The sequence below is a fragment of the Desulfobulbus sp. genome, from assembly GCF_031547805.1.
GTDB lineage: Bacteria > Desulfobacterota > Desulfobulbia > Desulfobulbales > Desulfobulbaceae > Desulfobulbus.
This window is the reverse complement of sequence record NZ_JAVBRQ010000029.1, coordinates 1-56,924: the sequence shown is the minus strand read 5'-3', so window position 1 is coordinate 56,924 and position 56,924 is coordinate 1. Positions and strand designations below refer to the sequence as shown.

General features: G+C 60.7%; 53 protein-coding genes, 1 pseudogene and 1 riboswitch (1 of these 55 running past the window's edge). Of the genes and pseudogenes, 33 read left to right on the top strand and 21 right to left on the bottom strand.

Annotation, left to right across the window (positions count from 1 at the left end):
• The 5 genes from RMR13_RS10350 to RMR13_RS10330 form a co-directional block, all read left to right on the top strand.
• Positions 1–31, top strand: the 3' end of a protein-coding gene (locus tag RMR13_RS10350; RefSeq protein WP_310600558.1) for a lactate/malate family dehydrogenase. The gene continues 1,058 nt to the left of window position 1, outside the view; only the last 31 of its 1,089 coding nucleotides appear in the window; the start codon falls outside the window, past its left edge; the stop codon is at positions 29–31.
• Positions 21–347 carry a hypothetical protein gene (locus tag RMR13_RS10345; protein ID WP_310600557.1) on the top strand — a complete coding sequence of 109 codons (327 nt, stop codon included), beginning with the start codon at positions 21–23 and terminating at the stop codon, positions 345–347. Before RMR13_RS10350 ends, RMR13_RS10345 begins: the two co-directional genes overlap by 11 nt.
• Positions 348–517: 170 nt before the next feature.
• Positions 518–1,606 (top strand): TOBE domain-containing protein, encoded by a 1,089-nt coding sequence (locus RMR13_RS10340; RefSeq protein ID WP_310600556.1) that lies wholly within the window; start codon positions 518–520, stop codon positions 1,604–1,606.
• Positions 1,607–1,683: 77 nt separating this feature from the next.
• Positions 1,684–2,076: a cytochrome c3 family protein gene (locus RMR13_RS10335; protein ID WP_310600555.1), complete on the top strand. Its 393-nt coding sequence runs from the start codon at positions 1,684–1,686 to the stop codon at positions 2,074–2,076.
• A gap of 293 nt (positions 2,077–2,369) precedes the next feature.
• A complete protein-coding gene (locus RMR13_RS10330) occupies positions 2,370–5,216 on the top strand; it encodes a PAS domain S-box protein (RefSeq protein WP_310600554.1) in 2,847 nt (948 codons plus the stop codon).
• Positions 5,217–5,251: 35 nt separating this feature from the next.
• Here the strand turns inward: RMR13_RS10330 and RMR13_RS10325 are convergent, their stop codons facing one another.
• Both RMR13_RS10325 and RMR13_RS10320 read right to left on the bottom strand, forming a co-directional pair.
• Entirely contained in the window at positions 5,252–6,784 is a 1,533-nt protein-coding gene (locus tag RMR13_RS10325; RefSeq protein ID WP_310600553.1) for a YifB family Mg chelatase-like AAA ATPase, read from the bottom strand.
• On the bottom strand, positions 6,769–7,533 hold the full coding sequence (locus RMR13_RS10320; protein ID WP_310600552.1) for a methyltransferase: 765 nt from the start codon (positions 7,531–7,533) through the stop codon (positions 6,769–6,771). Before RMR13_RS10320 ends, RMR13_RS10325 begins: the two co-directional genes overlap by 16 nt.
• A gap of 195 nt (positions 7,534–7,728) precedes the next feature.
• Between RMR13_RS10320 and queD the strand changes: the two genes are divergently transcribed.
• The 3 genes from queD (at position 7,729) to ribB (ending at position 10,065) form a co-directional block, all read left to right on the top strand.
• Positions 7,729–8,097, top strand: a complete 369-nt coding sequence (queD, locus tag RMR13_RS10315; RefSeq protein WP_310600551.1) for a 6-carboxytetrahydropterin synthase QueD — start codon at positions 7,729–7,731, stop codon at positions 8,095–8,097.
• The gene (locus tag RMR13_RS10310; protein WP_310600550.1) at positions 8,090–8,758 is read left to right on the top strand and encodes a radical SAM protein; all 669 of its coding nucleotides are present in this window, start codon (positions 8,090–8,092) and stop codon (positions 8,756–8,758) included. Before queD ends, RMR13_RS10310 begins: the two co-directional genes overlap by 8 nt.
• Positions 8,759–9,122: 364 nt before the next feature.
• A riboswitch (FMN riboswitch) is annotated at positions 9,123–9,265 on the top strand.
• 161 nt (positions 9,266–9,426) lie between these two features.
• Positions 9,427–10,065, top strand: a complete 639-nt coding sequence (ribB, locus tag RMR13_RS10305; RefSeq protein WP_310600549.1) for a 3,4-dihydroxy-2-butanone-4-phosphate synthase — start codon at positions 9,427–9,429, stop codon at positions 10,063–10,065.
• Positions 10,066–10,184: 119 nt separating this feature from the next.
• Here the strand turns inward: ribB and RMR13_RS10300 are convergent, their stop codons facing one another.
• Genes RMR13_RS10300 through RMR13_RS10290 form a run of 3 tightly spaced genes read right to left on the bottom strand, consistent with a single transcriptional unit; the run spans position 10,185 to position 12,582 of the window.
• Positions 10,185–10,838 carry a hypothetical protein gene (locus RMR13_RS10300; RefSeq protein WP_310600548.1) on the bottom strand — a complete coding sequence of 218 codons (654 nt, stop codon included), beginning with the start codon at positions 10,836–10,838 and terminating at the stop codon, positions 10,185–10,187.
• Positions 10,839–10,853: 15 nt separating this feature from the next.
• A complete protein-coding gene (locus RMR13_RS10295; protein WP_310600547.1) occupies positions 10,854–11,789 on the bottom strand; it encodes an LD-carboxypeptidase in 936 nt (311 codons plus the stop codon).
• Positions 11,782–12,582 (bottom strand): type III pantothenate kinase, encoded by an 801-nt coding sequence (locus RMR13_RS10290; protein WP_310600546.1) that lies wholly within the window; start codon positions 12,580–12,582, stop codon positions 11,782–11,784. The genes RMR13_RS10295 and RMR13_RS10290 overlap by 8 nt, the downstream gene beginning before the upstream one ends.
• Before the next feature lie 140 nt (positions 12,583–12,722).
• On the opposite strand from RMR13_RS10290, the gene cutA reads away from it, so the two are divergent.
• From cutA to RMR13_RS10270, 4 genes are all read left to right on the top strand, one after another.
• Entirely contained in the window at positions 12,723–13,049 is a 327-nt protein-coding gene (gene cutA, locus RMR13_RS10285; RefSeq protein WP_310600545.1) for a divalent-cation tolerance protein CutA, read from the top strand.
• A 6-nt stretch (positions 13,050–13,055) separates the two neighbouring features.
• Positions 13,056–13,265, top strand: a complete 210-nt coding sequence (locus tag RMR13_RS10280; protein ID WP_310600544.1) for a hypothetical protein — start codon at positions 13,056–13,058, stop codon at positions 13,263–13,265.
• Between the two features lie 111 nt (positions 13,266–13,376).
• Positions 13,377–15,209: a DNA topoisomerase IV subunit B gene (locus RMR13_RS10275; protein WP_310600543.1), complete on the top strand. Its 1,833-nt coding sequence runs from the start codon at positions 13,377–13,379 to the stop codon at positions 15,207–15,209.
• The gene (locus RMR13_RS10270; protein WP_310600542.1) at positions 15,206–17,233 is read left to right on the top strand and encodes a DNA topoisomerase IV subunit A; all 2,028 of its coding nucleotides are present in this window, start codon (positions 15,206–15,208) and stop codon (positions 17,231–17,233) included. The genes RMR13_RS10275 and RMR13_RS10270 overlap by 4 nt, the downstream gene beginning before the upstream one ends.
• 114 nt (positions 17,234–17,347) lie before the next feature.
• Here the strand turns inward: RMR13_RS10270 and RMR13_RS10265 are convergent, their stop codons facing one another.
• Positions 17,348–17,662 (bottom strand): BON domain-containing protein, encoded by a 315-nt coding sequence (locus RMR13_RS10265; RefSeq protein WP_310600541.1) that lies wholly within the window; start codon positions 17,660–17,662, stop codon positions 17,348–17,350.
• A 533-nt stretch (positions 17,663–18,195) separates the two neighbouring features.
• Here RMR13_RS10265 and coaD point away from each other — a divergent pair.
• The 3 genes from coaD to RMR13_RS10250 all read left to right on the top strand — a co-directional run bounded on the left by coaD (position 18,196) and on the right by RMR13_RS10250 (position 20,945).
• A complete protein-coding gene (coaD, locus tag RMR13_RS10260) occupies positions 18,196–18,726 on the top strand; it encodes a pantetheine-phosphate adenylyltransferase (RefSeq protein ID WP_310600540.1) in 531 nt (176 codons plus the stop codon).
• Between the two features lie 93 nt (positions 18,727–18,819).
• Entirely contained in the window at positions 18,820–20,049 is a 1,230-nt protein-coding gene (locus tag RMR13_RS10255) for an AI-2E family transporter (protein WP_310600539.1), read from the top strand.
• An 89-nt stretch (positions 20,050–20,138) separates the two neighbouring features.
• The gene (locus tag RMR13_RS10250; protein ID WP_310600538.1) at positions 20,139–20,945 is read left to right on the top strand and encodes a TerC family protein; all 807 of its coding nucleotides are present in this window, start codon (positions 20,139–20,141) and stop codon (positions 20,943–20,945) included.
• A gap of 258 nt (positions 20,946–21,203) precedes the next feature.
• Here the strand turns inward: RMR13_RS10250 and RMR13_RS10245 are convergent, their stop codons facing one another.
• On the bottom strand, positions 21,204–22,529 hold the full coding sequence (locus RMR13_RS10245) for a condensation domain-containing protein (protein ID WP_310600537.1): 1,326 nt from the start codon (positions 22,527–22,529) through the stop codon (positions 21,204–21,206).
• 18 nt (positions 22,530–22,547) lie between these two features.
• Positions 22,548–24,251, bottom strand: a complete 1,704-nt coding sequence (locus RMR13_RS10240) for an MATE family efflux transporter (RefSeq protein WP_310600536.1) — start codon at positions 24,249–24,251, stop codon at positions 22,548–22,550.
• Positions 24,252–24,365: 114 nt separating this feature from the next.
• Here RMR13_RS10240 and RMR13_RS10235 point away from each other — a divergent pair, with 114 nt between their 5' ends.
• The 5 genes from RMR13_RS10235 to RMR13_RS10215 all read left to right on the top strand — a co-directional run bounded on the left by RMR13_RS10235 (position 24,366) and on the right by RMR13_RS10215 (position 28,915).
• Entirely contained in the window at positions 24,366–25,451 is a 1,086-nt protein-coding gene (locus RMR13_RS10235) for a radical SAM protein (RefSeq protein ID WP_310600535.1), read from the top strand.
• Between the two features lie 99 nt (positions 25,452–25,550).
• Positions 25,551–26,123: a hypothetical protein gene (locus RMR13_RS10230; protein WP_310600534.1), complete on the top strand. Its 573-nt coding sequence runs from the start codon at positions 25,551–25,553 to the stop codon at positions 26,121–26,123.
• 70 nt (positions 26,124–26,193) lie between these two features.
• Complete coding sequence (locus RMR13_RS10225; protein WP_310600533.1) at positions 26,194–28,044, top strand: SpoIIE family protein phosphatase; 1,851 nt, start codon at positions 26,194–26,196, stop codon at positions 28,042–28,044.
• Positions 28,041–28,451, top strand: coding sequence for an ATP-binding protein (locus tag RMR13_RS10220; RefSeq protein WP_310600532.1), 411 nt, complete (start codon positions 28,041–28,043; stop codon positions 28,449–28,451). The genes RMR13_RS10225 and RMR13_RS10220 overlap by 4 nt, the downstream gene beginning before the upstream one ends.
• A gap of 167 nt (positions 28,452–28,618) precedes the next feature.
• Positions 28,619–28,915: an STAS domain-containing protein gene (locus RMR13_RS10215; RefSeq protein ID WP_310600531.1), complete on the top strand. Its 297-nt coding sequence runs from the start codon at positions 28,619–28,621 to the stop codon at positions 28,913–28,915.
• 96 nt (positions 28,916–29,011) lie between these two features.
• Here RMR13_RS10215 and RMR13_RS10210 read toward each other — a convergent pair whose 3' ends face one another.
• Entirely contained in the window at positions 29,012–30,085 is a 1,074-nt protein-coding gene (locus RMR13_RS10210) for an acyltransferase (protein WP_310600530.1), read from the bottom strand.
• Between the two features lie 344 nt (positions 30,086–30,429).
• Between RMR13_RS10210 and RMR13_RS10205 the strand changes: the two genes are divergently transcribed.
• The 9 genes from RMR13_RS10205 (at position 30,430) to RMR13_RS10165 (ending at position 41,360) form a co-directional block, all read left to right on the top strand.
• On the top strand, positions 30,430–31,254 hold the full coding sequence (locus RMR13_RS10205) for a Sir2 family NAD-dependent protein deacetylase (RefSeq protein WP_310600529.1): 825 nt from the start codon (positions 30,430–30,432) through the stop codon (positions 31,252–31,254).
• Between the two features lie 327 nt (positions 31,255–31,581).
• Entirely contained in the window at positions 31,582–32,217 is a 636-nt protein-coding gene (gene pdxH / locus RMR13_RS10200) for a pyridoxamine 5'-phosphate oxidase (RefSeq protein WP_310600528.1), read from the top strand.
• 62 nt (positions 32,218–32,279) lie between these two features.
• A complete protein-coding gene (locus RMR13_RS10195) occupies positions 32,280–34,445 on the top strand; it encodes a hypothetical protein (protein ID WP_310600527.1) in 2,166 nt (721 codons plus the stop codon).
• 24 nt (positions 34,446–34,469) lie between these two features.
• Complete coding sequence (locus RMR13_RS10190; RefSeq protein WP_310600526.1) at positions 34,470–35,903, top strand: FAD-linked oxidase C-terminal domain-containing protein; 1,434 nt, start codon at positions 34,470–34,472, stop codon at positions 35,901–35,903.
• On the top strand, positions 35,896–37,152 hold the full coding sequence (locus RMR13_RS10185; protein ID WP_310600525.1) for a (Fe-S)-binding protein: 1,257 nt from the start codon (positions 35,896–35,898) through the stop codon (positions 37,150–37,152). The genes RMR13_RS10190 and RMR13_RS10185 overlap by 8 nt, the downstream gene beginning before the upstream one ends.
• The gene (locus tag RMR13_RS10180; protein WP_310600524.1) at positions 37,149–38,411 is read left to right on the top strand and encodes a lactate racemase domain-containing protein; all 1,263 of its coding nucleotides are present in this window, start codon (positions 37,149–37,151) and stop codon (positions 38,409–38,411) included. The genes RMR13_RS10185 and RMR13_RS10180 overlap by 4 nt, the downstream gene beginning before the upstream one ends.
• 133 nt (positions 38,412–38,544) lie before the next feature.
• Complete coding sequence (locus RMR13_RS10175; protein WP_310600523.1) at positions 38,545–39,906, top strand: cytochrome c biogenesis protein ResB; 1,362 nt, start codon at positions 38,545–38,547, stop codon at positions 39,904–39,906.
• Between the two features lie 44 nt (positions 39,907–39,950).
• Positions 39,951–40,805, top strand: coding sequence for a c-type cytochrome biogenesis protein CcsB (gene ccsB, locus RMR13_RS10170; RefSeq protein WP_310600522.1), 855 nt, complete (start codon positions 39,951–39,953; stop codon positions 40,803–40,805).
• 156 nt (positions 40,806–40,961) lie between these two features.
• Complete coding sequence (locus RMR13_RS10165; protein WP_310600521.1) at positions 40,962–41,360, top strand: cytochrome c3 family protein; 399 nt, start codon at positions 40,962–40,964, stop codon at positions 41,358–41,360.
• Positions 41,361–41,467: 107 nt separating this feature from the next.
• Here the strand turns inward: RMR13_RS10165 and glyS are convergent, their stop codons facing one another.
• From glyS to nrfH, 11 genes are all read right to left on the bottom strand, one after another.
• Positions 41,468–43,549 (bottom strand): glycine--tRNA ligase subunit beta, encoded by a 2,082-nt coding sequence (gene glyS / locus RMR13_RS10160; protein ID WP_310600520.1) that lies wholly within the window; start codon positions 43,547–43,549, stop codon positions 41,468–41,470.
• Positions 43,546–44,352 carry a GTP cyclohydrolase, FolE2/MptA family gene (locus RMR13_RS10155; protein WP_310600519.1) on the bottom strand — a complete coding sequence of 269 codons (807 nt, stop codon included), beginning with the start codon at positions 44,350–44,352 and terminating at the stop codon, positions 43,546–43,548. The genes glyS and RMR13_RS10155 overlap by 4 nt, the downstream gene beginning before the upstream one ends.
• 75 nt (positions 44,353–44,427) lie before the next feature.
• Positions 44,428–44,784: a response regulator gene (locus RMR13_RS10150; RefSeq protein WP_310600518.1), complete on the bottom strand. Its 357-nt coding sequence runs from the start codon at positions 44,782–44,784 to the stop codon at positions 44,428–44,430.
• 9 nt (positions 44,785–44,793) lie between these two features.
• Positions 44,794–45,792, bottom strand: a complete 999-nt coding sequence (gene galT, locus RMR13_RS10145; RefSeq protein WP_310600517.1) for a galactose-1-phosphate uridylyltransferase — start codon at positions 45,790–45,792, stop codon at positions 44,794–44,796.
• 8 nt (positions 45,793–45,800) lie between these two features.
• Positions 45,801–46,163, bottom strand: coding sequence for an RNA polymerase-binding protein DksA (gene dksA, locus RMR13_RS10140; RefSeq protein WP_310600516.1), 363 nt, complete (start codon positions 46,161–46,163; stop codon positions 45,801–45,803).
• 2 nt (positions 46,164–46,165) lie between these two features.
• Positions 46,166–46,699: a cyclic pyranopterin monophosphate synthase MoaC gene (moaC, locus tag RMR13_RS10135; RefSeq protein ID WP_310600515.1), complete on the bottom strand. Its 534-nt coding sequence runs from the start codon at positions 46,697–46,699 to the stop codon at positions 46,166–46,168.
• Complete coding sequence (gene dnaJ, locus RMR13_RS10130; RefSeq protein ID WP_310600514.1) at positions 46,692–47,846, bottom strand: molecular chaperone DnaJ; 1,155 nt, start codon at positions 47,844–47,846, stop codon at positions 46,692–46,694. The genes moaC and dnaJ overlap by 8 nt, the downstream gene beginning before the upstream one ends.
• Positions 47,847–47,869: 23 nt before the next feature.
• Positions 47,870–48,136, bottom strand: coding sequence for a DNA-directed RNA polymerase subunit omega (gene rpoZ, locus RMR13_RS10125; protein ID WP_310600513.1), 267 nt, complete (start codon positions 48,134–48,136; stop codon positions 47,870–47,872).
• A gap of 172 nt (positions 48,137–48,308) precedes the next feature.
• Entirely contained in the window at positions 48,309–49,613 is a 1,305-nt protein-coding gene (locus RMR13_RS10120; RefSeq protein ID WP_310600512.1) for an adenylosuccinate synthase, read from the bottom strand.
• Positions 49,614–49,874: 261 nt separating this feature from the next.
• On the bottom strand, positions 49,875–51,374 hold the full coding sequence (nrfA, locus tag RMR13_RS10115) for an ammonia-forming cytochrome c nitrite reductase (protein ID WP_310600511.1): 1,500 nt from the start codon (positions 51,372–51,374) through the stop codon (positions 49,875–49,877).
• 23 nt (positions 51,375–51,397) lie between these two features.
• On the bottom strand, positions 51,398–51,910 hold the full coding sequence (nrfH, locus tag RMR13_RS10110) for a cytochrome c nitrite reductase small subunit (protein ID WP_310600510.1): 513 nt from the start codon (positions 51,908–51,910) through the stop codon (positions 51,398–51,400).
• Positions 51,911–52,343: 433 nt separating this feature from the next.
• On the opposite strand from nrfH, the gene RMR13_RS10105 reads away from it, so the two are divergent.
• From RMR13_RS10105 to RMR13_RS10090, 4 genes are all read left to right on the top strand, one after another.
• Positions 52,344–52,697, top strand: a complete 354-nt coding sequence (locus tag RMR13_RS10105; RefSeq protein WP_310600509.1) for a nitrous oxide-stimulated promoter family protein — start codon at positions 52,344–52,346, stop codon at positions 52,695–52,697.
• An 84-nt stretch (positions 52,698–52,781) separates the two neighbouring features.
• Positions 52,782–53,243 carry a twin-arginine translocase TatA/TatE family subunit gene (locus RMR13_RS10100; protein WP_310600508.1) on the top strand — a complete coding sequence of 154 codons (462 nt, stop codon included), beginning with the start codon at positions 52,782–52,784 and terminating at the stop codon, positions 53,241–53,243.
• A complete protein-coding gene (tatC, locus tag RMR13_RS10095) occupies positions 53,240–53,989 on the top strand; it encodes a twin-arginine translocase subunit TatC (RefSeq protein WP_310600507.1) in 750 nt (249 codons plus the stop codon). The genes RMR13_RS10100 and tatC overlap by 4 nt, the downstream gene beginning before the upstream one ends.
• Before the next feature lie 405 nt (positions 53,990–54,394).
• The gene (locus tag RMR13_RS10090) at positions 54,395–56,443 is read left to right on the top strand and encodes a methyl-accepting chemotaxis protein (protein WP_310600506.1); all 2,049 of its coding nucleotides are present in this window, start codon (positions 54,395–54,397) and stop codon (positions 56,441–56,443) included.
• Positions 56,444–56,609: 166 nt separating this feature from the next.
• Here the strand turns inward: RMR13_RS10090 and RMR13_RS10085 are convergent.
• Positions 56,610–56,924, bottom strand: a pseudogene (locus tag RMR13_RS10085) (IS4 family transposase); the annotation flags it as partial.

The window sequence follows — 56,924 nt, the reverse complement described above, 5'->3', positions numbered from 1 at the left end:
AATCAACGAATGGTGGCCCCATGACGAATGAAACCCCTGTCTGGTTGATGGTGCTGATCACCAGGGATCATGCCGGCGATACCGCGGCGATCGCCTCGGTGTTCTCCGGCCGGGGCATCCAAATCGACAGCTTCATCGGCTTTGGCTCCAATCCCCAGGCCAGCGGCGAACCGCAAGGAAGAATCATGATCACCTTCCATGCCTTTGCCGACCGTTGCCGCACCCTCTGCCGGGTTCTGGCCAGCCTGGAAGCCGTGGCCGAGGTCCGCTGCTTTGCCGAGCACGAGATTCCGGCCAACCTGTCAGCCCGGACCGCGGCGGTGAAACAGCTGCTGGCGACCATGTGACTCCTGCCGGGGCGTACCGTGAGCATACCGATGCCGGGCACATCGACAATTTTCGCCGACGACGCGAAACGCACGGTTCGATCCGGTGCCGACCTTGCCTTCGACAACCGGAAGAGGACAAGCGAGCCTGAAACCGCGTTCGCGCCGCACCTTTTTTCGGAGCCTGCCCAATGAGCAAGGTTTTTGCCGCCTCCGCCGCCGACCCGATGCCTAACGACTCGATCCAAGCCGGCCAACCGGCTCTGCCCGAGGATGGACCCTGTCTGGACACCGTCCAGTTGGCCCGGCTGGAGCACTCGTTCCGGGCTTGGGCCGACAACTCACCGAGGCGGGACATCCGACTCTCCCGCCGCCGCATCTTGCTGATTTTTCTTCTGATCCGTTATACCGGCGCCAAGCTCAACGAAATCCTCCAACTCGATCCCTTCGTTGACATCAATGGCCAGACGGTCTGCATTCGCGACTGCGAAACCGAGGAACCCTGCGCCCGCGCCATCGCCATTGCCGAACCGCTGGGCCGGGAAATCGAGGCCGTCCTGCTCGACCCCGAATTCCGCCGGACCCTGGCCAACGGTTTTGCCGTGGACCCGGCCTTTGTCCGTCGAAAATTCTATGAACGCGCCGAAGAATGCGGTTTTGCCAAGCATCTGGGCGGGCCGGAGATGATCCGCCGGGCGCGGGCGGTGGAACTGATGCGCGGCAACATCCCCCTGCCTGCGGTGCAAAAATTGCTGGGCCATGCGACCCCCAGCCTGACCGCGGTCCACGCCTCGTTTTCCGAGGAAGAGCTGCGCCAGGCCATGCAACTGTTCATCAAGCGGGAATCGTCGCGGAAGACCAGCGCCCGGAACTCTTTTTTCGGCAAGATCGTCGCCATCGAGCGGGGCGATGTCCAGGCCCGGATCACCCTGGTCAACCTCGGTGGCCACCAAGTGGCCTCGATCATCACCCGCGAGAGCTTGGACCGGCTGGGATTGGGACTGGGACAATTGATCACCGCCGAGGTCAAAGCGCCTTGGATCATGCTGCAACGCGGGCACCGCCTCACCGGATGCAGCGCCGACAATCGCCTGCGGGGTGAAATCGCGCGCATCAACCGGGGCGCGGTAAATTCGGAATGCGTGGTCCGTCTCGACGACCACACCGAACTGTGCGCCCTCGTCTCCACCAGCGAAAGCAAGGCCGCCGGTTTTGTTGCCGGCGAACAGGTGTGGGCAATCTTCAACGGGTTTTCGGTCATCCTGCACACGGATGATTGAAGCGTGGGACGGGCGCGGCGGCCGTTGCCGACCGTGGCCTTCATTGACTGTTCAACCGCAACCAAGGAGAAAAAAACATGAAAAAAACACTGTTGTACGGCGTGCTGCTGCTAGGCTGCTGCACTTTGGGCATGGCGGGATTGGCCGTTTCCGCGGACAAGGGCCCGGCGGAGATGACCCTGACCTCGACCATCGACCCCGCTCCCATCCCCAAGCCGGCCCGCTTTCCCCACGCGGCCCATCAGGGACGACTAGAATGCGCCGCCTGCCATCACAGCAAGGATGCAAACGGCAAGCGGGTCGCCTACAGCGAAGGACAAAAGATCGAGAAGTGCGAATCCTGCCACAACAGCAAGGCAGGCATGCCAGACAAGGTCAACACCTTCAAGAATGCGGCCCATGCCCTGTGCCGCGACTGCCACAGCAAAACCAAACCGGAACTGGCCAAGTGTACCGTGTGCCATAAATAATCCGCCCTGCCCTACCATTGCTCCGGACCGGCGCTCGACCCGAGCGGCCGGTCCGGACTTTCGGCCCTTGCCAGCTTGCGCCCCCGGGCGGATCACCGGCTGCATGTCTTTTTTCCCTTCTCGTTTCCCTGCGGCCACCCAGCAGCGGAACACACCGCCGGCCTACGCGGGAACCGCACAACCATAGTTGAAAATCTGTACTTTTATCCTGGTCTCGAGTATAGGTATGCGGGGCGGCAACCGGCTTTATCCGCCACCTTTTCGAGCACCTTTTCTTTGCACCCGACAATGCCATGCGCCCCCTGTCCACCGCCAACCGAATCGCCGCCAAGGCTGCGCTCATCTATCTCGCCGTCTCCGTCCTGTGGATAAGTTTTTCCGACCGCGCCGCATATGCCTTGATCAACGACAGCGGCACCCTTTTCCAGGTACTGACCATCAAAGGATGGTTGTTTGTCGCCACCACCGCGTTATTGCTTTTTTTCGTCTCCCGCAGGGAGCTCAACCGTTACGAACGGGAACGGGACATCCTCCGAAAAAACGAACGATTCCTGGCCAATGTCTTTCAGGCCGCCCCCGCCGGGATGGGTGTTGCCCGCAACCGAATCATTTTGACGGTCAACGTGCGTCTGTGCGCCATGACCGGCTATCGCCCCGAAGAACTGATCGGTTTCGATGCCCGGATTCTCTATACCAACGATGCCGATTACGAGGCGGTCGCGGTCGAGGCCTATCGCCAGATCGGCCAATCCGGCTCCGCCATGATCGAAACCAAGTGGCAGCGCCAGGACCGATCGTGCCTCGACGTGCTCCTGAGTTCAACCCCGGTCGACGCGGACAATCCGGACGCCGGCTTTGCCTTCACCGCCATCGACATCACCGCCTCAAAGCAGGCGAGAATGGCGGTCCAGGCAAGCGAGGAGCGGTACCGGGGGCTGATCGAACTGGCCGTCGACGGCATCGTGCTGGGAACCGGCGAAGGCATAATCACCGAAATCAACGGTTCGATGTGCGCCATGTTGGGTGACGAATGCGACGCGATTGTCGGCAAGCACATCAGCGAACTGGCCTTTACTTCGGAAAGCATGGAAAAGGCCCCGCTCCGCTTCGACCTCCTGCGACAGGGCCAGACCGTGGTGAGCGAGCGCAACCTGCTCCGGCCGGACGGTTCGACGATTATCTTTGAAATGCGCAGCAAGATCATGCCCGACGGTTCCTACCAGGCCATCTTTCGCGATATCACCGAGCGCAAGCGGATCGAACAAGATCTGCGGGAGAGCCGAGAGAAATTCGCCCTGGCCTTCGACCAGAGCCCGGATGCCGTCAACATCAACCGGCTGGAAGACGGCATGTACGTGGAAATCAACCGGGGATTCACCGACCTCACCGGTTTCACCCGCGAGGACGTCGCCGGCATGACCTCGCTGGCCCTGAACATCTGGCACGATCCCGCCGATCGCCAGCTCATGGTCACGGCCATGCGCACCCGGGGGAGTTGCGACAACCTCGAAGCCGTGTTCCGCCGCAAGGACGGCACCCTCGGGACCGGCCTGCTGTCGGCGCGCCCCCTGGTCTTGAACGGCGAGCCCCACATCATTTCCATCACCCGCGACATCAGCCAGCGCAAACAGGCCGATGCCGACCTGGAACGGCTGAAGGTGGCGATCGAACAAGCCGGCGAGATTATCGTCATCACCGATGCGGACGGCAGCATCCAGTATGCCAACCCGGCCTTTACCCGGGTCACCGGATACACCATCGACGAGGTCATTCAGTGCAACCCGCGCATCCTCAAGAGCGGCGAGCACGACGAGGATTTTTACCACGATTTGTGGCAGACCATCACTTCGGGCCGCATCTGGAGCGGACGCCTGGTCAACCGGAAAAAAGACGGCTCCCTCTACACCGAGGATGCCTCGATCTCGCCGGTGTTCAACCGACAGGGCCTTATCGTCAATTTCGTGGCGATCAAGCACGACATCACCACTCAGCTCAAATTGGAAGCGCAGTATCGACAGGCCCAGAAGATGGAGTCGGTCGGCCGGCTCACCGGCGGGGTGGCCCACGATTTCAACAATATCCTGGCGGTAATCATCGGCTATGCCGAAATGGCGCTGGAAAAAACCGATCCCGACCAGACGCTCCATGCCGACCTGAAAAGAATTCACGAAGCGGCCCTGCGTTCCGCCGACATTGTCCGCCAGCTGTTGGCCTACTCCCGCAAGCAGCACATCGTCCCCCAGACCATCGACCTCAACCAGGCCGTGAACGGTATTCTGAGCATGCTGCGCCGGCTGATCGGCGAGGACATCGAACTGATCTGGATACCGAGTCCCGACCTGCCGGCGATCAAGATGGATCCGGCCCAGATCGACCAGATCCTGGCCAATCTGTGCGTCAATGCCCGCGATGCCATCGAGGATAACGGCACCATCACCATCCGCACCGGACGGGCCTTGCTCGACGAGGCCTTTTGCGCCGAACACCATGGAGCCGAACCGGGTGACTACATCGTGCTCACGGTCGCCGACGACGGCTGCGGCATCGAACCGGAACTGCTGGACAAGATCTACGAGCCGTTCTTCACCACCAAGGACCTGTTCGGCACCGGGCTCGGGCTGGCCACGGTCTACGGCATTGTGCAGCAGAACGCCGGCATCATCGTGGTCGAAAGCACGCCGGGCCGGGGAACGGTCTTTTTCATTTACCTGCCCGTTGCCAGCGCCAGCGAAGAAAAACAGAAGCAAGGCAAATCGGCGGTTGCTCCTGGCCGGGGAGAAACCATCCTGCTGGTCGAGGACGATCCGAGCCTGCTGGCGCTGGGGCAATCCATGCTGAAAAAACTGGGGTACAACGCCCTGACCGCCCCGTCGCCCGAAAAGGCCATGTCACTGGTCGGGCAGTACCCCGGCCGGATCGATCTCCTCATCACCGACGTGATCATGCCGGGCATGAACGGCAAAGAGTTGGCCGACCGCCTGACCGCCGTCTTCCCGGCGCTCCGCGTTATCTATATGTCGGGCTATACCGCCGATGTCATTGCCCATCACGGGGTGCTGGATCAGCAACTCCAATTTCTCCCCAAACCTTTTTCCACCATGAAACTGGCGGAAAAAATCAGGGCGGCGCTCAACGTGTGAGCAGGCTTGGGACGGCTTCGGCGTCCCCCCCCCTTTTAGAGGTCGAACTGGAGGCGTCGGTATTGAATCGCCTCGGCCACATGGCTTTGGTCCGGCATGGCGGCGCCGGCGAGATCGGCGATGGTCAGGGCGATTTTGAGGATGCGGTGGTAGGCCCGGGCGGAAAGGCCGAGCCGGGAGATCGATTGGCCGAGCAGATCGGCCGAGGCGGGATCGAGGCGGCAGAATTTCTTGACTTCCCTGGCGCCCATCTGGGCGTTGCAATGGATGTCGGCCGTGCCGGAAAACCGCTGGCGCTGGCGGCTCCGGGCCTGGTTGACCCGCTGCCGGATCGCGGCCGACGGCTCTCCTTCCGGCTGGCCGAGCATCTCCTGCACCGCCACCGGCGGCACCTCGACATGCATGTCGATGCGATCCAGAAGCGGTCCGGACAGGCGGCTACGGTAGCGCTGCACCTGCAGCGGCGTGCAGGTGCAGGACCGGAGGCGGTCTCCCAAGAAACCGCAGGGGCATGGGTTCATGGCCGCAACCATCATGAACCGGGCCGGAAAGCGGAGGCTGGACGAGGCGCGGGCGATGGTCACCGTGCCGTCCTCCAAGGGCTGGCGCAGGACCTCGAGCACATGCTTCTTGAATTCCGGCAGCTCGTCGAGGAAGAGCACGCCATTGTGGGCCAACGAAACCTCGCCGGGACGCGGCACCTGGCCGCCGCCGATCAGGCCGGCATCGGACACGGTGTGATGCGGGGCACGGAAGGGACGGGTCACCAGCAGCGGTTCCCGCTCGGGCAACAGCCCGGCCGAGGAAAAAACCTTGGTGGTCTCGATGGCCTCCTCCAAGGTCAAATCGGGCAGGATGGTCGCCAGCCGGCGGGCCATCATGGTCTTGCCGGTTCCCGGCACCCCGGTCAGCAGGACATTGTGGCCGCCCGCCGCGGCGATTTCCATGGCCCGCTTGGCGTACTCCTGCCCCTTGATGTCGGCGAAATCGACCTGATAGCGGTCGCGGTGGCGGGCAAAAAGTTCGGCCGGATCGAGCGTCACCGACGCCAGGGCGATACGGCCGGCAAGCAATTCCACGGCCTGGTCCAGCCGTTCGACCGGGTAGACGTCGATCCCCTGGACAATGGCCGCCTCGTCGGCATTGCCCGCCGGCACCAGAAAACGGTCCATTCCCTCCCGGCAAGCCGCCAGGGCCATGGGCAAGACGCCCGGCACCGGCCGCACCGATCCGTCCAGGGAAAGCTCGCCGGCCATGGCGGTCCGCTCGAGCCCGCTGCCGTCCACCAACCCGGCCGCAGCCAGGATGCCCATTGCCATGGGCAAATCATAGCCGGTGCCCTCCTTCTTGACCGCCGCCGGCGCCAGGTTGACCGTGATGCGATGCTGGGGAAAACTGTAGCCCGCGTTCTTGATCGCCGCCCGGACCCGATCCTTGGCCTCGCGCACCGCGCCCTCGGCCAGCCCCACCGTGGAAAAGGACGGCAGCCCCTGGGCCAGGTCCACCTCCACCTGGACCAGCAGCCCCTCGACCCCGGACACCGAACAGCCGATTACCTTGGCAAGCACGGAGAAGCCTCGTAGAGGGCGCGCATGGCCGGGCTGTAGCCGCCGCCGTGCTGGTGGATGAAAAACGGCGCCAAAATGTCGATCTGCTCGCCGCCGTTTTTTCGCGCCTCGACCAGAACCAGGCAGGCCTGGGACGCTTCGGAATAGGAATAGACCGGCAGCAGCCGCTTGGGCGTCAACCGGTGGGCCTGCATGGCGGCGAGCAGGGTGTTGCAGCGCCGGGCCGGGTACACGAACACCACCTGTCCCCGATTTTTGACCGCGAACGCCGCCGCCCGGACAAAATCCTCGATTCCGCCCTGCACCTCATGGCGGGCGCTGGCCGCCTGGCTATCCCGGTTCAGTCGGCCGGTTTTCCTCCCGCCGTAGGGGGGATTGCACACCACCACGTCAACGGACTCCGGCGACACCGACTCGGCAATGGCGCGAACATCGCCGCGCCGCACCGAAAAACGGCTCCCGACCCCGTTGCTCCGGCCGTTTGCCTCGGCCAAATCGGCCAGTGACTCCTGCAACTCCAGCCCCTCGACCACGATATCCGGATAGCGGAAGCACAGGATCAGGCCGATAACGCCGCAGCCGCAGCCGAGATCGAGCACCCGCCGGTCCGCCCCCGGATTGACGAAATGAGCGGCCAGGACCGCATCCACCGAAAAGCGGTAGCCGTTGCGGGGTTGGCGGCAGATCAGCTTGCCGTTGAACAGGGCATCATCGGTTACTGCATTGCAAAGAAGATTGGGTTCCGACACGGCTGACTCCCCCATGAGAGTGTTGACAACGGGCTGGCGAGACGGTCTCGTTCCTGCTACAATATTCCGTTCGCATCCCGCTTTCGACAGGACAACGAACCTGTTTACCATGTGCGTACGAATGCGCAAGTCGCATTTCGCCAGCCGGGGCATCAAACAATAAAAATAACACAAAATCAAAAACAACTCAGAATTATGGACATTTTCATCCGCACCCATTTTTCCGGCGGCCATCACCTGCGGGCCTATCCGGGCAACTGCGAAAATCCCCATGGCCACAACTGGCAGATCAAGGTGACCGTGCGGGCCGAAAAGCTCGATCACCTCGGCATGGGCATCGATTTCAAGCAGTTGAAGCAGACGGTCAACACCGTGGTCGACGAGCTCGATCACCGCGACCTCAACCAACACCCGGCCTTCCGTGAGATCAATCCCTCGTCCGAGCACATCGCCATGTACCTTTTCCGCGAGCTCGACCGGCCCCTGCGCACCGATCGCTACCGGCTCTACAGCGTCGAGGTGCGGGAAACCGAATCCAGCGGGGTGATTTACTACGGTGACTGAACCGCTGCACGTCTCGGAACTGTTCTATTCCATCCAGGGCGAATCGACCTGGGCCGGACTGCCCTGCCTGTTCGTCCGCCTGGCGGGCTGCAATCTGCGCTGCGCTTACTGCGATGCTTGCTATGCCTGGCAGGAACCGGGCACACCGATGACCGTGGAGGAGATCCTCGCCTGGGCCGCGTCAACGCCCGGTGTGCCGGTGGAGATCACCGGCGGCGAGCCGCTGCTGCAGACAGCCGCCTATCCCCTGATGCGGGCTCTGCTCCGTGAGGGCCGCGAAGTGCTGCTCGAAACCAACGGCAGTCTGGTGCTTGACCGGGTTCCGGAGGCGGTGCGGATCATCATGGACATCAAGTGTCCGGGTTCCGGCATGGCCGACCGCAACCTGCCGGATAACCTCGCAGTCCTCCGGGGGCGGCGAGAGCGCAGCTGCCGGGACGAGATCAAGTTCGTCCTCAGTTCGGAGGACGACTTTCATTGGGCGCGGGAGTTGGTCGCCCGCACCGGGTTGGCGGCAATGCATCCTATCCTGTTCTCGCCGGTCCGCCCCCTGCTCGATCCGGCGGCTCTGGCCGAATTGTTGCTGGCATACCGGCTGCCCGTGCGCCTGCAGCTCCAATTGCATACCCTGCTCTGGCCGGAGAAAACAAGAGGCGCTTGATTTTTCTCAAAAAACACTTCCAGTTGGCTCATCGGCGTCCTATAGCCGGATGTGCAAGCCCGCCTCAATCATTTTCGACGTGAAAAACATCCTGCCCCGCGACACGGTTGACGGCAGCCTCTAAGTTCCCACTCCCGACAGCAAAAACAATCCGGGCGAAACCGATTGCGGCGTCCGCCCGGATTGTTTTTACCACCCGCTCCCCGCGATGCAACGGCCCTCGCCCAAGCAACCCGTCCTCCCGCCTTCCCCCTTTTTGCAACCGCAGCAATCCTGCCCACTTCCGCCCTTCAGCCACCGCGAAACCGCCGGCCAATTGCGTGAAAATACCTATTGTTGCCAGGCATCGATTCCTTTATAGTGCGGCCATTCTCAGGGCAGGGTGAAATTCCCTACCGGCGGTAAGCCGCAAGGCAAGCCCGCGAGCGCCTGCTCATCGAGCAGGGTCAAGCAGATCCGGTGAAAGGCCGGAGCCGACGGTGACAGTCCGGATGGGAGAGAATAGGTTGACGGCAGACTCGCCGCCGGACCGCCGGGTTGCGCCTGCGCACGGCACGGGATTCGTCCCGGTGCGGACGGTCCACGGCGCTCTGTCCGATTCCAAACCGGCATGGGGCCGGTTGTTCCCGCACGCCCTGATTCTGGTCACTGATCCTTAAGGAGGCACCATGAATCAGACCACTTCCCTTCTATCCCGCTTTGGCAGCCCCGAACAGCGGGTCGAAAACGCGCTGGCCGCGCTGCAACGGGGCCAGGGCCTGCTTTTGGTCGACGATGAGTACCGGGAGAACGAAGGCGATCTCATCTTTTCGGCCGAGCATCTCACCACCGGACAAATGGCGATGCTCATCCGCGAATGCAGCGGCATCGTCTGCCTCTGCCTGACGGACGAGCAGGTCAGCCGGCTTGAGCTGCCGATGATGGTCGACCGCAACACCAGCCAGTACGGGACGGCCTTCACCGTCAGCATCGAGGCCAAGCAAGGGGTGACCACCGGCGTTTCGGCCCGGGATCGGGTCACCACTATCCGCACCGCCATCCGCGAGGACGCCCAGCCGGCTGACCTGTCGCGGCCGGGCCATGTCTTCCCGTTGCGGGCGCAGCCCGGCGGCGTGCTGCAGCGGCGGGGGCACACAGAGGGCACGGTCGATCTGATGCAACTGGCGGGATTGAATCCGGCGGGGGTACTCTGCGAGTTGACCAATCCGGACGGCACCATGGCCCGCCTGCCGCAGATCGTCGACTTTGCCGAACAACACGACCTGCCGGTGCTGGCCATCGAGGATATCGTCGCCTACCGCCAATGACCCAAGACGTTCCGGGCAGGCGTGGAGTTTGGTGCCAGCCCGGAATATTTCGTTTTCACCCGATTCCAGGGGCCGCAAGGCCCCCGGTGTTTTGCAAGGAAAGGAAAAGCCGGCCGCGCTCAGAACAGGCTGTAGCGGACGTGCCAGCCGCTGGCGAGAATGGTGCCCAGCACCGGCGACTTGATTTCGCGGGCGCGGAAGGCAAAGTCGTGCTCGGCCAGGGCCGCGTATTGCTCGATGGCGCCAAGCCGCTTGATCGACGCTCGAAGCAGCGGCAGGGGGATGCGGGACCGGCCGGTTTTGACCCGGTCCGGGCAGATGACGAAATCGGCCAGCCGCACCCGGTCACTCAGATACACGGTCCGGGTATCGGCATCGAACCGGCAGTGCAGCTCTTCGAGCCGATCCTTGCCCAGCCGACTGAACAACTCGCACCAGCGCAGCTCGTTAACGCGCCAGGTGAAGACGATCTTCTTGCGCATGGCAAACGCCGTTACCGGGCAATCCATGGCATTGACGCTCAACAGCCGCTGCCGCAGCTGGTCGAGCGACACCGGCTCGCCCTGCCCCCGAAAAAACCAAATCCGCCGCAGCAGCATGTTGGTCAGGGGCAGCAAGGCCAGCAGCACCGGCGCCAGCCAGACGCAGATCGCCATGGCGAACGTCGGCGCATCCAGCCGCAAACGGAGCAGCAGAAGCGGCACCAGGCTGACCAGAACGCCGGCAAGCAGCAGGCTCAAGGAGAAAACGGTGAGGAAAAAACGCCGCAGCATACAGTGTTGCCTCGTTCAGGCCGGAATAGTCGAGGCGGGCAGCAGGGTCAGCGTGCCGTTCCCCGAATCCATCTCCGCCTCCATGCCGATGGGCAGGGCCAGGTTGCGCTCCCGATGTCCTGTCGGGAAACGGGCCCAGATCGGGTAGCCGGGCGGAGCCAACTCCAGCACCCGCGCCCAGACCGCCTCCTGCAGCCGCAGATTGGCCAGTTCGTCGCCGCCGAGATCGAAATCGCCGAGCACCAGCCCGGCCAGCCGCTGCAGTCGCCCGGCCAGGGCCAGGTGGGTCAGCATTCGGTCGAGCCGGTAAAGGGGTTCGTTGGTGTCCTCCAGCACCAGAATGCAATCATCCCAATGCCTATCCCAGGGCGTGGCCAAGAGATGGAGCAAGGTGGTCAGGTTGCCCCCGGCCAGCCGCCCCCGGCCGGTGCCGCCCCTCAGAATCTCCAAGCCCCTGGGCTTGATCCGTTCCTCGAAGGTGCCGGTCAGCAGGGCAAGAAGCGAGGCCCGGCTCGGCTCGTCGATCCTGGCAAGGGTGCCGGCCATCGGCCCGTGACCGGCAACCAGACCGGAACGATCGACCAGGCAGTTGAGCAGCACGGTCACGTCGCTGAAGCCGACCAGCAATTTGGGGCGGCTCCGGAACAGCTCCCAATCCAGCCGCTCGAGCAGCCGCAGGCAGCCATAACCGCCGCGAATGGCGACGATGGCCCGGACCTCGTCGTCGCTCCACAAGGCGTGCAGATGCGCGGCCCGCTTTTCGTCGCTGTCGGCCAGGTAGCCGTCGGTGGGCGCTGCCGACCCCTGGAGTTTTACCGCAAAACCCGCGTCCTCGATCAGCCGGATACCCGCCTGCAGCCGCTCGACATTGCGGACCGGCCCGGACGGGCAGAACAGGCCGATAGTTTCGCCCCGGCGCAGTCTGGGCGGCAGAATCGGCTGGCTATTCATCCTTGCCCTTGCAGTTGAGCCGATAGATCAGGCGCAGGCCGGTCAGGGTCAGGTCCTGATCGATGTCGTCGATGGTGTTGGTATAGGGCTTGATCAGGCCGGCCATGCCGCCGGTGGCGATGGTTTTGGCCCGCTCCTGGTCCGGGGTCAGCTGGCGGCTGAGCACCTGCACCATCCGATCGACCAGACCGCCGAACCCGTACAGGGCCCCGGAATGGATGGCCTTGACCGTGGTGGTGCCGATGGGCTGGTCCGGGGTGACGTCGATATCCAGCCGGGGCAGTTTGGCGGTGCGGCTGGCCAAGGCATCGAGGGAGATGCCGATACCGGGGTGGATGGTGCCGCCCACGTAGGCGGGCAGATCGTTGACGCAGTCGAAGGTGATGGCCGTGCCGAAATCGATGACGATCAGCGGAACCCGGTACCGTTCCCAGGCGGCCACCGCATTGACGATCCGGTCGGCGCCGACCTCGGACGGGTTTTCGGTGTCCACCTTCATCCCCAGCTTGAGGGTGTGGGTGACCGCCAGGGGCGGCTGCCTGAGCTTGGTCAGGTAGCTGCGGGCGAAATGGAGCCAGCTGGTTTCCAGAATCGGCACCACCGAGGCGACGATGAAGCCGGTGATCTTGTCCGGGTTGATGCCGGCCATCTGGAACAGGCCGTGGTAGCGGATGGCCAATTCGTCGGCGGTACGGTCCTGGCGAGACTGCAGCCGCCAACTGCCCACCAACTGGCCTTGTTTGTAAATACCGCTGACGGTATGGGAGTTGCCGACATCCACGGCAAAGAGCATGCGACCACCTGTATGGTTGAAGGAAGAACGGTGAGGTTTGTCTTTTTGCAAAAGCGCTGGTAAGATAGTCCAATTTGTCTTTTTGGTCCAGCCCGAGCTGGCGCCGGGCCCGCCCTTTGCCTGATTTTTCGGAGAATGCCATGCCCCCCTACATCCAGGTGATCACCACCCTGCCCGACCGGGCCAGCGCCGAGCGCCTGGCCGCCTCGGTGCTGGAAGAGCGGCTTGCCGCCTGTGTCCAGATCAGCGCCTGCAGCTCCCGGTACCACTGGCAGGGCGCCATCGAACAAAGCGAGGAACAGGTCTGCACCATCAAGTCGCGCCGCGACCTGTTCCCCGAGCTGAACGCGGCCATCCGGGCCCAGCATCCCTACCAAGTGCCCGAGATTCTGACCTTCCCGGTGGAGGACGGCGGCCAAAGCTATCTCGACTGGATGGCCCAGGAATTGCGCCCCCCCAAGGAGTGAGCCGCCATGGACGACCAGGCCAACAAACCGGCGCGGGGCCGGCGGCGGAAAAAGGAGTTCCGCTGCCATTGCTGTAAACAGGAAAAACCTTTTTGCTGGAGTTGCGGCTGCGGCTTCCAGATTTGCCCGGCCTGCTTCGAGGAAAACAAATGGGGCATGAGCAACGGCCCCACCTGGATCTGTCCGGACTGCGAACGGGTCCACATGATGGAGTGAAGCGGATGCGGCCGGAAGCATCGCATGCCATGTTCAACCAAGACCGCTTTCCGTCCTGCCGACGCCATGCCGCGGCCGGCCTTTCATCCAATCATCTCTTCCCCGAATTCCATGACTGAACACCAGTACGACGAATCGAAAATAAAAACGCTCAGTTCGCTGGAGCACATCCGCAAGCGGCCGGGCATGTACATCGGCCGACTGGGCGACGGTTCCCATCCGGACGACGGCATCTACATCCTGCTCAAGGAGATTCTGGACAACGCGGTCGACGAATACATCATGGGATTCGGCAAGCGGATCGACCTCCACGTGGGCGAGGACGGCCTGTGCCGGGTCCGCGACTACGGCCGCGGCATCCCCCTGGGCAAGGTGGTGGAATGCGTTTCGGTGATCAACACCGGCGCCAAGTACAACACCGAGGTGTTCCAGTTCTCGGTGGGGCTCAACGGGGTCGGCACCAAGGCGGTCAACGCCCTGTCCACCCGGTTCGCGGTCACCGCCTTCCGCGACGGCCGCTTCAAAACCGCCCGCTTCGTCCAAGGGCTGCTGGCAAGCGAAGAGGAAGGCGACAGCAACGAGAAGAACGGCACACTGGTGGAATTCGTGCCCGACCAGGAGATCTTTGCCGGCTACCGCTTCGACCCCCAATACGTGGACCTGCGGCTGTGGCGCTACGCCTACCTCAACGCCGGCCTCAGCCTGTCCCTCGACGGCGAGCTGTACCTCTCCAAGCATGGCCTGCTCGATCTGCTCGACCGCGAGGTCAGCAGCGAGCGAATCTATCCACCTATCCATTTCGCCGACAAGGCGCTCGAATTCGCCTTCACCCACACCGACGATTACGGCGAGTCCTATTTTTCCTTTGTCAACGGCACCTACACCAGCGAGGGCGGCACCCATCTCTCCGCCTTCCGCGAAGGCATCCTCAAGGGGATCAACGAATTCACCGGCAAGAAGTTCAACGGCCTCGACGTCCGCGACGGCATCGTCGGCATCCTGGCGGTCAAGGTGCAGGAGCCGGTGTTCGAGTCGCAAACCAAGAATAAGCTGGGCAACACCGATATCCGCGCCGGAATCGTGGGCGCGGTCAAGGACGCGGTGGCCACCCACCTCTACAAGTTTCCGGAAACCGCCGAGGTCTTTGTCGACAAGGTGCAGCGCAACGAGCGGGTGCGGCGCGAGCTGCAGTCGGTGCGGCGCGACGCCAAGGCCAAGGCCAAGAAAATCGCCTTCAAGATCCCCCAGCTGAAGGACTGCAAATACCATCCCTCGCGAGGGCACGCCTCCAAGCCCGGCCGGGAGAACATGCTGTTCATCACCGAGGGCCAATCCGCCGCCGGCTCGATCGTCTCCGCCCGCGACCCCATGATCCAGGCGGTGTTTTCGCTCAAGGGCAAGCCGATGAACGTTCTGGGCCAACGGCTGGACGTGCTCTACAAGAACGAGGAAATGTACTCGCTGATGCAAGCCCTGGACATCGAGGAATCGATCGCCGACCTGCGCTACGACAAGGTGATCCTGGCCACCGACGCCGATGTCGACGGCCTGCACATCCGCAACCTGCTGCTCACCTTCTTCCTCCACTACTTCGAGCTGCTGATCAAGCAGGAGCGGGTCTACATCCTGGAAACCCCGATCTTCCGGGTGCGCAACAAGGAAAAGACCTTCTACTGCTACTCCGACCGGGACATGGACATGGCCATCGACGCGCTCAAGGCCAAGGGCAAGGGCGACCGGGCCATCGAAACCACCCGATTCAAGGGGTTGGGCGAAATTTCGCCGCCCGAATTCAAGCAGTTCATCGGCCCGGACATGCGGCTTAGGCAGGTGCGGCTCGATTCCTTGAGCGAAGTCAGCCGAGTGCTGCGCTTCTACATGGGCAAGAACACGCCGGAACGCAAACAGTACATCATGGACCACCTGATCCTGAGGCCGGTATGAGCGAAACCACCGAAGCCCCCCGCGGCAAGCTGCACCGCCTGTTCGACGCCAATTTCCTCGACTACACCGCCTACGTCATCCGCGAACGGGCCATTCCCGACGTGGACGACGGCCTCAAGCCGGTGCAGCGGCGTATCCTCCAGACCCTGCACAACATGGACGACGGCCGTTTCCACAAGGTGGCCAACGTGGTCGGCGAAACCATGAAGCTCCACCCGCACGGCGACCAGTCGATCTTCGACGCCCTGGTCAACCTGGCCAACAAGGGCTACCTCATCGATCGCCAGGGCAACTTCGGCAACATCTTCACCGGCGACCAGGCCTCGGCTCCCCGCTACATCGAATGCCGGCTGTCGCCGCTGGCCCGCGAGACCCTGTTCAACCGCGACCTGACCGAGTTCGTCGACTCCTACGACGGCCGCATGCAGGAACCGGTGCGGCTGCCGGCCAAGATCCCGCTGCTGCTGCTGCTCGGCGCCGAGGGCATTGCCGTGGGCATGGCCACCAAGATCATGCCGCACAACTTTGGCGAACTGCTCTCCGCCCAGATCGCCTATCTCAAAGGCGAATCCTTCACCCTCTATCCGGATTTCCCTCGGGGCGGCATCATCGACGTCACCGACTACGACCACGGCAACGGCCGGCTGCGCTGCCGGGCCAAGCTGGAGCAGCCCGATCCCAAGACCATTATCGTCACCGAACTGCCCTACAACCTCACCACCCAGAACCTGATCGAATCGATCGAAAAGGCGGCCAAGGCCAACAAGCTGAAAATCGCCTCGATCAACGACTACACCGCCGAAAAGGTGGAGGTGGAGATCAAGCTGGCGCGCGGCGTGCTGGCCGAGGAGACCATCGACGCCCTCTACGCCTTCACCGACTGCGAGCTGAGCGTCTCGCCCAGCCTGGTGACCATCGAGGACAACCTGCCCCGGCAGCACACGGTTGAGGAGGTGCTCAAACGCAACACCGACCTGCTCAAGACCAACCTGGAGAAGGAACTGCGGATCGAGCTGGGCCGGCTGGAAGAAAAATGGCATGCGCGCAAGCTGGAGCAGATCTTCATCGAACAACGGCTGTACAAGGAGATCGAGGAGAAGATCAACTACAAGGCGGTGGTCTCCACCATTCGCCAGTCGCTGGTGCCCTTTGCCGAGGAGTTGCAGCGCAAGGTCACCGGCGAGGACGTGGAACGGCTTCTGGAAATCAAGATCCGCCGCATTTCCCGCTACGACATCAACCGCCAGGAGAAGGAACTGCGGGAGATCGAAAAGCAGATCGCCCTGATCAAACAGCAACTGACCGACATGGTCGGCTTTACCATCGGCTGCCTGGACGACCTGATCGCCCGCTACGGCGAGCAGTTTCCGCGCAAAAGCGAGCTGCGGGCCTTTGACGAGGTGGATGCCCGGGCCGCCGCCGCCGCCGACCTCACCGTGGGCTACCACCGTGAATCCGGCTTCCTCGGCCACAAGATCAAGTCCGAGGACGCAGCCGCCGATTTGGAATGCTGCTGTTCCGAGTACGACCGGCTCCTGCTGATCTTCAAGGATGGGCTGTACAAGGTGATCAACGTGCCGGACAAGTTGTTCGTCGGTCCGGATCTGTACTGGCTGGGGGTGGTGAGGAACGATCTGGTGTTCAACCTGGTCTATCGCCACGGTCCGGAAAACCTGGCCTATGTCAAACGGTTCGCCATGCCCAAGTTCATCATCGGCCGCGAATACCGGCTGTTCGAGGAAAGCAAACGCTCGGCCATCCTCCTGTTGCGGCTGGGCAAAGAGGGGTTGCGGATTCGGGCCAGCCTGGCGCCGTCGTCCCGGGCCAAATACAATTCCATCGAACTCGATCTCGACGAGGTGCTGATCAAGGGGGTCGGCGCCAAGGGAAAACGGGTGGCCACCCGCACGGTCCGCAAGGTGGCCGACGTTACCGGCACCGCGAAAAAACCGCAGCCCACGCCCATGGATTTACCGGGAATCGGTTCGCCGGCCGACGAATCGGACAACCCGGCCAAGGAATAAACGAACGATTGCCGATGGCGGGGAGCGAATAAAAAAACGGGGCTGCATCGCGGCAGCCCCGTTCTCGTCGATATGGGATCGAATCAACCGGCATTGTTGCCGGTTTTTTTTTATCTATTTTATCTTGAGCAGGTTCTTGACCCTGGCCACGCCCTTGACCGAGCGGGCGATCGATTCCGCCTTCCTGCTCTCGGCCTTGGAGTCGACCGCACCGGTCAGCACGACTTCCCCCTGGAAGGTCTCCACCGAAATCGCGATGGAGCTCAGATCCTTGTCGGCAAACAGGGCCGCCTTCACTTCGGTGGTGATGCCGGCATCGTCAACCACGGTGCCGGCGCTCCTACCGGCCGGGGTGGTGCAGGAAACAACCAGCGACAACAGTATCGTCAGCAGAAAAGCAAGTCCGATTCGCATCTTGTTTTTTTCCATCACAATTCCTCCGTTTCCTGATGAATATTTGCGGTGACGATCCGGCTGAAAGTCGCCATCCGTGCTCGCAACCTGCGCGCGAAAAGGGACCCGCGGATCACCCTGCGTCCAACTTAATGAAACAACTAATCAATTCTGTCTAGTTGCACAAGAGTAAATCTGAATGCTCTCCCCAGCGTGCCACCCCTGCTGGCGCCGGATCGAAAAATGGTCGCGCCGCCCGCAACCCCGCATTCCCTTTTTGCCGACACAAACCGTTCTTTGATCCGTTTTTACCGGAATATAATATTGACGGGAAACAGCCCTGTTTGCTATAGCTGAGCACCTTCCGGCATGTAGCCCGGCCCGGTGCTGCCTGCCGAACCCGTTCGGGCAACGATGCGCGCCCGAAACCGCGACTCTTCCTTTGCCGGAGCCGGCTGGCCCTCCAGGGGGCATTGCCCCGGCGGGAAGCGGTTCGCGGGCGGTTGTCACGACGCCGAGGTCTGCACCCCGGCAGGCCATCATCCGCAACGCACCCAACAGGAATTGCAATGATAGGAATCTATGCCGGCAGTTTCGATCCTCCGACCAACGGCCATCTGTGGATCATCGAACAGGGCGCGCGCCTGTTCACCAGATTCTACGTGGCAATCGGCCAAAATTCGCAGAAGGAATACTGCTTTACCCTGGATGAACGCCTGGAAATGCTGGAGGAGTTGTGTGCCCACTACGACAACATCGAAGTGGTCCACTTCGAAAACAAGTTCCTGGCCAAATTCGCCGAATCGATCGGAGCCGACTACATCCTGCGCGGCATCCGCAACGAAAAGGATTACACCTATGAGCGCGGCATGCGCTACGTCAACGGCAACATGACCGACACCATCCAGACCCTGTTCATGATGTCCCCCCGCTATCTGGTCGAGGTCAGCTCCAGCCTGATCAAGGGGCTGGTGGGATCCGACGATTGGGAGCAGGTGGTCCGCGAATATGTGCCGGACACGGTTTACTATAAAATGCTGAATAAATTTGGGGGGATAGATCTTAGTCGCGCCCGAAAGACCGCCTTGGAAAAAATCTGAATGGACAGACCGGGCCGGCGCCATTAACATATCGATTTCTAAAGATCGCCTCCTTTCCGGCAACGACCTTTTCCCTGTCCGCTTTTTTTATCCATGAGCCACGAAGACAACCCGTTCCGCTTTCTTCCCCAACCCTGGGACCGGATCTTTCCCCATGTCGCCACGGTAGTGGTCTGGGGCATGTTCTTCGGCGTCATCTACTTGCTGCGCTCCTTTTTTCTCCTGTTGTTTCTCACCTTTGTCTTTTCCTACATCCAGGCCCGCAGCGTCGGCCGCCTCGAGACCCGCATCAAGAACCGGATCGTGCGGGTGGTGCTCGTGGCCTTGCTGTTCCTCAGCATCCTGACCGCCGCCGGCATCTTCCTGGTTCCCAAGGTGAAGAAACAGACCGAGGTCTTTGCCAGCCAGTTCACCACCTACCTCGGCCGGGTCGATCAGGAATTGTTCTCCTTGAGCAAACGGTACCCGTTGATGGGCGAGCTTGTCCCGGAACTCGCCAGCAAACAGGAACAGCCGCCACCGGAAGGGGGAGAAAAAAAAGGGTTGAAGCATTCGCCCACGGCCCTCATGCTGCAGCAACTGCTGCGGCTGGGCGATCCCGGCGGAACGCAGAGCACCGGCGGTGGAACGCAGACTGTCGGCAGTGGGGTGCAGAATGTCGGCCATGTCATCGGCACCCTCGGCAACATCGGCGGCAAGATTGCCTCCACCACCTCGGCCTTTCTCCTGTCCCTGCTCTTTTCCTTTCTCATCGTGCTCGACCTGCCCAAGTTGGGGGCCAGCGTCCGGGCCTTGGAATCGACCAAGCTGCGATTCATCTACCGCAGCGTCGCGGGAAATATTCGTGATTTTTCGCAGGTTTTGGGCAAGGCCCTGGAAGCCCAGCTGATCATCGCCATCATCAATTCCTTTCTGACCGCCATCGGCATCACCCTGCTCGGCTTGGGCGAACAGGTGGCCTTTTTGTCGGTGATCGTCTTTTTCTGCAGTTTCTTCCCGGTGATCGGCGTGTTCATCAGCTCCATCCCCATCTGTCTGATCGCCCTGCAAACCGAGGGGCTGCAAATCATGCTGCTGGCCATCCTGCTGATCTGCATCATCCATCTGATCGAGGGATATATCCTCAATCCGAGGATTTACGGCTCCTACATGCGGATCAATTCGGTGATCATCCTCATCATCCTCACCATCGGCGGCAAGCTGTTCGATTTCTGGGGACTGATTCTCGGCGTGCCGATCTGCACCTATGTGTTCGGCCATGCCATCCGCATCAAGGAAAAAAGTGAGCCCGAGCCGCTTCCCCCACCAGCCACCGGGGAATGACACGCCCGGCGCTTCTTTTTTAATTCGTTTTGGCGGCGGCCCTGATTCGGGCCGCCTTTTTTGCAACGCACCACCAACCACAAGGCATCATGGACTGGATATTTGACATCGGCATCTGGAGTTCCCTCCTGACGCTGACCATCCTCGAGATCGTACTGGGAATCGACAATATCATCTTCATCACCCTGCTGGTGGGGAACCTGCCGGAACACAAGCGGCCCTTTGCCCGGCGGTTCGGCCTGCTGGCGGCCATGGGCACCCGCATCGTGTTGTTGATGTCGGTGGCCTGGCTGGCCAAGTTGGTGGCACCCTTGTTCGAGGTGATGGGGCATCCGGTCTCCGGCCGCGACCTGGTCCTGCTTCTCGGCGGCCTATTCCTCATCTACAAGGCGGTCATGGAAATCCACGGCAGCCTCGAAGGAGACGAGGAAAGCCACCGGCCGGCGCATCTGGCCTCGAATATGGGGATGGTGATTGTCCAGATCGCCATCATCGACATCGTGTTCTCCCTGGATTCGGTGATCACCGCGGTGGGGCTGGCCGATCATCTCTGGGTCATGATCACCGCCATCGTCCTGGCCATCGGGGTGATGATGTTCGCGGCCCGCCCCATCGGCGAATTTGTCGAGCAGCACCCCACCGTGAAGATGCTGGCCCTGTCCTTTCTCGTCCTGGTGGGCGTCGCTCTGGTCGCCGAAGGAACCGGGCATGCCATGCCCAAGGGATACCTCTATTTCGCCATGGCCTTTTCGTTCATCGTGGAGATGCTCAACCTGCGTTTGAAGCGGCGCCGTAAACCCGCGCCCGTGCACCTGCACCAGGTGTACGAGGAACTCAAGGACCGGCAGGCCAGGGCGGGCCGGAGCAGCGGTAGCGCCCGCTTTTCCGGCCGTTAACAGCCGGGCATCGTCCGCATCTTTTGAGGCGGTATCCGCCAACTCTATGAGGTCACCGTGACTGGTTGAGTTGGCCGGTGCCGGCCGCGGGCTTCGACCCGTTGAGCTGCCGTGCCAGGAAAGCCGTTCGGTTCGGTTCCGCAGCGGTTGCCACCTCGAGATGTCTTGGCCGTCCGTGCGTACGGACGTCTTGGCACCATTCCCGACTCCCCGTCCCGTTCGCGACCCCTACCCGGAATTTTCACGACCCGCGGTTGTTCACCCCTGCGCTTCCACCAGTTGGCAGGCATCCCGGATGCTCATAGACGGATTGGCAATGCACGCTTTGACCAACCCCAGGATGCTGTGCAAGGCAGCGCTCGCCTCCTCGGCGGAAAAGGTATCGTCCCGGTAATCGAACATGATGACCACGTCCTCCTTGCTGAACGGACTGAGGATAATGAATTCAAGGCTGGTCTCCGGGCTTTCGTTCGCGATCCAGGTACCATCGAAAGCTTTACGGTGCCACGATACCGGGGGAATATAGCCGAATTGCACATCGCGGAGCGCCTCGACTTCCGGACGCTGGAATTGCACCATGCGCAGCACATCTTCATATGAGCACATGGAATGGTAATACGACTCTCTTCCCGCCTTTCGTATCGCCTTGTACAGACTTTCGACATCGGCATCCTGGTCGGGCACAGCGATGCACACCAGGATTTCCAGGGCAAAATTGCCCATGGTTTGCTTTTGGGCGCTATCCTTCCTATGCGAGATGGTTTCGCCCAGGTCGATGCGATTCATGCCGGGATTTTTGCATAACAGATACAGGACCAGAGCGGCGCGAAACAAAATGGCCGGGGAAAAGGCCCGTTCTTCGCAATGCGCATAGATCTGCTGGAGAAACGCCTTGTCGAGCGGCACGCTCAATCGCTTGCCCCGAGGATTTCCCGTTGCCACTTTGTGGGGATTGATCTTGCAGCATCCGGTCCAGTCACGCATTTTTTCGGCCCAGTATCGCCAGTCCGCCTGGCGGCGAGGGCTTGCAAGCATGTGCTTTTCTTTTGCAAAACTATCGGTAAAAGAGTGGGTTTCGCAATCGAAACGTTCCCCATCAAACAGCATGCGGCAATACGAGGTCAACAGATCGCCCCAAAGCCCCATGCTGATGCCGTCCATGACAAGATGAAAAAAAAGCGAGCGAAGAGCAACGGCAAAGGCGCTGCGCACAATCAGCAGGTCGTAAAGCGGGGCCTCCGGAACGAAACTCTTCGCCATGACCTCGTTTCTGGCACTGGCGATGATTTCGTCCCTTGACCATGCCGTTTCGATGACCGGGATGCTGACATACTCGAATTCCTGCTCGTACTGAAAAAACTCGCCGTCCCGCTGGGCAAAACGAAGCCGGAGCGCCTGCTCGTGCTCCAAGATCAAGTTGGCCGCTTTTTCAATGAGCTGGTTGGAGTACCTTGGATCGAGCCAATAAAGTCCGCAAACGCTGTTGACGCGGGACTCGCCTTGGGTGTCATCCTCCAAATCCAGCTGCTCCTGTTGGGATTTTGAAAATTCATATCGTTTCTCCAAAGGGATGTCTCTGTTCATAGCCACCTCGACCGACGCTCAAAATGTATAGGTAATCCGATTCTTGCCACTGGTCAGCATGTGCATTTTTTCCTGCTGCGCCGCAAGCAGTCGGGTGTACACGTACCCGGAAAAGGAGGCGACTGCCGCATCCTCGTCCATGACAAACGGCCGGTTTCCGCTATCCCGCAAAATTACGGTAATGGATCTGCCGAGCAAGACGGTGCACTCGATAACCGCGTTTTTCTCTTCTCCCTGCTCCAGACCGTACATGCCCGTTTCTTCAATCATCAGCATGATTTTAAAAATCTTTTTTCGATCCACCCTGTTCGCTTCCAAATCCCGTTCGACCGCATGGACCAGATCCATGATACCTTCTTTGGTCTTGGGCCGATCATAGGAAAGTTCACGGGCAAGGGCGCCTTCATCCAGCAGCAGGGGGAAGGTTTTCTCCCGATACCGCCAACGCACATATATGCCGCCCAGCATCAACACGAAAAAACTGCTCGCCGCAAAGGCGCACCAGACGCTCGTCAGGCCGAACGCCAGGCCGCAGGCAATGCCCAGCACCAGAGGGAACACCAGGATATAGGCAGCGGTAACCGTGAGGGAAAGCGCTATTTTTTCGATATACAGATAATAGGAGGTATACAGCAGGATCAGGGCGACAGGGATGGCTGCCAGCGAAAAAATCCGAACGGCATCCGCAGCCTGGCTCGTCAATTCGGCCGTTTCAATGCCGAACAGGCCGGGAATGGCATCGGCGAACATCCACAAACAAACCATTACCCCCATGCCCTCAAGCAGCGCGGCCCTGGCAGCGACGCGCATGGTCTTCACGATGCCTTTCTGGCCGCCTTCGCCCCGGTAGACATTGATCAGCGGCATTATGGCCTCGCCTATGCCGTCAAAACCCGCCAACAACAGGGTCAACGTGTTGATGACCACGGTGAAGATGACAATGGCGTCCTGGCCGAATTGCTGCAGTAAAAAAAAATTCATGACCAACTGCATGACGGCCAAAAACAGATACACGCTCGAGTCGACGGCGCTGAATTTCATCACCCGCATGGCGGCACGCAGGCTGAGAAACCATCGAAAATGGAGCGTGTTGCGTTTTGTCAGGAAAAAAAGCCCCAGCATGCCCGCCGTTACGATGCAGGTGAGCAGGGTCCCCAGGCTGATGCCACCGATTCCCATGACCCTGCAAAGAACTATCGAAAGCCCGATGTTGACGGCCAGTTGCACCGCCGAAGAAGCGGCGCACAGCGTTTCCCCTCCTTCCAGCATGACAATGTCGTAGAGATAGGTATTGAGCAGCAAGGGAAGCGGCAGGAAGCACATGAACCACATATAATCGCGCACGTAGCCATTCACTTCCTCCGAAACGCCGAACCAGTTGGGAACGGCGGCGAACAGCACCAGCAGTCCTGCGGTCAGCAGCATACCGGCGCCAACGACGAGAATAAGTCCCTGGCTGAAGTAGAGGTCGGCAATCCGGCGTTTCCCCCGGCCCACCTGCCGGGCAAAGACGACCATCGTGCCGATGGCAATCATGAAGCCGATGAAAACGATAAAAGAGAAGACCGGGCTGGAAAGGGTGATGGCGCTGAGCGCGCGTTCCTCCAGCATATTGCCCGCGATCAGGCTGTCGGAAAGAAGCAAGAGGTATTCAACCAGCATCGCCAGCGAGCCCGCGGCGATCAGGGTCAAAAACTTGTGGGCGGCGAAGGTCTTGATCATGTTCTGCTTCTTGCCAATTCTTAGCCGATAAATTATGAATTACCGAGTTATATCGCGCGGAGAGAGTACTCCGTGCGCCAACGCACCCGCTGGAAAAAGGCAAAGAAGAGCGGAATGGAATATAATATCTACATTACCAATGCATGCAACCTGAACTGCGAGTATTGCTCCTCTCTTTTTGACTGTGAAAAGAATAAGATCCCCCGTCTCCCCCAATATCCCGACAGCGACCTGGCCGCGTTCATAAAAAGAACGGCCGAGCAATTCAATGACCGGGACGTCATGCTTTTCCTCTTCGGCGGCGAACCCACGCTGGAATATGCCCGTATCGCCAGCCTTCTGGCCTGTCTCGAACAGGAGCTTGCCGGCTACAACCTCAAGCCGATCCTGCATACGAACGGCCTCCTGCTCGACGCCATCCCCGATACGGTGCTGTCCACGCTGTCGTTGATCATGTATTCCATCAATTACGAGAGAATTCCCAAATACAATCTCGGTAACGGCTATTTCTCCACCGTGATCGACAATGCCCTGGGCGTGAGGAAAAAGAGCGGCGTCCCCATGGTAGCCCGGGTTACCGTCACGGAAAAAACCAGCCTTTTTGCTGAGATCGTGTTGGTGGACCGCTTTTTCGACTATGTGCACTGGCAACTGGAAAATTGCGCCGTCCTCGCAAACTTCGACGCTTTTTACGCCACCTATACCTACGAAGTGCGCCTGCTGTTCGACGACTGGCTGCGCCGGCTGCAAGGCGGCGTCCTGCTGCACTACATCCCCTTCATGGCCGTGCTGAAGTTCATGTTTTTCCATGACCGGGACGACTCCCTGTTCTGCTGCGGCTATGACCGGCACATGATCTTCGTCCAAACGGACGGTTCCTGCTACGCCTGCTGCGACAACGTGCCCGGAGGCCTTCACGCCATCGGCGATATTGCCGGGGGCGTGGAGTTCAGGGATTTCAGGTTGACGGATTTTTGCTGTCGAGACTGCGCCTACCGACCGTTGTGCATGGGACGTTGCGGGCGGATGCACCGGGAATTCTCCGCCGCACGGATCGACGAATACTGCCGGCTGAATCGGTTCATGTTCGATTTGTTCATTGAAAACAAGGCTGTACTGCAAAAAACCCTGCATCGATACCCCGAGTATGAGAACAAGTTGTCGGGTTGGTTGCTTGATGTCATGGAATACACGCCCTGACGTTGAGTGGGCGCAGGCAATCACACCGCCGGGAATCCGGAAGATCCGACTGGGGCTGCGGTGCGCCGGGCAGTGGCAACGAGGAAGCAACCAAGCGGGATGAACATTCTTCTTGCCGGATACGGCAGCGTCGAACGGGCCGTGCACACCATCCTCAAGGCGCATCCTCCCGCCAATATCGCCGAAGTGCTGGTCGCGGAGAAAACGACAGGCACGTCAGCCGAGGCAGTCCTTGCCGACCATGGCAACTCGCTTGATCTGGTCGTCAATCTGACGGACGACAGCAATTTTTCGCTGCTCAATCTCTGCCGGAAATACGGCCTCCATTATTTGGAGACCGACCTGATCGAATTCATGTCAGGCGGCACCACGCGGTCAAGCCGCATACCATGCTATAAATCGAATTCGACATTGCGAGGGCGTCAACGGCACCAGCCTGCAGGTGGCATGCGGCGTCTATACGGGCATCCAGCTGTTGCCGCACCTGTTGCCCGGCAGCCACCCATGAGCACTATCCCCGCCCATCTCTTCGACATTGTCGAACAGTGCCTGGAAACGGTACAATTTACGGTGGAACTCCACGATGTCCCGCTACTGGACGCTTTGCGGGATATGGCCGCCACCTTCCGGGACGGCAGCCTTCCGCCGTGCTTCGGATTTGCCACGACCTGATCCGACGCCAGGTTGGCCCAATATGGTATAGAATGCGCAGGACGGCGCCAAACCGTCCCCCAAGGAAACGATGCTCAGGATTTTCCAACAATGGCTTCTCGTGTGCATGGTTGCCGTCTTCACGTTTTCCTTCGGCATTCTTTTTTGGGATCAAACCCGCCGGGCCGAAGAGAACGCGGCGGCCCTGATCCGGGCCAAAATCGGCGACACCCTGGCCCAACTCGCGGTCAATGCCGAAAGCGCTTCGGCGTTGCGCGGCATTACGGACCGCGCGGCCACGGCCAAGGCGCGGGCGTTCGCCGAACTGCTGCGGCTCGATCCATCGCTTGCACGCGACAACGCCCGGTTGGCAGCGTTGACCGCAACGCTCGATGTGGATGAGCTGCATGTCTGCGACCACAGCGGCATAATCACCGCTTCATCGCACCAGGATCTCGTCGGCTACGACATGAAAACCTCGCCGCAATCCTTGGAGTTCATGCCCGCCGTGCAATCGCCGGCGTTTTCGCTTGTGCAGCCGCCCATGCCCCGTGGCGCCGGCGGCATGTTATATCAATACGCGGGCGTCGGCCGGCTGGACCAACCGGGCATCGTCCAGGTGGGATTTTACCCTCACCGGCTGCAAACCGCCCTGGCGGTGGCAGGGGCGGAAAACATCTCGAATGGCCTGCGCATCGGTTCCGGCGGGAGCATCCTGATCCTGCGGAACGACACGGTTATCGGCAGTGCGCTACGGCAATGGATGGGCAAGAGCACCGAGGATTTCGGTCTGCCTGCGGCAACGCCTCTCGACGCAGCTGCCCACTGGACCCGAAGTGCTGGAGAAACGTTTTTATACGTGGCGTCCGGATACGGCGAATATACCGTTCTTGGGCTGCTCCCCGAAAATGAAGTGTATGCCGGCCGCAACGCCGGCGCGCTGTATCTCATCGCCGGCAACCTGCTCCTCTTCGGGGTACTCTTCCTGCTGGTGTCGCTGCTGGTGCGGAGGACGGTGGTCGCGGGCGTGCACGGCATCAATGCTTCCCTGGCGAAAATAACGGCCGGAAATCTTCATGAACAGGTCGCGGTGACCGGCAACCCGGAATTCACCGCCCTTTCCGGCGGCATTAACACCATGGTCGATGCCTTGCGTTCCGCCGCCGCCGATAAAGAGCAGCGCATCAACAGAGAGCTCGCCCTGGCCAAAGCGATTCAGCAAGGGGCTCTGCCCGATATGCTGACCACAGCGCCGTACCAAAAGGAATTCGACCTGTTCGCCTCCATGGTCCCGGCCAAGGAAGTGGGCGGGGATTTTTACGATTTTTTCATGATCGACCAAACCCATCTCGGATTCGCCATCGCGGACGTATCGGACAAAGGCATCCCGGCGGCGCTCTTCATGATGACCGCCAAGGCCCATTTGAAAAACCACATGCTTGCCGGCAGCGATCTCGGCGAAGCCCTGACCGCGGTCAACGATCTGCTGTGCCAGGACAATCCCACCGACATGTTCGTCACCTGTTTTGCCGCGGCGCTAAATATCGCCACCGGCGAGCTTACCTGCGTCAACGCCGGGCATAATCCGCCATTCATGGCGGCATCCAAACGCGATGCCTATGCTCCGCTCGCCATGAAACGGCATTTTGTGCTGGGGGGTCTGCAAGGGACCAGGTACGTCGCCACGACGCTCACTCTAGCGCCGGGCGCATCTTTATTGCTGTACACGGATGGCGTCACCGAAGCGGCCAATCCTGATGCCGAGCTTTACGGGGAAAACAGGCTGTGCTCCTTCATCAACAGCGAGGCAATCCGGCCGCTCTCGCCCAAAAAACTGCTTTCCGCCCTGAAACAGACACTGGATTCGTTCACCAACGGAGCGGAACAGACGGACGATATAACTTTGCTTGCGCTGGAATATCGCAACGGGATAGATTCATGAAAGAATTCCTGGTCGATCCGGTGGCGGATGCGGTTCTTCCGAGCGTCCTGGCTTTTGTGGAGGAAGAGTTGAGCGAACGCGACATCCCGCTCAAGGCCCGGCATCAGATTCTGGTCGCGGTAGAAGAAATTTTTACCAATATCGCGCATTATGCCTACCCGCTGGCCAAGGGCGACGCGCGTATCCGGTGCACGGTCGAGGATCATCCTCCCCAGGTGGTCCTCCAATTCCTGGACAGGGGCATTCCTTTCAATCCCCTGGAACACGAACCGCTGGATACCACACTGCCGCCGGACCAACGCCAGGTGGGAAAGCTCGGCCTTCTCATGGTCCGAAAAATCATGTCGGAGGTAGCGTATGAATATAAAGACGGAAAAAATATCCTGACGCTCAAGAAGGAACTCTAGCCTGGACGCATCTGGCCGTTTGCCGGATATTTCCCGCGAAAATCGCCGGGTGCATGCCTGGCAACGGCGTCAATGTTCAAAATCCAAACCGCCGCCGGAGAAGACCGCCATGTTTCCGGTCGCGGGCAAACACAGTCACTGAAAAGAGCTACCGAAGGAAGGCTTGCATGAATATCCGGACCCATCAAGAAAACGACGCGCTCCATCTTGCCCTGAACGGCCGCCTCGATACCACCACGTCCCCGCAATTGGACGAAGCCATCCGTGCGCTGGCGGCCTCTTCCAACCTGATCCTCGATTTTGCCCAGCTGAGCTACCTGTCCAGCGCCGGTTTGCGGGTTCTGCTGTCCGCCCAGAAACGCGCCATGTCCTCCGGCGGTTCCCTGCGCATCCGCAACGCCAACGAATCCATCCTCGAAGTATTCGAACTCACCGGATTTTCAGACTTCTTAACCTTGGAATAAGGTCCGCCCCCCCTGCGCAAACCTCGGAGCGCCGGTGCTTGGCACACCGGCAACAAGTGTCGCGGCCGCCTCTTGCCGTCGTTCGTGCATCCCGTTTCAACGGCCGCCGGTGATGATCCCCAGGGTTCGGGGGCAGACCGCGTTGAGGACGCGGTGGCAGCCGACCAGCAAGGCCATCACCAGGATCGGGATGCCCAGGTACAGGAGCAGGACGGTATAGGGATTGTCCAGGGGAATGTACTTGTAGGCCAGCAAGCGCAGGATGCCCAGCAACGGCTCGTGGGCCGCGTAGACGAAAAAACTGGCGCCGCCAAGGGCGAGCAGCGCATTGCAGAGCCCGCGGCTTCGCACCGCGAACTTGGTGAGATAGAGGGTGACCAACACCCCGGCGATCAGCCCGGTGCGATGCACGTAATTGTTGAACCAGGCGTCGTACCAGATGACGTCGGCAACCAGCAACGGCAGGTACACCAGCACGATGGCAAGGCCGAAACGGTCGAAGGCGAAGATGTTCTGGCGATTGATGCCGCAAAGGGCACCGGCGGAGAAAAAGAGCACGCCGACCGCTCCCGGCGCGTAGATCGGCCAGGATTCGCTGACCCAGCAAACATATACCGCCAGAAAGAATGGAATGGGCAGGAAGCGGACAATGACCGCCAGCACCGGTGCCATCAGCACCAGCAACATGAGGTCGCGGATGAACCAGAAGTGGTAGGCAACGGGATAGCCGTTCACCCCGAACAGCACGGATAGAAGCTGCGGCAGATCGTAGTCGGCCACCAGCTTCCCGGCCCCGACGAAATAGGGGCGGAAGTCGGGGATGGCCTGCATCAGGGCCAGGAAGCCGAGCCCCGCGAGATTCCAGAAAACAAAGGGGATGAACAGGCTGCGCAGGCGGCTGACGATCTTGCGCCAGTAGGTCTGCTGCGACCAATGGAAGGTGGCGAAAAAAAGGTAGCCCGACATCAGAAAGAACAGGGGAACCGAGATGCGGGCAATTCCCTCGGAAAGAAAAACCCGCACCCAACGGGTGAGTTCGTTGACCTCGGTGACGCCTAGGACGCCGCCCGCATAGCCGATGGCGGTATTGTAGGCGTGGATGTAGATCACCCCGACGATCGGCGGGAAACGGAGGAGTTTGAGACGAAGCGAGGATTCACTGTCGAGCATGAGCACTCACGTTGCAAGGGATAAGGGGGGTATGGGCATCGGTGACCGGCATCATCGGCAACAGCCGCCCGGATCCGGGGCGCCCGACACACCCGGTGCTGTCGAGCCGGCTTGCCTAAGTTGCCGTCAACACTCTACCATATGTGCGGGCCTGCGGTCACCGATCTCGTGCGACCACACTGTCGGCCCTGCGGTCGCCGCCCCTGGCCGCAGCCGGAAAAAACTCCTTGAAAAACTTGTTTTTCTGGACATAATCCGACATATCACACTGCGATGTTCCTCTTCATTTCCAGCTGAAGAACGAGCGCCGGAGCACAGCCGCAACCTCTTTCAGGAGATGATTCATGGAAAACGCCGTACGCAATGTTTTGCGGAAGATTGCCCTGGGGAACGGCGGGATCACGATCCTGACCGGAGCCGGAATCTCGGCGGAGAGCGGCATCCCCACGTTCCGCGGCCCCGAAGGCTATTGGACCGTGGGTTCGCAGGTCTATCAGCCCCAGGAAATGGCCACCTTCTGGATGTTCAGCCAGCAGCCCGACGAGGTGTGGAAATGGTATCTGTACCGCCTGGGCGTGTGTCGGGCCGCCGAACCCAATCCCGGCCACCAGGCCCTGGTCGCCATGGAACAGCGCTTTGGCAACCGCTTCACCCTGATCACCCAGAATGTCGACGGGCTCCATCTCCGGGCCGGCAACTCGCCGGAGCGGACCTATCAGATTCACGGTAACATCGAGTACATGCGCTGCTCGGTGGAGTGCAGCGGCACGGTGTATCCCATCCCGCACGCGGTCCAGCCGAAAACCAAGGACGATCACCTGACCGACCAAGACCGCGAACTGCTCCGCTGTCCGTTGTGCGGCGCGCGTGCCCGGCCGCACGTCCTGTTGTTCGACGAAAACTACGACGAGTATCATTACCACTTCTACAGCTCGCTCAAGGCGGCCAGGGAAACCGCGCTGCTGCTCGTGGTCGGGACCGCCGGTGCCACCAACCTGCCCAACCAGGTGGCCAGCGAGGTCCATCAGCGGGGCGGCGTCATCGTCGATGTCAACATCGAGACCAATCCCTTTGCCCGCCTGGCCGAAAGCAGCGGCCGCGGTTTTTTTGTCCAGCAGCCCAGCGCCTCGGCCCTGCCGGCCATCCTGACGGCCATGACGACCGGCTGAGGCGGCCCAACCCGGCGCCCCGATTCTCCTGTACCCGGCCCGGCACCCTCTTTTCTGCTGCATCAGGATTTTTCCCCGCGTTTTCCCGCGCGCTGGCAATCGCTTGCGGTGGTCCGCGCGCACCAAGCCCCGACACCTCGATGCCGATCGATATCGATCGATTCCCCGGAAATCAAGGGCCAGGATGCCCGCGCCCATCGCCGCCGACCGGCGATGGCTGGCCGGTAACAGCCGGCTGGCCGAGAGTTGCCCGCACGGCGCTTGCCAAGAAGGGGGTTGACCTGCGGCGGTGGACAGCGTATTTTGCTGGCACCCTGGAGGGAGACGATGGACATCAAAGGCTTGCGCAAGGAATATACCAACCCGGTGCTCACTCGGGAGATGATGGCACCCGATCCGTTCGACCAGTTCACCGCCTGGTTCAACGAGGCCTGCGCCGCCGGGCTGATCGAACCCAATGCCATGACCCTGGCCACGGTGGACGCCGAGGGCCAGCCCAGCCTGCGTACCGTCCTGCTCAAGATTTTCGACCGCGACGGCTTTGTCTTCTTCACCAATTACCACAGCCGCAAGGCGCGCCAGATCGCGGCAAACAACCGGGTCGCCCTGCTCTTCCCCTGGATCGGCATGGCCCGCCAGGTGACCGTCACCGGCCGGGCCGAAAAGATCAGCATGGCCGAATCGGCCCGCTACTTTGCCAGCCGGCCCCGCTCCAGCCAGTTGGGCGCCTGGATTTCGCGGCAGAGCTCGGTGCTGTCTTCGCGGCACATGCTGATGATGGAACTCGACCGCATGAAAACCAGATTCCTCAAGGGCGAGGTGCCCCTGCCCGATTTTTGGGGCGGCTACCGGGTCTGTCCGAACAGCATCGAGTTCTGGCAGGGGCAGACCAGCCGCCTGCATGACCGCTTCCTCTATTGCCGCACTGGTGCGGACTGGACCGTCGAACGTCTGGCCCCCTGATGTCGCCTGCTTCGCATCCGTATCGCTGTTTTCCGATTCATTTCGTTTCTAAGAGCCTTGCCATGCGCAACTTCCTTTTTTCCGGTGTTTTCCTGTTCGCCTTTGCCCTCAACGCCGTCGCCGAGACCGCGCCGCCGCTGCTGACCCCACCCCCGCCACAGACCACCCAACCGGCCCAGGCGCCGGAGTGGCTGCCTTCACCGGCGGCTCCCGCCGCAACGCCGCCGGTAGCGGTCCCGCTCCAAACCGGCAAGCCACAGGTCCGGCCGGACGAACGTGCCGGGGCGCAACCGGCGGCTGTGCGGCCCAAGGAGGCCGCTCCCGCCGCGACCGCCGAAGAAGCTGCGCCGGTCAAAAAGAACGTGCGGCCGTCGCACCGGGGCAAACACCAAAGCGCACGACAGGTCGGCCTGGGTAACGACGTGCCCCTGTTGCTGGCCGTCGCGGTCAACGACACCTGGACGGTCAAGCAGCAGGCCTCGCTCTATTTCGACATGTTCCCCTTTCTCATGACCCTCCGCCAGGTGAGCGCCACGCCGCCGCTGCTGGCCGGTATCCGCCAGGAACACATCGAAGCGCCCCCCGAGGAAGCCGAACCGCAGATCGTCATCGAATCGATGCTGTCCAAGAAACTGATGCAGCAGGAGGAAGAGCAGCGGTCCAGCGACACCCTGGACATGCTTTCCTCCCTGGTCGAGCTGCAGAAGAACATCCGGCTGCAGATGGCCACCATCGCCAAAAAACAGAAGGCCAGCGCCTCCGAGTCGGAAAAGCAGACCCTCCAGGAGGAACTGGGCAAGCTCGACAAGCAGCTGGCCGACACCGCCGCCGACTTCGAACGCATCGCCACCGGGGTCTCGCCCCAGGTCTTCGGCGACAAGGAAAAGGTCAGCTTCAGCTGGAAAGACGAGCTGACCGTCCTGCTCGAACCGAGCATAAAGGAGCTCAAGCAACTCACCGCCCGGGCCCGGCAGAAGACCGAGCTCAAGGACACCATCAACGACTACAACCAGCAGCTGGCCACGGCCCGCGGCGCGGTGGCCCACCTCAACAAGCTGATCAACGAGACCGGAGATGGCAACATCAAGAACTATCTCGGCGAGTTGCTGCCTGCCTGGCAGAACGTGGAAAAGCGGCTCGACAGCAAGCTGGACCTGGCCAAGAGGGAACTGGCCAAACTGGAGGACAAGGACGTTTCGCTGCTGAAAAGCTCCGGCAATTCGGTGCGGGAATTCTTCCGCGACCGCGGCAGATTCATGCTGATCTCGCTGCTGGTTTTCGCGGGCATTCTCTTGGCCTTCCGCCTGGTCGCACGCCTGCTCTTCTTCGTCATTCCCGGCGCCCGCAAGGAGCAGCGGCCCTTCCATGTCCGCATTCTCGATATCTTTCTCAAGATTTTCTCGATGGTTGCCGCGGTCGGCGGCCTGATCTTCGTGCTCTACACCGCCGAGGACTGGCTTTTGCTCAGCGCCGCGATCATCCTTCTGCTCGGCGTGGTCTGGGCGGTGCGCCAGACCCTGCCCAAGATGTGGAAGCAGGTCCGGATCGTGCTCAACATGGGATCGATCCGCGAAGGCGAGCGGGTCATGTACAACGGCGTGCCCTGGCGGGTGGAGGCGCTCAACGTCTTCTGCAAGCTGCACAACCCGGCGCTGGGCATGTACCTGCGCATCCCGATCGAAAGCATGATCGGCGTGGTCTCCCGTCCCTATCACCACGACGAACCGTGGTTTCCCTGCAAGCGGGGCGATTGGATCGCCATCGACGGCCAACCCTTTGCCAAGGTGGTCAGCCTTTCCCACGAACAGGTGGAAGTGGTCGAACTGGGGGGCCGCAGAACGGTCTACCAGACGAGCACCTTTCTCGGCAAGTCGCCGGCCAACCTGTCCAGCAACTTCAGCCTCCGGGTGGTTTTCGGCCTGTCCTACGCCCTGCAGGCCGAGATCACCACCACCGTGCTCGCGACCATGAAGGACTTTTTGCAGAAGAAGATGGAAGAGCAGAGTTATGCCGAAAACTGCCTCAGCCTGTCGGTCGATTTTCTCCAGGCCGGGGCTTCTTCGCTGGATGTGGCCATCCTGGCTGATTTCAAGGGCGAGGCGGCGCCGGCCTATCGCCGCATCGAGCGCGCCCTGTCCAAATGGGCGGTGGATTGCTGCAACCTCCACGGCTGGGATATCCCCTTCCCGCAGATGACCGTGCACCTCGCCCGGGAAAACGGCGCCTAGGCGCAAGGAAGACGAGGAAAAACCATGCTGGCCGAACATATCCTGCAGCGGTTGGCGGAGATCGTCGGCCCGGAACATCTGGCCACCGGCACGGTCGACCGCATCACCTACTCCTTTGACGCCACCCAGCGGCAATGCCTGCCGGATGCGGTGGTCCATCCCGGCAACACCGAGGAAATCAGCCGGATCGTGCAACTGGCCAACGAGCAGCGGATTCCGATCCTGCCCCGGGGTGCGGGCAGCGGTTTCACCGGCGGCAGCCTCCCGATTCGCGGCGGCATCGTCCTGGTGCTCACCCGGATGAACCGCATCCTGGAGATCGACACCGACAACCTGATCGCCATCGTTGAGCCGGGAGTGGTCACCGGCCGGCTGCAAAAGGAGGTGGAACGGCTGGGGCTGTTCTATCCGCCCGATCCCGCTTCCAAGGATTTTTCCACCCTGGGCGGCAACATCGCCGAATGCGCCGGCGGCCCGCGCTGCGTCAAATACGGGGTCACCAGGGACTATGTCCTCGGCCTGACCGTGGTCACCCCCACCGGCAGCGTCATCCGCACCGGCGGCCGCACCATAAAAAACGTGGTGGGCTACGACCTGACCCGCCTGTTTGTCGGCTCGGAAGGCACCCTGGGGATTGTCACCCAAATCACCCTCAGGCTCTTGCCCAAGCCTGAGGCCCGCAAGACCATGCTGGTGGCCTTTACCACCATCGACGGCGCCGCCCAGGCGGTTTCGGCCATCATCCGCGGCAAGATCATTCCCACCACCCTCGAATTCATGGACGGATCGGCCATCGACTGCGTGCGCCGCACCGTCGGCCTCGATCTGCCCCTGGAATGCCGGGCGGTGCTGATCGTCGAGGTGGACGGCGACCGCGCCCTGCTTGCCGATCAGGCCCGGAAAGTCCTGGACATCGTCCAACCGCTCGGGGTGCTGGAGACCCGCACCGCCGAAACAGCCGAGGAATCGGAAGCCATCTGGAAGGTGCGGCGCAGCGTCAGCCCGAGCCTGCGCGCCCTCAACCCCCACAAGTTCAACGAGGACATCGTCGTGCCGCGCTCGCAAGTGCCGGCGATGATCCGAGCCTTGGAGGCCCTTTCGACCGAATACAAAGTGCCGATTGTCAACTTCGGCCATGCCGGCGACGGCAATATCCATGTCAACGTCATGGTCGATCTCCATCAACCGGGCATGGAGGACACGGTGCACCGGGTGCTGGACGACATCTTCCGCACCACCGTCGAACTCGGCGGTTCGGTGAGCGGCGAACACGGGATCGGTACGGCCAAGGCGCCCTATATCGCCATGGAGCTGGATGCGCCGACCCTGGATGCGATGCGGGCGGTCAAGCGGGCCCTGGATCCCAACAACATCATGAATCCCGGCAAGATCTTCCCGGAGACCGTTGCCGACGATTCTCCGGCCGCACCCCTGCCGCCCGCACCCGACCATGGCTGACGGAAAGCAACTGGAAGAATTTGGCGAGCAGATCGCTCAATGCGTGCGCTGCGGCGCCTGCCAGGCCCACTGTCCGGTGTACCTGGAAACCGGCCGGGAAGGTTCGGTGGCCAGGGGCAAGATCGTGCTGGCGGCCGCGGTGCTGGCGGGCGAGGCGGAGTTGGACGAGCGGCTGCGCGAGGAAATCGGCCTGTGTCTGCTCTGCGGCTCCTGTGTGGCCAAATGTCCCAACAGGGTGCCCACCGATGCCATTGTCGCCGCCCTGCGGCGGCGGATCGCCGGCACCCATGGCCTGACCGCGCTGGCCAAGGGAGTGGCGGCGCTTACCGGCTCCAAGCCGCTCCTCGGCACGCTGGTCAAGGGCGCGGATCTGCTCGCGCCCCTGCTGTTCCGGAAAATTCCCGCAACCAGCGGCCTGCGTCTGCGGTTTGGGCCGGCTGCCTTGAAAGACCGCAGCCTGCCGCCCCTGCCCGATCGCACGCTCTTTGCCCGGGTACCGGCATTCTTGCAGGGCGACCCGGCGCAACCGACGGTCGGCATCTTTGCCGGTTGCGCCCTGACCTACCTGTATCCCCAGGTCGGGGAAATCCTGGCCCGCCTGCCGCACCGCCTCGGCTGCTCGGTGCATCTGCCCCGGTCCCAGGGCTGCTGCGGTATGCCCGCGCTCTCCTCGGGCAACGGCCCCCTGGTCGCCACCCTGGCCGAGGCGAATATCGGCGCCTTTGCCGGACGCGACCTGGACTGCATCCTCACCGCCTGCGCCTCCTGCCGAGGCATGCTCGCCGCCTATGCCGAGGAAACGGGACAGGCGCCGGTGGCCGAACTGGTCGATATCCACGTCTTTCTCCAGCGGCAAGGACTGGTCGACCAACTGACGGCCCTGCCGAAATGGCCGCACCGCCTCCGGGTCGCCTATCACGACCCCTGCCATTTACGCACGGCCGGCATCACCCGCGAACCGCGCGCCCTGCTCGGCGCCCTGCCGCAGGCGGATTTGGTCGAGATGGAGGATGCCGGCCTCTGCTGCGGCCTGGGCGGGACCTTCACCGCCGCCCATCCCGACCTGAGCCGGGCGATCGGCGACCGCAAACTGGCCGGCCTCCGGGCCAGCGGCGCCACCGTGGTCGCCAGCGGCTGCCCCGGCTGCATCCTGCAACTCCAGGATATCATCGACCGGGCCGGGCTGGCCATCAAGGCCGTGCATACCCTGGAGTTGATCCAGCAGGCCCTGACCGAACCGCCGGCATGAGAGCGGCCCGCACCCTTTGCCTGCGCTACGGCCGTGACCGGCTCGACTGTGCCGTGCCGGCGCACGCCGATATCCTGAACCCCCGCGAACCGGTAGCAGAGACCGACCGCGCCGCCTTTCGCACCGGGTTTGGCCGCTTGCTGCCGCAGCCCCTGCCTTCCGGTCCCATTGCCGTCGTCGTGGCCGACAAAACCCGGCTTTGCGGCTATCCCACGATTCTGCCGTGGCTGGTCGAAGTCCTCCGCGAGCAGGGCGCAGAGCGCTCTCGCATCGCCTTTTACATCGCCTATGGCACCCATGCGCCGCAGAGCGAGGCCGAATCGCTGGCCGCCTACGGTCCGATCTATGCGGAGTTTCCCTTTGTCCACCACCACTGCTCGACGCCGACCCGGTTTGCGGAGTTGGGGCGCACCAGCCGGGGGACACCGGTCCGCATCCGTTCCGACCTGGTCGAGGCCGGGCTGATCGTAACCGTCGGCGCCATTTCCCACCACTACTTCGCCGGTTTCGGCGGCGGCCGCAAACTCCTCTTTCCCGGCCTGGGCGAGCGGGAGTCGATCTACGCCAACCATCGCCTTTTTCTCGACCGCCGGCACAACAGCCTGGCCGCCGGCTGCCGTCCCGGCCAAATGACAGGCAACCCGTTGGCCGAGGATTTGGCCGAGGCCGACCGTCTGCTACCGCCCTACCTGTCCATCCACGGTTTGCTGGACAGCCGGGGCGAAGTCGCGGCCTACCGCTTCGGCGCGAATTCCGCCGACTTCCTCGCCGCCTGCCGGGAACATGACGCGCTCTACCGCCTGGCCATCGCCCGTCCCTACGATCTGGTGGTGGCGTCGGCAGGAGGTTTTCCCAAGGATATCAACCTGATTCAGTCGCACAAGGCCATCGACAACGCCGCCGCCTTTGTCCGCGACGGCGGCAGCTTGATCCTGCTGGCCGAATGCGTCGACGGCCTCGGTTCCGCCACCTTTCTCCCCTACTTCGAGATGGGCGGGCCGCTGGCGGCCTTCCGGCACCTGGCGCAACACTACAGTGGCAACGGCGGCACCGCCCTGGCCCTGATGGCCAAGACCGCCCGCATCCGCATCGAGCTGGTCACCGCGCTCGAAAGCGCGCTCTGCCGCCGGCTCGGCATGGCAAAGATCGGCCTGGAGCACGTGCAACGCCGGATCATGGCCGCCGAGACCCTGGCCGTCCTGCCCAACGCCTCGATGCTAATCCGTGGGCAGCTGGACAGGAACACTCCCACAGAGTGACCTTTTCACCCTTGGCGTCGATTGCCGGTTGCCAGGGGCGCACCGTTCGTGATAAGTAAAACGCTCGACCTCCTGAACCGATCTTTTTCCGGGCATCACCGCTCATTCTGCACAGCATTTTTCGTTGCATCCCATGACCACCCAAAAAAAGAACGCCCTCTTCGAGTTATTCGCCTCTGTCCAGCTGGCCTTGTTTCTGCTCTTTCTCCTGGCCAGCACCTCGATCGTCGGCACCATTGTGCCCCAGAACAATCCCTTTGCCTTCTATGTCGAGCGATACGGCTTCAAGACGGCCCGATTCTTTCAGCTGCTCGACATCCCGGACATGTACACTTCCTGGTGGTTTCTCGGCCTGCTGTCGCTTTTCGCGCTCAACCTGATCGTGTGCAGCATCGAGCGCATCCCCCAGGCGATTCGGCAGTTTCGCCGGGATGTCCTGGCCGTCAGCCCCGAGCAACTGGAAAAATTTCCACTGCGCAGCGAACTCCATCTTGCCGGGGAAATGCCGGCGGTCACCGGCCAGGTGGCGGCGCTGCTGAAGCGGAACGGCTGGCGTGCCAAGGAGGGAGCGGCGGATACGGGCCGAATCTATGGCGCGGAGAAAGGTAAATGGAGCCGATTCGGCCTGTACGTGGTCCATTGTTCGATCCTGGTCATCCTGACCGGTGCCCTGCTCGGCTCGTCGGCGGTGGCGCACAAGGTCTTTGGCGACCCGCTGTTTGCCTTCAAGGGATCGGTCATGCTGCCGGAAGGCGAACAAACCGATCATGTCTACGCCCACAAGGGAAACGAGCGTCTCGATCTCGGCTTTTCCCTGCACTGCGACGACTTCAGCATCGCCTATTACGACAACGGCATGCCCAAGACCTACCGTTCCAAGGTCACGGTGCTCGAACACGGCACGCCGGTGCAAACCACCGAGATCGAAGTCAACAAGCCGCTGACTTACAAGGGGGTCACCTTCTACCAGTCAAGCTACCAACCCTATCAGGACTATCAGGCGACCTTGAAGAAAAAGGACGGCAGCGCCGAGACCACCGTTCGCATCCCCGTGGCCCAGCAGATCGACTGGCCCGAGGGCGGAGTCAGCTACGGCATCATCAACCGGGAACGCCAGGGCGAGGTGACGCGCCAGTTGAAAATCTGGTTCACCGACGGCCAGGGCGAGCCGTCCGTCTTCTGGGTCCATGTCGACCAGGAGGCCGCCATCGAGCGCCCTTCCGGCACCTACCTCCTGACCATCCGCCAGCGTTACGCCACCGGTCTGCAGGCAACCAAGGATCCGGGCGTCGATCTGGTTTACGGAGGCTGCCTGCTCATGCTGGTGGGCCTGTACATCGCCTTCTTCCTGTCGCATCGGAGGATCTATGTACTTGTCCAGCCGGAAGAAAAAGGCTGCCGCCTTCTTTTTGCTGGCGACGCCAACAAAAACAGGGTAGGCTTTGAAAAATATTTTCTTCAATTAATCAGTAAGTTAGACAACGAGATCAAATAAATCTCCTCCTCTGCCAACCTCCCGCCCCGTAACGGAAAGTGCCTATGGACAGCTCGCAACTTTTCGGCATCGCCATGATCGCCTATATTCTGGCCGCCGCTTTTTACCTTGGCCTTTTTCTCTTCAAGACAGAGCGATTCGGCTTGATCGGCATGTCGCTGGCACTGGCCGGCACCTGCGCCCAGACCGTGGCCATCGGCTTGCGCTGGCACGAGTCGTACCAGATGGGGGTCGGCCACGCTCCCTTGACCAACATGTACGAGTCGCTGGTGTTCTTCGCCTGGTGTACCTCATGCTTCTACCTGGCGCTGGAATATCGCTTCAAGACGCGGATCATGGGGGCCTTCGTCATGCCTTGCGTGGCCGTGGCCATGGCTTACGCTTCGTTTGCCGACCGGATCGATTCCCGAATCTCCCCCCTTATCCCCGCCCTGCAGTCGAATTGGCTGATCGCCCACGTGGTGACCTGCTTCATCGGCTATGCCGCATTTGCCGTGGCCGGCGCTCTGGGCTTGATGTATCTCCTCAAGCAATCGGCGGAAAGCAAGCCGCAGCACCACAACCGGAGCCTGGTCGACGCCTTGCCGGCGCTGCCGGTGATCGACGATTTGACCTACAAAACCATTGTCTTCGGATTCATGTGGCTTTCGGCTGGAATCATCACCGGGGCGGTCTGGGCCAACGAAGCCTGGGGTACCTACTGGAGTTGGGACCCGAAGGAAACCTGGTCGATCATCACCTGGTTCCTCTATGCCCTGACCCTGCATGCCCGTTTCACCAGAGGATGGCGGGGCCGGCGGATCGCCTGGCTGGCGATGCTCGGGTTTGTCGCGGTCTTTTTCACGTATTTCGGGGTGAATTTCTTCCTGTCGGGTCTCCACAGCTACGGTTCGGCTTGAGTGAACGGCCTGCCGGCGGCTTGAGCGCGGTGAGCGGCAAGAGAATTTTCCCCTCTGCCTTGACAATCCTTCGGCCGTCACCTATAACGTCCGCAGAGCATACGAGCTTTCATTTCACAACCAAAACGCGAACGCCAAACCAGAAGGAGGTTGGTCATGAAAAAAACGCTGATATACGGCGTTTTCGTGGCATTCTGCTGTATCCCCTCTTCCATGTCGATGGGCAACACCGGGGTGGACAAGGGAGCACCGGATCTCGTCCTGCAGTCGACCATCGATGCGGCGAAACCGGAAAAACCGGCCTATTTTCCGCATGGCGCCCATCAGGCCCGGTTGGAATGCAAGACCTGCCACCACGGCAAGACCGCGGAGGGGAAACGGCTTTCCTACACCGAGGGGCAAAAAATTGAAAAATGCGAATCCTGCCACAACAGCAAGGCCGAGATGCCCGAAAAACTGGCTTCCTTCAAAAACGCCGCCCACGCCCTCTGTCAGGGCTGCCACCGCAAGAACAACCCCGATCTCGTCAAGTGCGTTGTCTGTCACAAGAAATAGCTGACAGAACGAGTCCTTGGGCCGTAGAAACAAAAAAGGCTGTCCCGTAAGGGGGGCAGCCTTTTTCGTTTTCCCCACAGAGTGTGGGGCACTGGTGCGTGCGGCGGCTACTCTTTTTCCACGTGCATCCGGGAAATGTCGCCCACCCGGAGAATCAACTCGCCCAAGGCGGTCAGCAGGTTCAAGCGGTTCTGGCGGACAGAGGCATTCTCGGCCATGACCATCACGGCATCGAAGAAGCGGTCCACCGGATTCTTGATTTCCAGCATCGCCAGCAGGGCCGGCTGATAGGCCCGTTGCTCGAGCAGCGGCAAGGCCTTGCCCCGCACCGCCGTTAAAGCGGCGAACAACTCTTTTTCGGCCGGCTCGCTCAAAAGTGCCTCGTCGATTCCGGTCGTGCGGTTATCCTTGATGATGTTGCGAATCCGCTTGAAGGAGCCGGCCAATATCCCAAAATTTTCCTGGCCGCGGATCTGATTGAGGGCCTCGATCCTCCGCAGGCAGTCGACCGGATCGTCGAAGGCGACCGAGGTGGCCGCTTCCACCAACTCCTGGGACAGGCCGGTGGCAATCTGCTCGTTTTCAAAACGCAGGCGGATGAAATGGACCACTTCGCTGACCACCTCGGGCTTCTGCTCGATCACCCCGGCATAACCGGCCAGGGCGGCGGTGGCAACGGCCTCCAGCGAGAGCGAGATCTGCAAACCGCGCAACAGACTGATCAGCCCGATTGCCTGCCTTCTGAGGCCAAAGGCATCCTTGTTGCCGGTGGGTTTTTCACCGATGGCAAAGCATCCAACCAGGGTATCAAGGCGGTCGGCGATCCCGACCAGGGCGCCCAGAAGGGATTGCGGCACTTCGCCACCGGCCCGGATCGGCAGGTAATGTTCCTCGATGGCCTGGGCCACCGCCGGTTTTTCCCCGTCATGGAGTCCGTACACCCGGCCCATGATTCCCTGGAGCGAAGGAAACTCACCCACCATGGTGGTGAGCAGATCGGCCTTGGCCAGGTGGGCGGCGCGGACGGCATCGTCGCGCAGTTCAGGCGCGATCCGATCGGCCAGCAGCCCGGCCAACGCGGCCAGTCGCTTGCTTTTGGCCTGCATGGTCCCCAGCTTGTTCTGGAAAACAATGCCGTGCAGCTCCTGGCACCGGTCAGCCAGGGGGCGCTTGCGGTCTTCGTTGAAGAAAAACAAGCCGTCCTCGAGCCGGGCGCGCAGGACCCGCTCGTGGCCGCTGGCGGCCAGGGCTTGGTCCGCGATCCGGGTATTGTTCACCGCCACGAACAGGGGCAGGAGCTTGCCGTCGGGCCCGATGACCGGGAAATATTTCTGATGCTCACGCATCGAAGTCACCAGGGCTTCCTGGGGCAGTTGCAGGAATTTGCGATCAAAGCTGCCACAGATCGCACAGGGACATTCGACCAGATTGGTCACCGTGTCGAGCAACCCTTCGTGCAGCACCGGCTGCGCTCCCTGGGCGCCGGCCCTTTCGCTCACCGCCCGCCGGACTTCCTCCACCACCTTGGCCCGCCGTTCCGCTGGTTCCACGATGACAAAGCGGCCCGCCAGAGCGGTCAGGTAGGAATCGATGCCGCTGATCTCGACTTCCTCCGGGGCCATGAACCGGTGTCCCCGGGTGGTTGTTCCGCTGGTCAGCCCCTCGAAGGCCATGGGCACCACCGCGCCGTCGTACAGGGCCAGCAGCCATTGGATGGGGCGGGCAAAGGTCATGCTGTAGCCGGCCCAGTGCATCGATTTCGGGAACACCAGCTCCCGGACGAGGGATTCCAGCAGGGCGGGCAGCAGCATTGCCGTTTCCTGGCCCTTGACATCTTCCACCGCCATCAGGTACTCGCCCTTTGGGGTCGTGACCACCTGCAGCTGTCCGGGCTCCAAACCGCGCGACCGGGCAAAGCCCTCGGCGGCCTTGGTCAGGTTGCCGTTGGCGTCGAACCCGGCTTTTTTCGACGGACCGATATGTTCCTGGCGCCGATCCGCCTGGCGCGATTGCAGACCCGTGATGGCCAGGGCCAGACGCCTGGGTGTGCCGAAACTGCGGATCGACTCGAAGGCCAGTTCCAGGTCGTTCAGCTTCCTGGCCGCCTCGGCGGCCAACACCTCCAGGGCAGGCTGAATGTATCCAGCCGGAATTTCTTCTGTCCCGATTTCAAAAAGAAGTTCACTCATCGCGGTCCGCTCTTGATGGTTTGTTGAACATGAGAAAGGCAAACGGCGGCAGGAGCGCCGTCGGAATACCACGCTTCTTCAAGGCCATCCGCCCGGTTCGGCGCGCTCTCGGGCCACTCGGAAGAAGCAAACGTTGAATACCCGCTGGATATGTTTTTCACAACAATTTTATACCAATGAAACGAACCGGTTGCCCGCAGGGCGTCTCCGATCCGGCAACAGAGGGATTCCACGGTTTCCACCTGCTCCGTCCCGGGGGCGGTCTCCTGGCGGATCAGGGCGATCAGGTCCTCGATCCAGAGAAAGCGCTTCATGCGGACAGCCGCGGTGACGCCACCCCAAATGCCTCCGGGAGCCTGGCCCGAACCGCCGCAGCTAGACAGCGCGACCGGAACGTCGACTTCGACCACGAGGTCGAAGATCCGGGCCAGGGTGCCGTGCAGGCGGCAATCGTACCGTGCCATGCCGGGTTCCTGTTCACCCGAGCCGGTCGCGAGGAAAAAGGGAAATTCGATCTCCAGGTGGGCCGACTCGGCTTCCAGACGCCGCTTCATTTCCTCGAGAATGAGGTGGCAGGTCTTGATGTTGAATTGACCGTGGAACCGATTGAGAATCTCGACAAACCGGCTCATGTGGGTGCCCTTGAACCGATGCGGCAGGTTGACGTACATGTTGACCCGGGCCAGGGTTTGCTGGGTGGCACTGGCCCGGTCAAGGACGATGATCGGATAGGAGATCGATTTGACGCCCACCTTGCGGATATTGATCCGTCTGGAATCGTGGAGACTCTGGATATCCTTCATGCAACGATGGGCGGGTTGTGCGGGGGACGGCGGCACTCGGCCGGGCAGGATCGCTGCCGCCGAATGCCGTCCGGTTCAGCCGATGTATTTGCGGACCGTGGCCTTGAGTTCGTCCATGTCGGCCGACTTGACCACATAGGCCTCCGAGGCCCAACTGCCGAAATCCTGTTTGTATTCCTGATAGGCAGAGTTCAGGATGATGGGCAGCGACGCCCGCATTTCCTTCATCTGCCGCAGGACCTCGATGCCGTTCATGCCCGGCATGTTGATATCCAGTAGTACCAGGTCGGGCGGGTTCTCCTTGAACTTCGCCAGGGCCTCGGCACCGTCGCGGGCCGAATCCACGATGTAGCCCTCTTCCTCGAACTCCTCACGATAGAGCAGCTGGATGCTTTCCTCGTCGTCGACCAGTAAAATACGTTTCTTTTCCACAATGTCCTCCTACAGTGTCACCTCGCGGAGATAGCGGCAGGTCTCTTCCGGCGGCATGGGATTGATGTAGAAGCCGGTTCCCCACTCGAAACCCGCAATGGACGTCAATTTGGGAACGATCTCGAAATGCCAGTGGTAATATTCCAGCGGACCGGAACGGAGAGGCTGGGTATGGAGCACGAAATTATACGGGACATGGGGGATACAGGCATCGAGCCGGCGCAGGGTTTCGGAAAAAATTTCGGCCAGCTTGGCCAGCGAGTTGTCGTCCTGTTCGATATAAGAGGATTCATGCCGCTTGGGTAAAATCCACATCTCGAACGGCGAACGCGGCGCAAAGGGGGTCAGGGTGACGAACAACTCGTTTTCGCACACCAGACGCACCTTTTGCTGCAACTCCTGGCGGATGATGTCGCAAAAAATACAGCGGTCCTTGTACTTGTAATAGGAGAGGCTGCCTTCGAGCTCGGAGATCACCATCCGGGGCAGGATGGGCAACGCCACCAACTGGGAATGGGAGTGTTCGAGCGAGGCGCCGGCGGCCTTGCCGAAATTCTTGAACACCACCACGTAGTTGAATCGATTGTCCTTGGCCAGGTCGCGGATGCGCTCGCGAAAGGCCTGAAAGGTGAGGAGCATGAGGTTCGGCGGCAGATGGGAAAACCGGTCTTGATGGTTCGGACTTTCGACGATCACCTCGTGGGCGCCGATACCGTTCATCCGGTCGTACAACCCTTCGCCCTGCTTGTCGAGCTCGCCCTCGATGACCAGAGCCGGGTACTTGTTGGGGACAACCCGCAAATTCCAGCCCGGGGTATTGGGATAGCCCCAGTCCCGGCCATAGGCCAGCACCTCGTCGGGAGTCGTCTTTTCGTTGCCGGGACAGAGCGGGCAAAACCCGCCCTTGACCTTGTATTCCTCGACCAAAAAATCGGTCGGCCGCTTGCCCCGCTCCTGGGCAATGATGATCCAGCGGCCTAGAATCGGATCCTTACGTAATTCAGGCATACAACCGCCTATCTTCCCTGTTCTTTTTCACGCTGCTCCTGCCGGGATTTACAGTCGATGCAGTATTTGGCCACAGGCCGGGCCTCAAGCCGTTTAACCGCGATATCGCAACCGCAGCCGGCGCAGACACCGTAGCTGCCGTCTTCGATTCGGGCCAGGGCTTCTTCGATCTTGTCCATCAATTTCCGTTCCCGGCCGCGGATTCGCAGCTCGAAGCTCCGATCCGATTCCATGCTGGCCCGGTCGTTGGGGTCGGGGATGTTGCCGGAGGCCTTGGTCATGTCGGTCAGAGTCTGTTCGACATCGGTGGTTATTTCCGCTTTCATCGCCTCAAGCTGCTCTTTGAAACGCAATAACTCCTGTTCATCCATCGCTATTCTCCAACAAGGTGGTTCTCGTGTTCTGCATCATTAGTATAGCATGCGGCAGCGGGACTGACAAACAGTCCGCTCTTGCCGCCACTTTTCCGCAGTAGCCGAATATCCGACATCACCATGGTCTTGTCGACCGCCTTACACATATCATAAATGGTCAGCGCCGCAATCGACACCGCCGTCAGGGCCTCCATTTCCACTCCGGTCCGGCCGGTTATTGCAACCGTTGCCCTGATTTCAATGGCGCAACGGGCATCGTCATAGGAAAAATCGATCTCCACCCCGGTAATCGCCAGGGGATGGCACAGGGGAATCAACTGATCCACCTTCTTGGCCGCCATGATGCCGGCGATCCGGGCCACGCCGAGCACATCGCCTTTTTTGACCGTGCCGGCGCGAACCATGTCGTAGGCCTGGCGGGACATGGAGATCGTGCCGGCGGCGGTCGCTCGGCGCTCCGTTGCATCCTTGCCGCCGACATCGACCATGCGGGCCTTGCCGCTGGCATCGAAGTGGGTAAACTGATCAACCATTGGCGACCTTTTCCCGCTCCTCGTTCTTTTTCTTCTGTTTGCCGAGGTGGCCGTGGAAAAGACGGGCAAAAAAGCCTTCCTCCTCCTGTTCCTTGCTCAATTCGTCGAACCTACGGAGCAACTCTTTTTGTTCCTTGCTCAGCTTGGTGGGGGTTAGAACCTGAACCTCGACCACCATGTCGCCCTTGCCGCCGCCGCGCAAACTGGGCACGCCTTCTCCCCGAAGGACGAATCGCTCGCCGGACTGGGTGCCGGCGGGAATTTTCAGTTTCGCGCTTCCGTGGATGGTGGGGACATCGGCCTCGCAACCAAGCGTGGCCCGCACCATCGACAACGGCAGCCTGAGGTAGACGGTCTGCCCGTCGCGCTGGAAATGCTCGTGCTCGTCGACATGGATGACCACGTACAGGTCGCCGGAAGGCCCGCCGCGGCGGCCGCCTTCCCCTTCGCCGGCCAAGCGCATCCTGGAGCCGGTGTCCACACCCGCCGGGATGCGGATGTTGACCTTCTTGCTTCGGTTGACCAGCCCGTCACCCTGGCAATCGGCGCAGGGATCGGTAATCACCTGGCCCGTGCCTTGGCAGCGCGGACAGGTGGTGGAAACCTGGAAAAACCCTTGGGAACGGATCACCTGGCCGCGGCCCTGGCACATCGGACAGGTCTGCGGCCGATGTCCCGGCCGAGCCCCCGATCCCTCGCAGGTCCAGCAGGTTTCCCGCTTGGAGACTTCCACCTGCCGGTTGACGCCGTGCACCGCTTCCATGAACGAAATGCGGATATCGTAGCGCAGATCCTCGCCCTGAACCGGGGCGTTGGGATCGTGCCGCCGGGCCCGGCCGCCGCCGAAGCCGAACAGATCGCCGAACAGATCGTTGATGTGCGAAAAGATGTCCTCGCTGCTTCCCGGACCGTTATAGCCGCTGCTGCGCAGTCCTTCCTTGCCGTAGGTGTCGTAGATGCGCCGCTTCTGCACATCGCTGAGGACTTCGTACGCCTCGGCGGCCTCCTTGAATTTTTCCTCGGCCTCGGCATTGCCCTGATTGCGGTCAGGGTGATACTGCATGGCCAGCTTGCGGTAGGCCTTCTTGATGGCCTCGGCAGAGGCATCCTTGCCGATGCCGAGTATCTCGTAATAGCTCTTGCTCATGGTCTATTCCACACTCGTCGCGGCTATTCTTCGACGATGTCCTCTTCGGCAACCGCCTCCGCCGCCTTCTCCGCCTTGCGTTGCTTGGGAAGTTCATGGATGTTGTCAAAGGTGACCTTGCCGGCGGCGATCTCGCGGAGGGTCATGACAATTTCCTTGTTCTTGCCGGTGACAAGAAAAGGCTCGCCCTTACGATGCTGCCGAATCCGTTCCACCGCCAGGTGGATCAGGGCAAATCGATTGTCGTCACCTACCTTTGTCAGGCAATCCTCAACAGTTATACGCGCCATGTTCTATGCCTCCATGGAATAAAAATCCCGGAGTCCGCATTTGCTCCGGGAAATTGAAACGTTCTGATACTCCGTCGCCGCTGCGCACGCATTGTCCCGGTGAGCATCAAGACGATTTTGTAATAATCACGATAGGAAATTTGACAAGACCCGCGGCCTTGATCTTGCGATCTCAGCCGGCAAAAGGATTGCGCAGCAAAAGCGTTTCCTCGCGGTCCGGTCCGACGGATACAATTGCCGGAGCCACGCCGGTCAGGTCTTCCAGGCGTTTGAGATAGGCCTTGGCCTGGGCGGGCAGATCCTCGTAGGAACGGATATTCGGCAACTCGGCGTCCCAACCGTCCATCTCTTCGTATACCGGTTCGGCCATCCGCGCCTTACGGATATTGTCCGGCATGTAGCCGTACGGCACGCCTTCCACCCGGTAGCTGGTCGCGATCTTCAGCTTTTTCAGGCCGGAGAGGACATCGAGCTTGGTCACCGCAAAACCGGTCAAGCCGTTGAGGCGGACGGCATCGTTGGCCACCACCGCGTCAAACCAGCCGCAACGGCGGCGGCGGCCCGTGGTCGCGCCGTACTCGTGGCCCTTCTGCTGGAGGGCGTCGCCAATGACGTCCCCTTCAGGCAACTCGGTCGGAAACGGTCCCTCGCCGACTCTGGTGGTATACGCCTTGAGGATGCCGATCACCTCGTCGATATGCGCCGGCCCGAATCCGGAGCCGATGCAGGCGTTGCCGGCAATGGTGTTGGAGGAGGTGACAAAAGGATAGGTGCCGTGGTCGATGTCGAGATGGGTCCCCTGGGCGCCCTCGAACAGAATATTCTTGCCCGCCTTGCGCGCTTGATCCAATGCCACCGACACGTTGCCGACAAAAGGGGCCAACTGGGCGGCATAGCTTTCGAATTGATCGATAATGGCGGCATATTCCAACGGCTGGGCGCCAAACTGCCGGGTGAGGACGAAATTCTTTTCCTCCACCGCGGCCTGGAGCTTATCGGCAAATAGGCTCATATCGAGCAGATCGCCGACCTTCACGCCGACCCGTCCGACCTTGTCCATATAGCAGGGGCCGATGCCCCGACCGGTGGTGCCGATCTTCTTTCCCTTGGCCAGGGCATTTTCGCGGGCCACGTCCAGCCGCTGATGATAGGGCATGATCAAATGGGCGTTGGCGCTGATCAACAGCTGCTTCGGGGTGACCGTCATGCCTTTTTCAGCCAGGTTGGCCATTTCCTTGAGCAGCACGCCGGGGTCGATGATCACCCCGTTGCCGATGACGCAGGTCTTGTCCTTATAGAGGATACCGGATGGAATGATGTGAAAGATATATTGCTTCCCATCCACCACCAAGGTGTGGCCGGCATTGTTTCCGCCCTGGAAACGGACGACAAAGTCCGCATACCGGGTCAGGAGATCGACGATTTTCCCTTTGCCTTCATCACCCCATTGGGTGCCGACCACCACCACACTGGCCATGTTCTCTCCATATATTGAATAGATACATACAGGTACCGCGTTGACGCCACCCACTTGAGGCATGGACGGAAAACTGACCGGGCACCAACCAAACCTTGTTTATCTAGCAGAAAAAGTGCGAAAAGTCAAACAGGAGAAAAACGGGGCCGGTGGCTGGCCGGGTGCCACTCGGGACCAATTGGCCGAAAACAAAAAAACTCCCGGCCCGCCCGATATTATGCGGGCGGACCGGGAGCGGTCAAGAAAAGAGGAAGTAACGGTTTAGTTGTACGAGGTCTTGAGCATCATGTCCTTGCGGGAGGCGGGATCGTACAGCCCCTTGGCCTCGCTCTTCTTGAACCATTCCTGCTTAAGGGTGTTGAGGAAGGTCTTTTTCTCCTCGACCAGTTTGGCGAAATCCATGCCGATGAGGGCTTGGGCTTTTTCCTTGGTGGAAAAATCCGGGGCGACATAATCGGCGGCGTTGTGTTTGGCCAGAACCACCCGCAGTTTCACCCGGGCATCCTGTCCCTTGTTGATTGCGCCCGCCAAAACCCGCAGGGTTTCCTCCGGTGCGTGGAAAAAGGCGCCGTGACCGGCAACAGCGTAATCCCAGCGCCATTGGCCGTGACGGATGTCCTGCAGGACCGGCTTCATTTCCTCCTCGGTCGCGCCGAGGCTCCAAGCCTTGGCAGCTTCCAGATGGGCCTTGGCCAGGATGTCGGTTGCCATTTTGGCCAACTCATCCTTCCTGGCCAATTTTCTCTCAACGGTCGCGCGGAATTCCTTTTCAGTGCCCTGGTGGCAGTTCAGGCAGGTGTTGGCGATGTTGTCAAGCGGGCTGCCGACCTTGTGGCTGGTGAACTTGACACCGCCTTCCTGCACATAGGGCATGTGGCAATCGGCGCAGGACAGGCCGTTGCGGCTGTGGACGCCGGTGACAAAGGTTTCGTAATCGGGATGCTGCGCCTTGAGCATCGGGGTTTTGCTCAAGGGATGGGTCCAGTCGGAAAAGCCGTAGCTGTCATAGTATTCTTCCATGTTTTCGGCCGACATTCCCTTGTTCCAGGGATAGGTGACCACCATGGCGGTCTTCTTCTCCCCCTTGTCGTCCCATTCGGTCTTCTTGAAGTAATATTCGGCGTGGCATTGCGCACAAACCAAAGAGCGCATGTCCTGATGGGTGACGTCGGCGGTTTTCAGACTGCCTTCGGCATCCAGGCCCCGCTTGAGGTAATCGCGGGTCAGGGTCAGCTTCATGGTGGTGCTGTCGTGACAGTCGCCGCAGCCAATGGTATTGACCACTTCATCGCCATATTTCGCCCATTTGCCGGTGAAGAACTCCATCTCGCCGTCCCGTTTGATCAACCGGGGCACGTCCGGGGACTTGCAGGTCCAGCAGGCCGTGGGCAGAGGACCGGTCTTGTTGTCCACCGGCGCGCCGGTGCGCAGGGTGTTAATGTTGTCCTCCAGGGCGTAATAGTGTCCCCGGGGCTTGTTGTAGTCCTTGGAGAAGGGATAGCCGGCCCACATGACCACCAGCGCGGGATCCTGCTTGAGGACGTCGGTGATCTCGTCGCTCTTTTTCGTCTGCATGTAGGTGTCGTACTGGCGGGGATAATACTTGCCCCATTCGGAGGATCGCGTTTCGCCGGGCTTGATGGGTGGGACTGCGTTCATGGCCTGCTGCTCGGCCTTGTTCTCCCGGATGGAGACGGTCAGCAGCACCATCGGGACGGTGGCGAGCACGCAAAGTGCGAAAACAACGGACGATTTCTTCATGTATATTCTCCTGGTTAAAATCCTTAGTCTACCTTGACGCTGAAATTATTCTGCGTTGCCGACAGGTTGCGCATGGTGCCATGGGGCAGGCCCCGGTGGCAGTCCCAGCAGCGCCGTCCCATCTGCACCGTGCTGTCGGCTGCCTTCTCGTACAGGGCGCTGTTGGCCATCATCTGAGAGACGGTTTTCTGGTGGCAGGCGATGCAATTGTTTTGAATCCGCTTGGCGGCATCGCTGCTGATCCGCAGATTGGGCCCGTACGTCTTGAAGGTCATGGCCACGGAATGGTGGTATCCGTCCTGGGCCTTGGCCAGCATTTTATTGACGAAAGTATCGCGCGGCAGGTGGCAGTCCACGCAGGTTGCCCGGTTCCGGTGGGAACTGTGCTCCCAGGTGGCATAGTGGGTGGTCATAGTGTGGCAGTTGATGCAGGCGCGGGGGTCGCTCGACAAATAGGACAGCATCTTGGACTCGTGGACCAAATTGGCGAAAACGCCCAGCGTCACGATCACTGCGAAAATGGCGGCATACTTCATAGGCAATCCTGTCGCCCCCTTTTCCCGGTTGCACTGCACAATCTTTTGCCGGATAGCCCGGCACGCCTCCTTCCAATTCTTCTCTCCGGTCTCATACCTCTCCTCCTTTTCTCTATCCGCCACCTTAAGTGCGTTCACTCCCTCCGGCCGTGACGGGCTCCTTGCGCTCCCCTTGCCCATCCATCGCCGACATCATAATAAAAGCAAACAGCGTACCAGGCAAGACAATGCGGCAACTTCAACCCCATGGACCCCGCCGCACGCCGACAGGCGCTACGATCGGGTAACATCGGCGCTAGCCAGCCGCTTCCTTTTGGTAACACTCGCGCAACCAGGCCTCCCTTGCGTGCATTGTCGGTGTTTGATTTGGACATTTGTGGTACAGTAGTCCCACTCGTCCAGATTGACCCGACCCCTCTTTTCACGAAAACCGATGCCAGACACCTTTTCCTCGCGGCGGATGCGACGCGAGGCCCGCACCGTGGAACTCATGATCCGCCGATATTGCCGGGACCATCACGGCAAGGCGCCCGAGCAATGCAATGCATGTTGCCAGCTGCTCGCCTATGCCCTGAAACGGCTGCGCCATTGTCCTTTCCAGGAACGCAAATCCACCTGCGGCAAATGTCCGATCCACTGCTACGCCCCTGACCGGCGAGCACAGATCCGCACGGTGATGCTCCACAGCGGCCGCCGCCTGATCTCCACCCACCCCGTGCTCGCCCTGCTCCACCTGCTTGACGGCCTACGCTCGCCCCGCAGCAAGAAGGATTCCGGCCCCGCTTGACACCTCGAATCAAATCCCGTAGACTTTTTCGTTTGCAACGGCTTGCCAGCCACCCCGTCAAACTCACCCCCCCTGGTGCTTGCCATGTTTGGAATAGGCCTCCCGGAAATGATCGTCATCCTTGCTGTGGCCTTGATCGTGGTCGGTCCGGACAAACTGCCCGGTTTGGCCCGCTCGTTGGCAAAGGGCCTGATGGAAATGAAAAAAACGCTCAATCAGGTCAAGGAGAACCTGACCCAGGAAGACGATGCCCTCAACACCATCCGGCGCGACCTGCATCAAACCGCCGACGAACTGCGGACCAAATTGATCGACACCGACATGGCGGAATGGCGGCCGGCGGCCGGGCCTGCCGCGCAAGCGGACAAAGAGGAGCCGATCATCGACGTGGAACCCGAAGCCCGGGCCATAGCGGCCGAATTGGCCGACCAGGACGATCCGATGGACCAGTCACCGGCCACCGACAAACAAGAAGAGCGGCAACCTTCCGCCGAACCGACCGAGGCTGCGCATAAACCGGCCGGAGAGAACAGCCAGGCGTCATGATCGAGGCCCTGGAACAGTTCGCTCCCCACCAGGCGGAGCTGCGCGGCCGGCTCATCCGCTGCTGTGTCGCGGTGCTGCTGACCAGCATCGTGGCCTATCTTTGCAAGGACGAACTGGCGGCATGGTGCATACGGCCTCTTTATCTTGCCTATCCGCAGATGGGCAAGCTGGTCTACACCAAACTCACCGACGCCTTTCTCAGCTATCTCAAGCTGTCCCTGCTGGTTGGCGTGGCCGCCGCCTTTCCCTACCTGCTGTACCAGATATGGCTTTTCATCGCCCCGGGACTCCTTGAGCGCGAAAAACGGACGGTGCGGACCATTGTCCTCTGGGCCTCGCTGCTTTTCCTGGCCGGTGCCGCATTCGCCTTTTTCGTCGCCCTACCCCGGATGCTCCATTTTTTCATGAGTTACGCCTCACCCACCTTGCAGCCGATGCTCAAGCTCGGCCTGTACCTCACCTTTACCGCCCGCATGGCGCTGGCCTTCGGCATTGCCTTCGAGATCCCCTTCCTCATGGTGATGGCCACCCGGGCCGGCCTGCTCAAGAGCGACCATTTTCGTCAAAAACGCATCCCGTTTTATATCGCCATCGCGGTGCTCTCCTTTTTGCTGACCACCGGAGAGATCACCGCCACCGTCCTGCTTGCCCTGCCCCTTTTCGCCCTGTACGAAGCCGGTATCGTGGCTTGCCGCATTTTCGGCTCCCGGCGCAATCCCCTGCCCGACCAGACAACCGCGCCCTGACAGCTGACGCAGTTACGCCTGTTCCCTGATGCGCAGACGGTGCGCGCGGTGCAACCGCAGCCGCAAACGACAATCGCACGCGACTCGTTACCCGGCCAGTGGTTTTTCCGCACTCGCCTGTCGTCCGCATCGTCAGGCTCATCCTTTCGCCCCCTCTTCCCGGCCGCACCCGTGCCCCCTGCCATCCGCTTGCGCCATTGACAGGCAGCACTCCCACGAAATGTACCTTCTATCGTCCCTGACTCAGCCGAACAGAATGGCACACATTTCCCAAGCCGCTGTTGCCGCCCAGACGTTTTTTCTTTTCGACCTTGACACCGCCAAACCGTTTCCCGATAATACCAATAAGGATTTTTACTTATAGAATTGTTTTAATTTATCAATTGATTTCCAAGGGATAACAGAATGAAAAACATCAAGATCGGCGTCAAGCTCCTTGGCGGATTCCTCCTTTCGGCAGTCCTGGTGCTCGTGGTTGGCCTGCTTTCCATTGCCCAGCAAGGCGAGCTCGCCCAGGAGTCGAATCAGTTGGGCAAGGAAGGACTGCCTGCGGTGGAGAACATCTTAATCGTCAAAAGCGAGGCAGCCACCATCGCCGCCCTGATGCGCACCCTGCTGACCCCCTACTCCACAAAGGAACAACGCGAATTCTCGCACCAACAGCTGCTCGAATCCCGCAAGATCTATGGCGCCGCCAAGGATGCATTCAGCAAACTGCCGATCATGGACAGCATCAAGCCCGAATGGCAAGAATTCAACACTCATATTGGCAAATGGGCCCAGGTCAACAACCAGGCGGTCAACCTGTCCAAGGAACTGATCGCCATGGACATGACCCAGCCGGAAGTCATGAGAGCGCACATATCGACCTTTTTGACCGATCATAACGCCCTGCTCGCCAATGTCGGCAAACTGCTTCTGGCAAATACTCCCTTCGAAGGAGGCACCAATGACTCCGGTTGTGCCTTGGGCGCATGGATGAAAGATATGGACACCACCAATTCGGACATGGTCTCTCTGGTCAACGGCCTGAAGCCCGTGCACGCCCAATTGCACCGGCTGGTCGGTGAAATCAAAACCCAAGTGAGCAACGGCCAGACCAACCAGGTCAAGGAGCTCTACGAAAAGCAACTTATCCCCACGTCCGAACAGCTCTCCACCATGATCGAGAAAATGGGCGAGATAGTCATCACCGCCAACGAAAAATTCGCCAGGATGAATACCCTGCTGCTGCAGGAGGGGGCCACCCACCAGGCCAACACCTTTGCCGCGATCGACAAGATGGTGAAAGCTGTCGGCGCCAATGCCGACATGAATGTTGCGGACGCCCACACGATAGCCAGTCGAGGCCGCCTGGTCACCATCGTCTGTCTGGCGATTGGCGTCGCGCTCGCAGCCTTCTCCGGCCTAATGCTGACCGGCCTGATCACCAAACCGCTGTTCAAGGGAGTCGATCTGGCCAAGGCCATGGCCAATGGCGACATGACCCGGACCATGGATGTCAACCAGAAGGACGAAATCGGCATTCTGGCCGGATCGCTCAATGAAATGGCCTCCAATCTGCGGCGGATGTTCGGCGATATCAATGACGGTGTGGTGCGGGTGGACGAATCTTCGACCCAATTGGCCGCCATAGCCAACCAAATGGCAGCCGGTGCGTCGTCGACCGCCGGCCGCTCAGGCCAGGTGGCCGCCTCGGCCGAGGAAATGAGCAACAACCAGAATACGATCGCCGCCGCCATGGAACAGGCCTCGGTCAATGTCAACATGGTAGCTTCGGCCGCCGAGGAAATGAACGTCACCATCAAGGAAATCGCCGGCAATTCCGGCAAGGCCAAGGAAATCACCACCATGGCGGTCCGGCAATCGCGCACCGCTTCGGATCGGGTCAACGAACTCGGTAAAGCGGCGGACGAAATCAACAAGGTCACCGAAACCATTACCGAAATCTCCGAGCAGACCAACCTGTTGGCGCTTAACGCCACCATCGAGGCGGCCAGGGCCGGTGAAGCCGGCAAGGGGTTTGCCGTGGTCGCCAACGAAATAAAGGAGCTGGCACGACAAACGGCGTCAGCTACCCTTGACATCAAGAACAAGATCGAGGGGGTTCAGGAGGCGACCGGCATCACGGTGCGCGAGATCAACGAAATCGGCCAGGTTATCGCCGATGTCGATAAAATTGTCGCCACCATTGCTGCGGCAGTGGAAGAACAGACTGCCACCACCAGGGAAATCGCCGAGAATGTGCATCAGGCTTCTCAGGGAATCCTCGAGGTCAACGAAAACCTCGCCCAAAGCACGACCGTCGTCGCCGGGATCGCCTCGGATATTGCGGCGGTCAATACCAGTGCCAATGAAATCAACCAGGCGAGCACTCAGGTCAAGGTGAGTGCCGAGGAACTCGCCAACATCGCTGACCGGCTCAAAGACATGATGACCCAATTCAAGACCTGAGTGAGCCAGGCCATCGAAGTGTTAAGGGAGGGTCCTTTGGGGCCCTCCCTTTTTTTTGGCAAATGAAGATGACCAACCAAACATGCGTTCCCATTTCTCGTGGCTTAACCATTGTACGTTGTCCATCAAGCCTCCTTTTTCACGACACTCAAGTTTCTGAGTTGAGTTAACTAACCGTTATTATGTTTGTACTGCGGGCTAACCTTTTCCCTGTTTGCAGGATATCAACGGCAAAGTCCATGACTGTATCAACAAGGGCCAGCACTGCACCTTCGGTGATGAGGCCGGCAATTCTGACTTTGTCCAGGGCGAGGCTGAGCAGCCGTTGCATGGCTTCGGCCAGGTTCAAATCCTGCTGCTCTTCACTGCAGGCGTAAAAGAGCGAGCCAAGGGTGCGGGGATCGTCATGACAGCGTTGCTCGAAAGCCAGAAACACATAGCGGCTCATGACAAGGGTGATATGGCCGATGATACCGTCAAA

What these genes read in the sequence shown, in the direction of transcription:
- RMR13_RS10345 (WP_310600557.1), top strand. Translation starts at nt 21, where the DNA reads ATGACGAATGAAACCCCTGTCTGGTTGATGGTGCTGATCACCAGGGAT.
- RMR13_RS10340 (WP_310600556.1), top strand. Translation starts at nt 518, where the DNA reads ATGAGCAAGGTTTTTGCCGCCTCCGCCGCCGACCCGATGCCTAACGAC.
- RMR13_RS10335 (WP_310600555.1), top strand. Translation starts at nt 1,684, where the DNA reads ATGAAAAAAACACTGTTGTACGGCGTGCTGCTGCTAGGCTGCTGCACT.
- RMR13_RS10330 (WP_310600554.1), top strand. Translation starts at nt 2,370, where the DNA reads ATGCGCCCCCTGTCCACCGCCAACCGAATCGCCGCCAAGGCTGCGCTC.
- queD (WP_310600551.1), top strand. Translation starts at nt 7,729, where the DNA reads ATGGACATTTTCATCCGCACCCATTTTTCCGGCGGCCATCACCTGCGG.
- ribB (WP_310600549.1), top strand. Translation starts at nt 9,427, where the DNA reads ATGAATCAGACCACTTCCCTTCTATCCCGCTTTGGCAGCCCCGAACAG.
- RMR13_RS10300 (WP_310600548.1), bottom strand. Translation starts at nt 10,838, where the DNA reads ATGCTGCGGCGTTTTTTCCTCACCGTTTTCTCCTTGAGCCTGCTGCTT.
- RMR13_RS10295 (WP_310600547.1), bottom strand. Translation starts at nt 11,789, where the DNA reads ATGAATAGCCAGCCGATTCTGCCGCCCAGACTGCGCCGGGGCGAAACT.
- RMR13_RS10290 (WP_310600546.1), bottom strand. Translation starts at nt 12,582, where the DNA reads ATGCTCTTTGCCGTGGATGTCGGCAACTCCCATACCGTCAGCGGTATT.
- cutA (WP_310600545.1), top strand. Translation starts at nt 12,723, where the DNA reads ATGCCCCCCTACATCCAGGTGATCACCACCCTGCCCGACCGGGCCAGC.
- RMR13_RS10280 (WP_310600544.1), top strand. Translation starts at nt 13,056, where the DNA reads ATGGACGACCAGGCCAACAAACCGGCGCGGGGCCGGCGGCGGAAAAAG.
- RMR13_RS10275 (WP_310600543.1), top strand. Translation starts at nt 13,377, where the DNA reads ATGACTGAACACCAGTACGACGAATCGAAAATAAAAACGCTCAGTTCG.
- RMR13_RS10270 (WP_310600542.1), top strand. Translation starts at nt 15,206, where the DNA reads ATGAGCGAAACCACCGAAGCCCCCCGCGGCAAGCTGCACCGCCTGTTC.
- RMR13_RS10265 (WP_310600541.1), bottom strand. Translation starts at nt 17,662, where the DNA reads ATGGAAAAAAACAAGATGCGAATCGGACTTGCTTTTCTGCTGACGATA.
- coaD (WP_310600540.1), top strand. Translation starts at nt 18,196, where the DNA reads ATGATAGGAATCTATGCCGGCAGTTTCGATCCTCCGACCAACGGCCAT.
- RMR13_RS10255 (WP_310600539.1), top strand. Translation starts at nt 18,820, where the DNA reads ATGAGCCACGAAGACAACCCGTTCCGCTTTCTTCCCCAACCCTGGGAC.
- RMR13_RS10250 (WP_310600538.1), top strand. Translation starts at nt 20,139, where the DNA reads ATGGACTGGATATTTGACATCGGCATCTGGAGTTCCCTCCTGACGCTG.
- RMR13_RS10245 (WP_310600537.1), bottom strand. Translation starts at nt 22,529, where the DNA reads ATGAACAGAGACATCCCTTTGGAGAAACGATATGAATTTTCAAAATCC.
- RMR13_RS10240 (WP_310600536.1), bottom strand. Translation starts at nt 24,251, where the DNA reads ATGATCAAGACCTTCGCCGCCCACAAGTTTTTGACCCTGATCGCCGCG.
- RMR13_RS10235 (WP_310600535.1), top strand. Translation starts at nt 24,366, where the DNA reads ATGGAATATAATATCTACATTACCAATGCATGCAACCTGAACTGCGAG.
- RMR13_RS10230 (WP_310600534.1), top strand. Translation starts at nt 25,551, where the DNA reads ATGAACATTCTTCTTGCCGGATACGGCAGCGTCGAACGGGCCGTGCAC.
- RMR13_RS10225 (WP_310600533.1), top strand. Translation starts at nt 26,194, where the DNA reads ATGCTCAGGATTTTCCAACAATGGCTTCTCGTGTGCATGGTTGCCGTC.
- RMR13_RS10220 (WP_310600532.1), top strand. Translation starts at nt 28,041, where the DNA reads ATGAAAGAATTCCTGGTCGATCCGGTGGCGGATGCGGTTCTTCCGAGC.
- RMR13_RS10215 (WP_310600531.1), top strand. Translation starts at nt 28,619, where the DNA reads ATGAATATCCGGACCCATCAAGAAAACGACGCGCTCCATCTTGCCCTG.
- RMR13_RS10210 (WP_310600530.1), bottom strand. Translation starts at nt 30,085, where the DNA reads ATGCTCGACAGTGAATCCTCGCTTCGTCTCAAACTCCTCCGTTTCCCG.
- RMR13_RS10205 (WP_310600529.1), top strand. Translation starts at nt 30,430, where the DNA reads ATGGAAAACGCCGTACGCAATGTTTTGCGGAAGATTGCCCTGGGGAAC.
- pdxH (WP_310600528.1), top strand. Translation starts at nt 31,582, where the DNA reads ATGGACATCAAAGGCTTGCGCAAGGAATATACCAACCCGGTGCTCACT.
- RMR13_RS10195 (WP_310600527.1), top strand. Translation starts at nt 32,280, where the DNA reads ATGCGCAACTTCCTTTTTTCCGGTGTTTTCCTGTTCGCCTTTGCCCTC.
- RMR13_RS10190 (WP_310600526.1), top strand. Translation starts at nt 34,470, where the DNA reads ATGCTGGCCGAACATATCCTGCAGCGGTTGGCGGAGATCGTCGGCCCG.
- RMR13_RS10185 (WP_310600525.1), top strand. Translation starts at nt 35,896, where the DNA reads ATGGCTGACGGAAAGCAACTGGAAGAATTTGGCGAGCAGATCGCTCAA.
- RMR13_RS10180 (WP_310600524.1), top strand. Translation starts at nt 37,149, where the DNA reads ATGAGAGCGGCCCGCACCCTTTGCCTGCGCTACGGCCGTGACCGGCTC.
- RMR13_RS10175 (WP_310600523.1), top strand. Translation starts at nt 38,545, where the DNA reads ATGACCACCCAAAAAAAGAACGCCCTCTTCGAGTTATTCGCCTCTGTC.
- ccsB (WP_310600522.1), top strand. Translation starts at nt 39,951, where the DNA reads ATGGACAGCTCGCAACTTTTCGGCATCGCCATGATCGCCTATATTCTG.
- RMR13_RS10165 (WP_310600521.1), top strand. Translation starts at nt 40,962, where the DNA reads ATGAAAAAAACGCTGATATACGGCGTTTTCGTGGCATTCTGCTGTATC.
- glyS (WP_310600520.1), bottom strand. Translation starts at nt 43,549, where the DNA reads ATGAGTGAACTTCTTTTTGAAATCGGGACAGAAGAAATTCCGGCTGGA.
- RMR13_RS10155 (WP_310600519.1), bottom strand. Translation starts at nt 44,352, where the DNA reads ATGAAGGATATCCAGAGTCTCCACGATTCCAGACGGATCAATATCCGC.
- galT (WP_310600517.1), bottom strand. Translation starts at nt 45,792, where the DNA reads ATGCCTGAATTACGTAAGGATCCGATTCTAGGCCGCTGGATCATCATT.
- dksA (WP_310600516.1), bottom strand. Translation starts at nt 46,163, where the DNA reads ATGGATGAACAGGAGTTATTGCGTTTCAAAGAGCAGCTTGAGGCGATG.
- moaC (WP_310600515.1), bottom strand. Translation starts at nt 46,699, where the DNA reads ATGGTTGATCAGTTTACCCACTTCGATGCCAGCGGCAAGGCCCGCATG.
- dnaJ (WP_310600514.1), bottom strand. Translation starts at nt 47,846, where the DNA reads ATGAGCAAGAGCTATTACGAGATACTCGGCATCGGCAAGGATGCCTCT.
- rpoZ (WP_310600513.1), bottom strand. Translation starts at nt 48,136, where the DNA reads ATGGCGCGTATAACTGTTGAGGATTGCCTGACAAAGGTAGGTGACGAC.
- RMR13_RS10120 (WP_310600512.1), bottom strand. Translation starts at nt 49,613, where the DNA reads ATGGCCAGTGTGGTGGTGGTCGGCACCCAATGGGGTGATGAAGGCAAA.
- nrfA (WP_310600511.1), bottom strand. Translation starts at nt 51,374, where the DNA reads ATGAAGAAATCGTCCGTTGTTTTCGCACTTTGCGTGCTCGCCACCGTC.
- nrfH (WP_310600510.1), bottom strand. Translation starts at nt 51,910, where the DNA reads ATGAAGTATGCCGCCATTTTCGCAGTGATCGTGACGCTGGGCGTTTTC.
- RMR13_RS10105 (WP_310600509.1), top strand. Translation starts at nt 52,344, where the DNA reads ATGCCAGACACCTTTTCCTCGCGGCGGATGCGACGCGAGGCCCGCACC.
- RMR13_RS10100 (WP_310600508.1), top strand. Translation starts at nt 52,782, where the DNA reads ATGTTTGGAATAGGCCTCCCGGAAATGATCGTCATCCTTGCTGTGGCC.
- tatC (WP_310600507.1), top strand. Translation starts at nt 53,240, where the DNA reads ATGATCGAGGCCCTGGAACAGTTCGCTCCCCACCAGGCGGAGCTGCGC.
- RMR13_RS10090 (WP_310600506.1), top strand. Translation starts at nt 54,395, where the DNA reads ATGAAAAACATCAAGATCGGCGTCAAGCTCCTTGGCGGATTCCTCCTT.